Source organism: Rhizobium sp. AN6A (assembly GCF_900215635.1).
In the GTDB taxonomy this organism is placed as follows: domain Bacteria; phylum Pseudomonadota; class Alphaproteobacteria; order Rhizobiales; family Rhizobiaceae; genus Agrobacterium; species Agrobacterium tumefaciens.
The window spans coordinates 1,344,349-1,400,559 of sequence record NZ_OCNC01000004.1; the positions used below are offsets into that span (position 1 = coordinate 1,344,349).

The 56,211-nt window shown below is 57.2% G+C and carries 57 protein-coding genes and 2 pseudogenes (1 of these 59 only partly in view); 36 read left to right on the forward strand and 23 right to left on the reverse strand.

The window, feature by feature from the left end:
- Window positions 1–452 precede the first annotated feature (452 nt).
- From CRO62_RS19090 to dnaN, 6 genes are all read right to left on the reverse strand, one after another.
- Complete coding sequence (locus CRO62_RS19090) at window positions 453–1,433, reverse strand: complex I NDUFA9 subunit family protein (protein ID WP_097101229.1); 981 nt, start codon at window positions 1,431–1,433, stop codon at window positions 453–455.
- Window positions 1,434–1,554: 121 nt separating this feature from the next.
- Entirely contained in the window at window positions 1,555–1,842 is a 288-nt protein-coding gene (locus tag CRO62_RS19095) for a DUF1330 domain-containing protein (RefSeq protein ID WP_003514697.1), read from the reverse strand.
- A 20-nt stretch (window positions 1,843–1,862) separates the two neighbouring features.
- Window positions 1,863–2,570 (reverse strand): orotidine-5'-phosphate decarboxylase, encoded by a 708-nt coding sequence (gene pyrF, locus CRO62_RS19100; protein WP_097101232.1) that lies wholly within the window; start codon window positions 2,568–2,570, stop codon window positions 1,863–1,865.
- 4 nt (window positions 2,571–2,574) lie between these two features.
- Window positions 2,575–3,171, reverse strand: a complete 597-nt coding sequence (locus tag CRO62_RS19105; protein WP_097101234.1) for a histidine phosphatase family protein — start codon at window positions 3,169–3,171, stop codon at window positions 2,575–2,577.
- Window positions 3,172–3,264: 93 nt separating this feature from the next.
- The gene (pmtA, locus tag CRO62_RS19110; RefSeq protein WP_003514702.1) at window positions 3,265–3,858 is read right to left on the reverse strand and encodes a phospholipid N-methyltransferase PmtA; all 594 of its coding nucleotides are present in this window, start codon (window positions 3,856–3,858) and stop codon (window positions 3,265–3,267) included.
- A 197-nt stretch (window positions 3,859–4,055) separates the two neighbouring features.
- The gene (dnaN, locus tag CRO62_RS19115; protein WP_003514704.1) at window positions 4,056–5,174 is read right to left on the reverse strand and encodes a DNA polymerase III subunit beta; all 1,119 of its coding nucleotides are present in this window, start codon (window positions 5,172–5,174) and stop codon (window positions 4,056–4,058) included.
- 267 nt (window positions 5,175–5,441) lie between these two features.
- Between dnaN and rsmI the strand changes: the two genes are divergently transcribed.
- The 13 genes and pseudogenes from rsmI to CRO62_RS19180 all read left to right on the forward strand — a co-directional run bounded on the left by rsmI (window position 5,442) and on the right by CRO62_RS19180 (window position 17,383).
- Entirely contained in the window at window positions 5,442–6,383 is a 942-nt protein-coding gene (gene rsmI, locus CRO62_RS19120; RefSeq protein WP_097101236.1) for a 16S rRNA (cytidine(1402)-2'-O)-methyltransferase, read from the forward strand.
- On the forward strand, window positions 6,373–6,741 hold the full coding sequence (locus CRO62_RS19125) for a YraN family protein (protein WP_097101238.1): 369 nt from the start codon (window positions 6,373–6,375) through the stop codon (window positions 6,739–6,741). Before rsmI ends, CRO62_RS19125 begins: the two co-directional genes overlap by 11 nt.
- Window positions 6,742–6,755: 14 nt before the next feature.
- Window positions 6,756–7,316, forward strand: a complete 561-nt coding sequence (locus CRO62_RS19130) for a sugar O-acetyltransferase (RefSeq protein WP_097101240.1) — start codon at window positions 6,756–6,758, stop codon at window positions 7,314–7,316.
- Window positions 7,317–7,449: 133 nt separating this feature from the next.
- The gene (locus CRO62_RS19135) at window positions 7,450–8,748 is read left to right on the forward strand and encodes an extracellular solute-binding protein (protein WP_003514712.1); all 1,299 of its coding nucleotides are present in this window, start codon (window positions 7,450–7,452) and stop codon (window positions 8,746–8,748) included.
- Between the two features lie 84 nt (window positions 8,749–8,832).
- Complete coding sequence (locus CRO62_RS19140) at window positions 8,833–9,807, forward strand: carbohydrate ABC transporter permease (RefSeq protein ID WP_179784575.1); 975 nt, start codon at window positions 8,833–8,835, stop codon at window positions 9,805–9,807.
- Window positions 9,808–9,818: 11 nt separating this feature from the next.
- Window positions 9,819–10,661 (forward strand): sn-glycerol-3-phosphate ABC transporter permease UgpE, encoded by an 843-nt coding sequence (gene ugpE / locus CRO62_RS19145; protein ID WP_097101242.1) that lies wholly within the window; start codon window positions 9,819–9,821, stop codon window positions 10,659–10,661.
- Window positions 10,662–10,672: 11 nt separating this feature from the next.
- Entirely contained in the window at window positions 10,673–11,773 is a 1,101-nt protein-coding gene (locus CRO62_RS19150; RefSeq protein ID WP_097101244.1) for a sn-glycerol-3-phosphate import ATP-binding protein UgpC, read from the forward strand.
- A 110-nt stretch (window positions 11,774–11,883) separates the two neighbouring features.
- Window positions 11,884–12,396, forward strand: a complete 513-nt coding sequence (locus CRO62_RS19155; protein ID WP_065659811.1) for a cupin domain-containing protein — start codon at window positions 11,884–11,886, stop codon at window positions 12,394–12,396.
- Window positions 12,397–12,640: 244 nt separating this feature from the next.
- A complete protein-coding gene (gshB, locus tag CRO62_RS19160; protein WP_097101246.1) occupies window positions 12,641–13,600 on the forward strand; it encodes a glutathione synthase in 960 nt (319 codons plus the stop codon).
- Window positions 13,601–13,785: 185 nt separating this feature from the next.
- Window positions 13,786–14,427: pseudogene (locus CRO62_RS19165) on the forward strand (magnesium chelatase domain-containing protein); the annotation flags it as partial.
- Window positions 14,428–14,502: 75 nt separating this feature from the next.
- A complete protein-coding gene (locus CRO62_RS19170; protein WP_097101249.1) occupies window positions 14,503–15,135 on the forward strand; it encodes a hypothetical protein in 633 nt (210 codons plus the stop codon).
- 147 nt (window positions 15,136–15,282) lie between these two features.
- The gene (locus CRO62_RS19175; RefSeq protein ID WP_097101251.1) at window positions 15,283–16,644 is read left to right on the forward strand and encodes a hypothetical protein; all 1,362 of its coding nucleotides are present in this window, start codon (window positions 15,283–15,285) and stop codon (window positions 16,642–16,644) included.
- Between the two features lie 250 nt (window positions 16,645–16,894).
- Window positions 16,895–17,383: a hypothetical protein gene (locus tag CRO62_RS19180; protein ID WP_097101254.1), complete on the forward strand. Its 489-nt coding sequence runs from the start codon at window positions 16,895–16,897 to the stop codon at window positions 17,381–17,383.
- Window positions 17,384–17,388: 5 nt separating this feature from the next.
- On the opposite strand, the gene CRO62_RS19185 is transcribed toward CRO62_RS19180, so the two are convergent.
- Window positions 17,389–18,297: a hypothetical protein gene (locus CRO62_RS19185; protein WP_097101256.1), complete on the reverse strand. Its 909-nt coding sequence runs from the start codon at window positions 18,295–18,297 to the stop codon at window positions 17,389–17,391.
- A 309-nt stretch (window positions 18,298–18,606) separates the two neighbouring features.
- Here CRO62_RS19185 and CRO62_RS19190 point away from each other — a divergent pair, with 309 nt between their 5' ends.
- From CRO62_RS19190 to CRO62_RS19220, 8 genes are all read left to right on the forward strand, one after another.
- Window positions 18,607–19,170, forward strand: coding sequence for a hypothetical protein (locus tag CRO62_RS19190; RefSeq protein ID WP_097101258.1), 564 nt, complete (start codon window positions 18,607–18,609; stop codon window positions 19,168–19,170).
- A 486-nt stretch (window positions 19,171–19,656) separates the two neighbouring features.
- Window positions 19,657–20,187: a DinB family protein gene (locus tag CRO62_RS19195; RefSeq protein ID WP_143539395.1), complete on the forward strand. Its 531-nt coding sequence runs from the start codon at window positions 19,657–19,659 to the stop codon at window positions 20,185–20,187.
- 14 nt (window positions 20,188–20,201) lie between these two features.
- On the forward strand, window positions 20,202–20,666 hold the full coding sequence (locus CRO62_RS19200) for a hypothetical protein (RefSeq protein WP_097101263.1): 465 nt from the start codon (window positions 20,202–20,204) through the stop codon (window positions 20,664–20,666).
- A complete protein-coding gene (locus CRO62_RS27800) occupies window positions 20,656–21,222 on the forward strand; it encodes a DUF6875 domain-containing protein (protein WP_369605481.1) in 567 nt (188 codons plus the stop codon). Before CRO62_RS19200 ends, CRO62_RS27800 begins: the two co-directional genes overlap by 11 nt.
- A gap of 94 nt (window positions 21,223–21,316) precedes the next feature.
- On the forward strand, window positions 21,317–22,357 hold the full coding sequence (locus CRO62_RS19205; RefSeq protein WP_097101265.1) for a hypothetical protein: 1,041 nt from the start codon (window positions 21,317–21,319) through the stop codon (window positions 22,355–22,357).
- A gap of 62 nt (window positions 22,358–22,419) precedes the next feature.
- A complete protein-coding gene (locus tag CRO62_RS19210) occupies window positions 22,420–23,634 on the forward strand; it encodes a hypothetical protein (protein ID WP_097101267.1) in 1,215 nt (404 codons plus the stop codon).
- 14 nt (window positions 23,635–23,648) lie between these two features.
- Window positions 23,649–24,863 (forward strand): DNA cytosine methyltransferase, encoded by a 1,215-nt coding sequence (locus CRO62_RS19215; RefSeq protein ID WP_210201858.1) that lies wholly within the window; start codon window positions 23,649–23,651, stop codon window positions 24,861–24,863.
- Between the two features lie 187 nt (window positions 24,864–25,050).
- Window positions 25,051–25,752 carry a hypothetical protein gene (locus CRO62_RS19220; protein ID WP_097101272.1) on the forward strand — a complete coding sequence of 234 codons (702 nt, stop codon included), beginning with the start codon at window positions 25,051–25,053 and terminating at the stop codon, window positions 25,750–25,752.
- Window positions 25,753–25,855: 103 nt separating this feature from the next.
- On the opposite strand, the gene CRO62_RS19225 is transcribed toward CRO62_RS19220, so the two are convergent.
- Window positions 25,856–27,961, reverse strand: coding sequence for an AAA family ATPase (locus tag CRO62_RS19225; RefSeq protein WP_097101274.1), 2,106 nt, complete (start codon window positions 27,959–27,961; stop codon window positions 25,856–25,858).
- 457 nt (window positions 27,962–28,418) lie between these two features.
- Here CRO62_RS19225 and CRO62_RS19235 point away from each other — a divergent pair, with 457 nt between their 5' ends.
- The 7 genes from CRO62_RS19235 to CRO62_RS19270 all read left to right on the forward strand — a co-directional run bounded on the left by CRO62_RS19235 (window position 28,419) and on the right by CRO62_RS19270 (window position 35,453).
- Window positions 28,419–29,912 carry a gamma-glutamylcyclotransferase family protein gene (locus CRO62_RS19235; RefSeq protein WP_097101278.1) on the forward strand — a complete coding sequence of 498 codons (1,494 nt, stop codon included), beginning with the start codon at window positions 28,419–28,421 and terminating at the stop codon, window positions 29,910–29,912.
- A 234-nt stretch (window positions 29,913–30,146) separates the two neighbouring features.
- Complete coding sequence (locus CRO62_RS19240) at window positions 30,147–30,482, forward strand: hypothetical protein (protein WP_143539396.1); 336 nt, start codon at window positions 30,147–30,149, stop codon at window positions 30,480–30,482.
- Between the two features lie 9 nt (window positions 30,483–30,491).
- On the forward strand, window positions 30,492–31,649 hold the full coding sequence (locus CRO62_RS19245) for a hypothetical protein (protein ID WP_097101282.1): 1,158 nt from the start codon (window positions 30,492–30,494) through the stop codon (window positions 31,647–31,649).
- Window positions 31,646–32,320, forward strand: coding sequence for a hypothetical protein (locus tag CRO62_RS19250; protein WP_097101285.1), 675 nt, complete (start codon window positions 31,646–31,648; stop codon window positions 32,318–32,320). Before CRO62_RS19245 ends, CRO62_RS19250 begins: the two co-directional genes overlap by 4 nt.
- Window positions 32,317–34,287: a DotA/TraY family protein gene (locus CRO62_RS19255; protein ID WP_097101286.1), complete on the forward strand. Its 1,971-nt coding sequence runs from the start codon at window positions 32,317–32,319 to the stop codon at window positions 34,285–34,287. The genes CRO62_RS19250 and CRO62_RS19255 overlap by 4 nt, the downstream gene beginning before the upstream one ends.
- A gap of 166 nt (window positions 34,288–34,453) precedes the next feature.
- On the forward strand, window positions 34,454–34,732 hold the full coding sequence (locus CRO62_RS19260; protein WP_097101289.1) for a hypothetical protein: 279 nt from the start codon (window positions 34,454–34,456) through the stop codon (window positions 34,730–34,732).
- Window positions 34,733–35,081: 349 nt separating this feature from the next.
- Entirely contained in the window at window positions 35,082–35,453 is a 372-nt protein-coding gene (locus tag CRO62_RS19270; RefSeq protein WP_097101293.1) for a hypothetical protein, read from the forward strand.
- Between the two features lie 397 nt (window positions 35,454–35,850).
- On the opposite strand, the gene CRO62_RS19275 is transcribed toward CRO62_RS19270, so the two are convergent.
- Window positions 35,851–37,221 carry a DNA cytosine methyltransferase gene (locus CRO62_RS19275; protein ID WP_097101295.1) on the reverse strand — a complete coding sequence of 457 codons (1,371 nt, stop codon included), beginning with the start codon at window positions 37,219–37,221 and terminating at the stop codon, window positions 35,851–35,853.
- A gap of 139 nt (window positions 37,222–37,360) precedes the next feature.
- Between CRO62_RS19275 and CRO62_RS27060 the strand changes: the two genes are divergently transcribed.
- On the forward strand, window positions 37,361–37,705 hold the full coding sequence (locus tag CRO62_RS27060; protein WP_143539397.1) for a hypothetical protein: 345 nt from the start codon (window positions 37,361–37,363) through the stop codon (window positions 37,703–37,705).
- A gap of 237 nt (window positions 37,706–37,942) precedes the next feature.
- Here CRO62_RS27060 and CRO62_RS19285 read toward each other — a convergent pair whose 3' ends face one another.
- The 7 genes from CRO62_RS19285 to CRO62_RS19310 form a co-directional block, all read right to left on the reverse strand.
- Window positions 37,943–38,143, reverse strand: coding sequence for a hypothetical protein (locus tag CRO62_RS19285; protein WP_097101299.1), 201 nt, complete (start codon window positions 38,141–38,143; stop codon window positions 37,943–37,945).
- Complete coding sequence (locus CRO62_RS19290; RefSeq protein ID WP_097101301.1) at window positions 38,140–38,328, reverse strand: hypothetical protein; 189 nt, start codon at window positions 38,326–38,328, stop codon at window positions 38,140–38,142. Before CRO62_RS19290 ends, CRO62_RS19285 begins: the two co-directional genes overlap by 4 nt.
- 1 nt (window position 38,329) lies before the next feature.
- Window positions 38,330–38,689, reverse strand: coding sequence for a hypothetical protein (locus CRO62_RS19295; RefSeq protein WP_143539398.1), 360 nt, complete (start codon window positions 38,687–38,689; stop codon window positions 38,330–38,332).
- Window positions 38,690–38,830: 141 nt separating this feature from the next.
- On the reverse strand, window positions 38,831–39,136 hold the full coding sequence (locus CRO62_RS19300) for a hypothetical protein (protein WP_097101305.1): 306 nt from the start codon (window positions 39,134–39,136) through the stop codon (window positions 38,831–38,833).
- Window positions 39,133–39,297 (reverse strand): hypothetical protein, encoded by a 165-nt coding sequence (locus tag CRO62_RS27245; protein ID WP_179784576.1) that lies wholly within the window; start codon window positions 39,295–39,297, stop codon window positions 39,133–39,135. The genes CRO62_RS19300 and CRO62_RS27245 overlap by 4 nt, the downstream gene beginning before the upstream one ends.
- A 30-nt stretch (window positions 39,298–39,327) precedes the next feature.
- On the reverse strand, window positions 39,328–39,567 hold the full coding sequence (locus CRO62_RS19305; protein ID WP_097101307.1) for a hypothetical protein: 240 nt from the start codon (window positions 39,565–39,567) through the stop codon (window positions 39,328–39,330).
- A 433-nt stretch (window positions 39,568–40,000) separates the two neighbouring features.
- Window positions 40,001–41,719, reverse strand: coding sequence for a hypothetical protein (locus CRO62_RS19310; protein WP_097101309.1), 1,719 nt, complete (start codon window positions 41,717–41,719; stop codon window positions 40,001–40,003).
- 439 nt (window positions 41,720–42,158) lie between these two features.
- On the opposite strand from CRO62_RS19310, the gene CRO62_RS19315 reads away from it, so the two are divergent.
- Complete coding sequence (locus tag CRO62_RS19315; protein WP_236760174.1) at window positions 42,159–42,581, forward strand: hypothetical protein; 423 nt, start codon at window positions 42,159–42,161, stop codon at window positions 42,579–42,581.
- Window positions 42,582–42,775: 194 nt separating this feature from the next.
- On the opposite strand, the gene CRO62_RS19320 is transcribed toward CRO62_RS19315, so the two are convergent.
- A complete protein-coding gene (locus CRO62_RS19320; RefSeq protein ID WP_097101312.1) occupies window positions 42,776–44,530 on the reverse strand; it encodes a recombinase family protein in 1,755 nt (584 codons plus the stop codon).
- 39 nt (window positions 44,531–44,569) lie between these two features.
- Between CRO62_RS19320 and CRO62_RS19325 the strand changes: the two are divergent.
- Window positions 44,570–45,472, forward strand: a pseudogene (locus CRO62_RS19325) (YifB family Mg chelatase-like AAA ATPase); the annotation flags it as partial.
- A gap of 113 nt (window positions 45,473–45,585) precedes the next feature.
- Here the strand turns inward: CRO62_RS19325 and cysK are convergent.
- The 3 genes from cysK to dut form a co-directional block, all read right to left on the reverse strand.
- Window positions 45,586–46,554, reverse strand: coding sequence for a cysteine synthase A (gene cysK / locus CRO62_RS19330; RefSeq protein WP_097101314.1), 969 nt, complete (start codon window positions 46,552–46,554; stop codon window positions 45,586–45,588).
- Between the two features lie 156 nt (window positions 46,555–46,710).
- The gene (locus tag CRO62_RS19335; protein ID WP_019564444.1) at window positions 46,711–47,328 is read right to left on the reverse strand and encodes a LysE family translocator; all 618 of its coding nucleotides are present in this window, start codon (window positions 47,326–47,328) and stop codon (window positions 46,711–46,713) included.
- 76 nt (window positions 47,329–47,404) lie between these two features.
- Window positions 47,405–47,875: a dUTP diphosphatase gene (gene dut / locus CRO62_RS19340; protein WP_097101316.1), complete on the reverse strand. Its 471-nt coding sequence runs from the start codon at window positions 47,873–47,875 to the stop codon at window positions 47,405–47,407.
- Window positions 47,876–47,965: 90 nt separating this feature from the next.
- Here dut and CRO62_RS19345 point away from each other — a divergent pair, with 90 nt between their 5' ends.
- The 3 genes from CRO62_RS19345 to CRO62_RS19355 all read left to right on the forward strand — a co-directional run bounded on the left by CRO62_RS19345 (window position 47,966) and on the right by CRO62_RS19355 (window position 51,181).
- Complete coding sequence (locus tag CRO62_RS19345; protein ID WP_097101319.1) at window positions 47,966–49,549, forward strand: peptide chain release factor 3; 1,584 nt, start codon at window positions 47,966–47,968, stop codon at window positions 49,547–49,549.
- 70 nt (window positions 49,550–49,619) lie between these two features.
- A complete protein-coding gene (gene coaBC / locus CRO62_RS19350) occupies window positions 49,620–50,825 on the forward strand; it encodes a bifunctional phosphopantothenoylcysteine decarboxylase/phosphopantothenate--cysteine ligase CoaBC (protein WP_097101320.1) in 1,206 nt (401 codons plus the stop codon).
- Entirely contained in the window at window positions 50,822–51,181 is a 360-nt protein-coding gene (locus CRO62_RS19355; protein WP_097101322.1) for an MmcQ/YjbR family DNA-binding protein, read from the forward strand. The genes coaBC and CRO62_RS19355 overlap by 4 nt, the downstream gene beginning before the upstream one ends.
- A 23-nt stretch (window positions 51,182–51,204) precedes the next feature.
- Here the strand turns inward: CRO62_RS19355 and CRO62_RS19360 are convergent, their stop codons facing one another.
- The 3 genes from CRO62_RS19360 to ubiE all read right to left on the reverse strand — a co-directional run bounded on the left by CRO62_RS19360 (window position 51,205) and on the right by ubiE (window position 54,670).
- Window positions 51,205–52,119: a sterol desaturase family protein gene (locus CRO62_RS19360; protein WP_097103139.1), complete on the reverse strand. Its 915-nt coding sequence runs from the start codon at window positions 52,117–52,119 to the stop codon at window positions 51,205–51,207.
- Between the two features lie 163 nt (window positions 52,120–52,282).
- Window positions 52,283–53,857, reverse strand: coding sequence for a 2-polyprenylphenol 6-hydroxylase (ubiB, locus tag CRO62_RS19365; protein ID WP_019564439.1), 1,575 nt, complete (start codon window positions 53,855–53,857; stop codon window positions 52,283–52,285).
- Between the two features lie 36 nt (window positions 53,858–53,893).
- Window positions 53,894–54,670, reverse strand: a complete 777-nt coding sequence (ubiE, locus tag CRO62_RS19370) for a bifunctional demethylmenaquinone methyltransferase/2-methoxy-6-polyprenyl-1,4-benzoquinol methylase UbiE (RefSeq protein WP_097101325.1) — start codon at window positions 54,668–54,670, stop codon at window positions 53,894–53,896.
- A gap of 143 nt (window positions 54,671–54,813) precedes the next feature.
- Here ubiE and mutM point away from each other — a divergent pair, with 143 nt between their 5' ends.
- Both mutM and CRO62_RS19380 read left to right on the forward strand, forming a co-directional pair.
- Window positions 54,814–55,716: a bifunctional DNA-formamidopyrimidine glycosylase/DNA-(apurinic or apyrimidinic site) lyase gene (mutM, locus tag CRO62_RS19375; RefSeq protein ID WP_097101327.1), complete on the forward strand. Its 903-nt coding sequence runs from the start codon at window positions 54,814–54,816 to the stop codon at window positions 55,714–55,716.
- Window positions 55,717–55,747: 31 nt separating this feature from the next.
- Window positions 55,748–56,211, forward strand: the 5' portion of a protein-coding gene (locus CRO62_RS19380) for an enoyl-CoA hydratase (protein ID WP_003514743.1). 310 nt of this gene lie beyond the right edge of the window; the window shows 464 of its 774 coding nt (coding positions 1–464); its start codon is at window positions 55,748–55,750; the stop codon falls past the right edge of the window.

Here is a 56,211-nt window from a genome sequence, read left to right on the forward strand (position 1 = left end):
GCGCAACCGCTCTTGCCCGCTGCAACCGTGCCCGGCGCCATGAAAGAACCCGCCAGAACCACCAAAGCCGCACACGCAAAAAAGAGTGCGATAGATCTGCCCATTTTATTATTGCCTTTCAGACGTTCGTTCGCGCGGATTACGCCGCCGTGTGTGAAGTGAGGGTTCTGGATATGTTAGGAATGTGGCCATTATCAATAAAGCGGCTTGCTGAATACCGGGTTAATGCGAAGTCTTTTCCACAGTTGCGCTTGTGCCACGCTTGGCTGTGGAGGCCACTTGGCCGTTAACTTTTACCCGGCTGTTCAAAACAGCTTCAGTCGATGGTGCACCTCCCCTTCAGTTGAGGGGAAAATGCGCCAATAGCGGTTTGGTTGCGATTGAATTGCGCAAAAACAAAAAGCGGGAATGGTTCCCGCTTTCGTCCAGATCGTTAATGCACGACGGTAGGCTTATGCTGCTTTTCCGGCGTTCGAGAACTGTCCGTGCGGGCGATAGTGCACCATGTAGGACGGCAGGACGGAAGCAACGCGAACGGGCGTAATGCCGATGCCTTCCAGGGTCAGGCCGTTCTTTTCCGCGTCAGCGGAAACGACATTATCCTTTTTCAGCATGGTCACCTGATCGACAGTCAGCGGCGGCGTAATCAGCGGCACCAGCGACGCGATCTTGCCGATCATTGAGGCGACGCCGAAAGGCAGGTTGACGAAAGGACGCTGACGGTAGGTTGCGGCAAGAACCGCCTCGAGACAGTCGCGGAACGTCATGACGTCCTGACCACCCAGTTCATAGATGGCGCCGGGCTTCAGCTTGCCATCCACGCTGCGGGCAACGGCTTCCGCTACATCTTCGACATAGACCGGCTGGAAGTTGGTTTTTCCGCCGCCGATCAGCGGGAGGAACGGCAGGCTGCGAGCCATCTTGGCGAATTTATTGAAGAAGTCGTCTTCCGGTCCAAAGATGATCGAAGGACGCAGGATCACGGCGCCGGGCAGAACGGAATGGATTGCTGCCTCGGCGCGGCCCTTTGTGCGGCCGTAGCCGGTCGGCGAATTGGCATCGGCACCGATGGCTGAGATATGCGTCAGCGTTGCACCGGCGTTGCGGGCTGCCTCGGCAATGGCTTTCGCGCCGAATTCCTGCACGGCGTCAAAGGTGTTGCGGCCGCTTTCGGCCAGAATGCCAACGCAATTGACCACGTGGTCGGCGTCTTCGACGGCTTTGGCGATGGAGTCGCGATACCGCAGGTTCGCCTGGGCAAACGAGATCTGGCCGACATTGCCGAGTGGCTGCAGGAAACCAGCAAGATCGGGACGGCGCACGGCCACGCGGATGCGATAACCGCGCTTGGCGAGCATCCGCACGACATGCCGCCCGACGAAACCCGAACCGCCGAAAACGGTGACGAGGGGTGGAAGGTTGGCCAAGGTCATGGGAGGCTCCTCAGAAGCTGTCGATAAAGCGTTTTTCAGTCTCTTAGCCCAAAGCCGTGCGCGCGTGAAGAGACGTTGTCACAAGGCCCGGGACTAGTTTCGGAAATGCGGTTGACGACCGTCAAATTCCTTCGACGATCATCATCTCCGCGTCAGCGACTTCCTGACGGATTTTGGCCGCCGCCTGGTATTCGGGCGAGTTGTAGCAATCGATCGCGTGCTGCACCGAGGGGAATTCGATGATGACGTTGCGTGCGCGTGCCTTGCCCTCAAGTTCGGTCAACGCACCGCCGCGGGCCAGAAAGTTGGCGCCGAACCGCTCGAAAGCGGGCTTCGCTGTCGAGACGTAGTCCTTGTAGCGCTCGTTGTCGCGTACATCGACGCGCGCGATCCAGTAACCCTTTGCCATTTCGTCTCCTCCGATGGTCCTTATTGATTTGCCGGAAAGCTGGCGCGCAGCATGTCGTCAAGAATGGCGCGGGCTGCTGCTTTCGGATCTTCTGCTCTGACGATGGGGCGGCCGACAACCAGATGGCTCGAACCGGCCCTGATGGCGTCGAAAGGTGTCATCACGCGCTTCTGGTCTCCCGCCTCGGCACCGGCCGGGCGAATACCAGGGGTGACGACGGCAAGGTCGGGGCCAAGGATTTCACGCACCGCCGTCGATTCCTCTGCCGAACAGACGATGCCGCCCATGCCCGCCTCGCGCGCCTGTTCCGCACGGCGCAGCACCAGCGAACGGGCATCCGATGCATAGCCGGCCTCGGCAAGATCGGCGTCGTCCATCGAGGTTAGCACGGTGACACCAAGCAGGCAGAGGCCGGAGCCTTCGGCTGCCTTGACTGCGGCGCGCATGGCTTTCGGGTAGGCATGCAGGGTCAGCATCGACATGCCCATGCGGGCGATGTTTTCGACGCCGGAGGCGACAGTATTGTCGATGTCGAGCAGTTTCATGTCGAGAAAGACTTTCTTGCCGCTCTGGGCAAGGTCGCGGGCGAATTCGAGACCGCCGGCAAATACCAGCTGATAGCCGATCTTGTAGAACAGAACCTCATCGCCGATCTTCGACACGATGTCTTCAGCTTGTTGCACAGTCGGAACATCGAGCCCGACGATCAGTTTTTCGCGCGCGGTCATTGTCTTATCCCTGCCATGTTTCCATTGCCGTCCAGTCGCATGTGGGGCGCTGAGCTGCAAGTGAAAATTCGGCGATTGGGAACCGGAAAAGGTTGCCGCCGCCGGGTGGCTGGTCCTTGCTGCGGCTGATGCCGACGCCTTCGATATGGCATTTCAAAAGCGTGCCGACGCCGCCATGGCCGACAAAGGCAATCGGCTGTTGCGGGTCGTGCCGGTCGAGAACAGCCCTCACGGCGTTAACAATTCGCGCCTGCGCATCGATTGCCCGTTCCCAGCCGTGAAAGCTTTCTTGCGGATGGGTAAAAAACCAGTCGGCAGCCTTTTCGAATTCCGGCGGCGTCAGGAAGCCTGTGGCCGACCGGTCGTTCTCATGCATCGCCTCGATGATCTCTATCTCCGCACCGGATGTTTCGGCAAGGATTCGGGCGGTTTCGATGGCTTTGGTTTCCGCGCTCGACACGATCCGGCGCAATGCGCGTGCCCATGGCATGCGGCTTGCCTCAAGCGCCCGCTGTACACCCAAGTCCGAAAGTCCCCATTCCGGAACCGGAACCTCCGGATCGATCCGGACCTGGGGATGGGTAATGTAAAGGGCATGCATGGGACGGTCCTCAATGGCGATGGAAGGGCAAATCAGGACCCTAACCATCTGTCACGACCGGGAAATGACGGCCTTACCCACTCTGCCGTGTGATCAGGCCCGCGTATAGGTCCACAATTGCGCCGGAGGAATGTTGCGCACGATGAAATCGAAATGGCGGATATGGTAGAGATGCGGCTGCGCAACGATCGGGGAAATCGGACCGTAGGATATCTGTATGACGGGGCGGCCATGCGGCACGCGTTTCAGCAATTCGTCGAGAAGTTTGATGCGGGCGGCCATCGGGAAATTCAGCATCGGTACGGCGGAAATGACGCTGTCGAACATCTGGCCCTGGTGCTCGCCAAGTGTCGCATTCAGATCGAAGGCATCGCCATTGATGAAGTTGACGCCCGGATAGCTTCTGAGAAGCTGATTGTAGAAATCGGTCGAATATTCGATGGCCGTCAGGCGCTCAGGCTTGATGCCGCGTGCCAGAATGGCCTTGGTGATGACACCGGTGCCGGGGCCGAGTTCGAGAACTGGCAGGTCGGAATGGGGGTCGATGACACTCGCCATTTTTCTTGCCGTGATGGAGGATGTCGGGACGATGGCTCCGACCTTTTTCGGCTGGCTGACCATGCCTTTGAAAAAGCGGATTTCTTCCTCAAATTTTCTTTCAAAGCGTTGCTTCAGGTTGAGTGCCATAATTCCCCTCGGATGTATTTTGGTCATTGTCAAAAAAATGTTACGCACTGTTGATCTCATTTGGCGCTAAAACAAGGCAAAATGTCGTAATTGGAAAAATTCGTTTAGCGTTAGAAATCTGTCTGCGCCGAATCAAAAAACGCCGGTGGAGCGATCCACCGGCGTTTTTTGATTGATTTGAAGAAAAAAAGTCCACTTTAAACACGCATCGGCATCAGAACATAAAGCGCATCGTCGCCGGCGGTGTCGCGAACGAGCGTCGGCGAGCCCGCATCCGCCAGAAGGAAAATCGCGTCTTCACCGGAAAGCTGCGAGGTGATGTCGAGGAGATATTTGGCATTGAAGCCGATTTCCATCGAATCATTGTCGTAGCCGACAGCCACTTCTTCCGTCGCACTGCCCGAATCCGGATTGTTGACGGTCAGCGTCAGCTGTCCGTTGGTCAAAGCCAGCTTCACGGCGCGGCCGCGCTCGGAAGAGATGGTCGACACGCGATCGACCGCGCGGGCGAAGGTCTGGCAATCGACGCGCATTTCCTTGTCGTTGCCGGTGGGGATGACGCGCTGGTAGTCCGGGAAAGTGCCGTCGATCAGCTTCGAGGTCAAAACGACCGAGCCGATGGTCAGGCGGATTTTCGCGTCCGATACCTCGACGGTGACATCAAGTTCGGGATTGTCCATCAGCTTTTGCAATTCGCCGACGGTCTTGCGCGGAATGATGATGCCCGGCATGCCTTCGGAGCCGGAAGGCGCATCCACATCGGCGCGCGCAAGGCGGTGACCGTCCGTCGCGACTGCGCGCAGCTTGAGGTCGCCGTTGCTTTCGATGGTGTGGAAGAAGATGCCGTTCAGATAATAGCGTGTCTCTTCGGTCGAAATCGCAAATTGCGTCCGGTCGATCAGCATCTTCAGGTCGGTCGCCTTCAGTTTGAAGGTGTGGCTGAAGGTACCGGCGGTCAGATCCGGGAAATCGGTTTCCGGAAGGCATTGCAGCGAGAATTTCGAACGGCCGGAAGCAACCGTCATCGTGGAGCCATCCGGATTGGTGGCCAGAAGCACTTCGGAACCATCCGGCAGCTTGCGCACGATTTCATAAAGCAGATGCGCCGGCACGGTGGTCGCGCCCGCCTGCTCCACCATGGCCGGCGTCGCTTCGGTGATTTCGAGGTCGAGGTCGGTCGCCTTCATATCCAGATTGGCGCCGGATGCGCGCAGCAGAACGTTGGACAGGATCGGGATCGTGTTACGACGCTCGACGACCCTGTGGACGTGGTTCAGCGATTTAAGAAGGTTCGACCGCTCAAGAGTAATACGCATGGACGCTACCGCTTTCAACCGTTGCGACCCGGCCACCGCCGGATCGGTAAGAAGAGTCTTGACCGGCCGGAACGCCGGATAATGTGGACGGGCAAAATGGCAGAGTTATTGCAGAAAATGCAAGAGCCGAGTGCATCTGACGCCGGTCATTTTGCTGCTATACAGCATGATCCACAGCCTGTGACCGCCCGTGGACCTTGTTCGCCTGTTTTCTATTGCCCATAAAGGGGTAAAACTGGAACGACCGGCCGTAAATGATCGGCCAGAATGATTGGAAGCCGTGTGACGGAAGAAATATCGAACAGCGACGCCGGACAGGCGACCAAGAGCTTCAGGATCGGCACGGCCACTATTCCGGCGCGGCCGCTGGAGCCGGCGCTCTATCTCGTGGCCACCCCCATCGGCAATCTCGGCGACATCACCATCCGGGCGCTGGAAACGCTGGCGTCGGCCGACGTCCTTGCCTGCGAGGATACCCGCGTCACCCGCATTTTGCTCGAGCGTTACGGTATCCGCACACGTCCGCTCTCCTATCACGAGCATAATGCGCAGGAAGCGGGGCCAAAACTCATCGCGGCTTTGGAGGCCGGAAAATCCGTGGCGCTGGTGTCGGATGCCGGAACGCCACTCGTCTCCGATCCCGGTTATCGCCTCGGTCAGCTCGCGCTGGAGGCCGGTCATCGCGTCGTGCCGGTGCCGGGAGCGTCGGCGCCGCTTGCTGCCCTTGTCGGTTCTGGCATGCCGAGCGACGCCTTTCTGTTCGCGGGCTTTCTGCCGGTAAAGGATCGCGGCAAGCGCGACCGTTTTGCCGAACTTGCGAAAATTCCGGCCACCCTCATGTTTTTTGAATCGCCACGCCGCATTGGCACCTCCGTAAAGGTGGCATCGGAAGTCCTTGGCCGCGATCGCCGTGCTGTGGTGTGCCGCGAGCTGACCAAGACTTTCGAGGAGTTCCGGCGTGGCACGCTGGGCGAGCTTGCGGAATATTACGACGAGGACCGTGTGGTGAAGGGCGAGATCGTGCTCCTGATAGAACCGCCCTCTTATGACGAAATTCCTGATATCGAGGATGTCGAGAGACTTCTGAAGGATCTCGTCACAACCATGCCTGCCGCAAAGGCCGCAGCCGAGGCGGCAAAGCTGACCGGCCTGCCGCGCAAGGAGCTTTATCAACGGCTGCTGGATATGAAGGATGCGGATGGCCGCTGACGGGCGAACGAACAAAAGACGAAAGGCCGAGCAACGCGGCCACACTGCGGAATACTGGGCAGCACTCTTTCTGCTGTTTCGGGGATACCGCATCCTCGCCATTCGTTATCGAACCCGGCTGGGGGAAATCGATCTCATTGCCCGCAAAAAGGATGTCGTCGCCATCGTCGAGGTCAAGGCGCGGCCCTCCGGTGCCGGCGCTGTCGATGCGGTCGGCTTCCGTTCGCAACAGCGCATTCGGGCGGCTGCCGATATATGGCTCTCCCGCCGCAAGGATGCCGCGCGGTTTTCGTTGCGTTTCGATATCGTTGCAGTCCTGCCACGACGCCTGCCGCAGCATTTCATCGACGCTTTTTGAGGGGAGGGAAGGCAATGTCCACTGAGCGGGAAAAAATGGCCGCCGGCGAATGGTATTGCTGCATGGATGCCGAACTGGACGTGCTGCGCGCCCGCGCCCGCCGTGCCGTTCACCAGCACAACACCGCGCCGCCGGATGAGCGCGGGGCCATGTCGCCTTTGCTGCGGGCGCTCTTTGCCTCCGTTGCGGAAGGGGGCTTTATCGAAGCGCCGTTTCATTGCGCTTACGGCTTCAACATTACGCTGGGTGCGAACGTCTATCTCAATACCGGCTGCGTCATTCTTGATTCCGCGCCCGTGCGGATTGGCGATGGCGCGATGTTGGGGCCGGCCGTGCAGATCTATTGCGCTGAACATCATCTGGACCCGGTTCCGCGTTCGCAAGGCATTGAAATCGCAAAGCCGGTAACGATCGGTCGCGATGTCTGGATCGGCGGCGGCGCGATCCTTCTGGCCGGCATCACGATTGGCGATGGCGCGATCGTTGGGGCCGGTTCGGTGGTGACGCGGGATGTCTTAGCCGGGACGACGGTGGTCGGAAATCCGGCTCGCCCGATAAAGCGCAAGGACGCTTGAGACATCCGTTTCTGGAAGAATGGAGTCCCTATCGCAGGGACTGTAATAAATCTGACATAAAACCGTTAAAGAGGCGTCATGGAACGTCTCTATTCGCATCCTCATCCCAATAAATGGTGGAGAGGATTTAGTAATGTTGAAGAAGATTTCCATGGCCGCAGTGGCGGTCAGCATTTCGGCAACGTCTTCCATGGCAGCGACCAACATCACTTGGTGGCATGGCATGGGCGGCCGTAACGGCGAAGTCATCAACGAAGTTTCGCAGAAGTTCAACGAAGCCCAGAAGGAATGCGCTCTGACGCCGGTTTCCAAGGGCTCATACGAAGAAGCGCTTGCAAGCGGCATCGCTGCTTTCCGTTCGGGCGAACAGCCGAACATTCTCCAGGTTTTCGATGCTGGCGCTGCCACCATCATCAACGCCAAGGGCGCTGTCATTCCTGCGGAAGACCTCATCAACAAGGCCGGTTACAAGTTCGACCGCGAAGCCTTCATCAACGGCGTCCGCTATTTCTACGCTGCCGCTGACGGCAAGTTCGTTGGCATGCCTTTCAACACTTCCGCGCCGATCATGTATGTCAACGACGAAGCCCTGAAGAAGGCCGGCGTCGAAGCTCCGAAGACCTGGGAAGACTTTGAAAAGGTCGCACCGAAGCTGAAGGAAGCCGGCTACATCCCGCTCGTCCAGTCGCAGCTCACCTGGCAGTTCACGGAGAACTTCTTCTCCCGCAACAACATCCAGTTCGCAACCAACAACAATGGTTACGACAGCGTCACCGACACCAAGCTCAAGGTCACCGACCCGAACCTCGTCATGATGTTCGACAAGCTGAAGGACTGGAAAGACAAGGGTCTGTTTGCCTACTACGGCGCCGGCTGGAACGACAACCAGAAGCCCTTCGAAGAAGGCAAGGTTGCCCTCTGGATCGGTTCCTCGGGTTCGTTCGGTGGCCTGCAGAAGACGGCGTCCATGCCGTTCTCGGCAACCTTCCTTCCCTACTGGGGCTCCATCAAGGGCGCTGGCACCAACTCCTTCATCGGCGGCGCTGCCCTCTTTGCAATGTCGGGCAAGTCCGAGGCCGAAAACAAGTGCGTGGCTGACTTCTTCCAGTTCCTGACCTCGCCGGAAATCCAGGTCTTCTACCACAAGGCAACCGGTTACGTCGCTATTACCACGGCTGCTTACGAAAAGGCCAAGGCTGAAGGCTTCTACAAGGAAAAGCCTGCCGCCGAAGTCGGTATCCAGCAGCTGTCGCTGCCTTCAGGCGAATGGTCCAAGGGCTACCGCCTCGGTTTCTACCCGCAGATCCGCTCCATCATGGAACGCGAATACAACCGCATCTTCTCCGGCGAAGTAACGCCGAAGGACGCCTTCGACATCATCGAAAAGGAAGGCAACGATCTTCTCGCCCGTTTCGCTAAAACGGCTGGCTGATCTCCCTTTTCGAAACCAACGATAGTTGTCGAGCCTCCTTTCCGCCGGAAAGGAGGCTCGCTCTTGGATTAAGGAGGCGCAAGCGTGGCCTATACATCGTCTCAACCGCGTCTGGCCCGGTTTCTATCCGGCCGGTCTGCAAAAACCGGAAAAATGGCGAAGGCCGCAGAAGCCAGCATGAAGCGCGTGCAGTTCTCCTCGTCCTACGTGCCCTATCTGTTTCTGGCGCCGCAGCTGGCGGTGATTTTCATCTTCTTCTACTGGCCTTCCGTTCAGGCCGTGCAATCGTCGTTCTTTATCGAAGACCCTTTCGGGTTCGGTGCAACGTTCGTGGGCTTCGCCAATTATTCCGATGCCATCTTCAATCCGGAATATCTCAACATCGCCAAATTCACGGTTGTCTTCACCGTGCTGGTCACTTTCTTTTCGCTGGCGCTCGGTCTTTTGCTTGCGGTCAAAGCCGATGCGGTTATTCGCGGCAGTTCCGCCTACAAGACGTTGCTGATCTCCGTTTACGCCATCGCGCCGCCGGTTGCGGGTCTCATCGGCATGATGTTTTTCGACCAGCATATCGGGCCTTTCGTCAAGATGGCTGCGTTTTTGGGCTGGGATATGAAGGTTGGCCTCAACTACTTCGATACGGCCTTCGCCATGATTGCCGTCGCGGTCTGGAAGCAGATCCCTTATAATTTCATCTTCTTCCTGTCCGGATTGCAGGGCGTATCCGTCGCCGTGCGCGAGGCCGCCGCCATCGATTGCCGATCGGGCGTGCGCCGGTTCTGGACAGTCATCATGCCGCTTCTGGCACCGACTGCCTTCTTCCTGCTGATCATCAACATCACCTATTCGCTGTTCGATACGTTCGGCATTATCGACGTGATGGTGAAGGACAAGGCCGCCAACAATCCGATTACGCTGGTATACAAGGTCTTTCTCGATGGTTTCCGTGGCAATGACATCGGCGGTTCTTCTGCCCAGTCCGTCATCCTAATGCTGGTCGTCTTCGTTCTGACCATCATCCAGTTCCGCTTCATCGAAAAACGCATCCATTACAATTGAGGGAAAAGACAATGTACAAGACAAAACCCCTCGACCATCTGGTGCTGATCATCGGCGCACTGTTACTGATATTGCCTGTCGTCGTGGCATTCATGACGTCCACCCATACGGCGGCGGAAATCCACCGCAGTGGCCTGACACTCGTTCCGGGTGACAATTTCGTCGGAACCTATGAAAAGGTCCTGACGCAGAAGGGCGGCTTCACCGGGCAGATCACCGGTCTCAACATGGTGCTCAACTCGCTGATCCTCGGCATCGGTTTTGCCGTCGGTAAGATCGTCCTGTCGATGATGGCAGCCTATGCGATCGTCTATTTCCGGTTCCGGTTTGCAACGCTTGCCTTCTGGATCATCTTCACCACCCTGCTTCTGCCGCTCGAAGTGCGCATCATGCCGTCCTATGAGGTGATGAGCAAACTCGGCCTCTTGAACTCCTATACCGGTCTGATCGTGCCGCTTCTGGCGTCTGCTACGGGCACCTTCTATTTCCGGCAGTTCTTCAAATCCATTCCTGAGGAATTACTGGAAGCCGCTCGCATAGACGGTGCCGGCCCGGTCAAGTTCTTCATTGATGTGATCATCCCGCTTTCCCGTACCATGATGGCGGCGATCTTCATCATCATGTTCGTTTACGGCTGGAACCAGTACCTCTGGCCCATGCTGATGACCACGGACGAGAGTTTCTTCACCCTGATGCGCGGCATCAAGTCGATCCTGCAAGTCTGGGTCGGTTCGCAAATCCCCGATTACAACGAAGCTTTCGCGCTTGCCGTTCTGGCCATGCTGCCGCCTGTGATGATCGTCGTGATCTTCCAGCGCTGGTTCATCAAGGGCCTGACCGAAAGCGACAAATAAGGAAACTGAAAATGGCCGCGATAGAAATCAGTCAGGTCTGCAAGGATTATCATGGCGGCGTGCGTGCCGTGCATCACGTCGATATCGACATCAGGGACGGCGAGTTCATTGTTCTCGTCGGTCCCTCCGGCTGCGGCAAGTCCACGCTCCTGCGTATGGTCGCCGGACTTGAGGATATTTCCGAAGGCACGGTGAAGATCGGTGACCGGGTGGTCAACCAGGTAGATCCGGCTGACCGGGATATTGCCATGGTCTTCCAGAACTATGCGCTCTATCCGCATATGTCGGTGCGTCAGAACCTGGAATACGGGTTGAAGAACCGCAAGACGCCGAAGGCGGAGATCGACGCGCGCGTAGCCGAGGCCGCCCGCATGCTCCAGCTCGAACCCTATCTGGAGCGCAAGCCGCGCGCCCTTTCCGGCGGCCAGCGTCAGCGAGTCGCCATGGGCCGCGCCATCGTGCGCAAACCGGCGGCCTTCCTGTTCGATGAGCCCCTGTCCAACCTTGATGCCAAACTGCGCGTTTCCATGCGCGGCGAGATCAAGCGCCTGCAAAAACGCCTCGGCACCACTTCGATCTACGTCACGCACGACCAGCTGGAAGCCATGACGCTGGCAGATCGTCTGGTGGTGCTGAACAGCGGCCGCATCGAACAGATCGGCGCACCGCTTGAGGTCTATCACACCCCCGCTTCCACCTTTGTCGCAAGCTTCATCGGCTCTCCCGCCATGAACCTGCTGAACGGCGAGTTGCACGGGGATAGCCTTGCCGTCGGGCCGTCGCTGCTCGCGCTCAACGGTTTCGCCCCCACCTCCGGCCCGGTTACTGTGGGCATGCGGGCGGAAGATTTCCGCCTGGCGGCCGCAGGTGAGCCCGGTTTTTCGCTACGCGTCGAATATATCGAGGAACTCGGCTCGCAGCGTCTTATCCACGGTATGATCGGCGACCAGAACCTGACCGTGGCGTTTTCGCCGGAGGTCGAGATTCCGGCTACCTTGTCGGTCGCCATATCTCCGGACAAGCTGCACTTCTTCTCCAGCGAGACCGGCAAGCGCATTGCCGGCAAGGCGGAACAGGCCATGGCGCAGCCCGTGCAGCTGGCAACGGCCTGAGTGGACGATGAGAAATCGGCGCGATCACTAAAATTGCGCCGATTGTCAAAACCGCTTCGTTACGATCCCGATGATAGAAGATCTCCAATAATTCACGGGGGTTTTCTAATATGCCTTTAAAGATGATGTTCGCGGCGGCTGCGACCATGGCGATCCGCACGGTGCCGATATTGCCGGCCTCTTTGCGCCGGGCAAAAGACGAGGGCGTGGTTAGCGCGTCCTGCACCGATTTGCGCCTGCAGCCGGCCCCCATCAACCCCGACTGGATCATTTCCGGCGATCCTCAGGCGCGCGCGGCGGATCATTCCAGAAGCGGCGACCGCGCTTCCAGTACTGCCATGTGGGATTGTACGGCGGGCGAGTTCCGCTGGTTCTTCGGTTGGGACGAGACCGTCTATATCCTTGAGGGTGAGGTGCATGTAACGGCGGAAGACGGCACAGTCAGTATCCTGCGGGTGGGTGACGTCGCTTATTTCCGCGCGGGAACATGGGCCACCTGGCGGGTGGATGAGTATGTCCGCAAGGTTGCCTTCATGCGCCGTCCTTTCCCCACGGCGCTGGCTCTGGCCTACCGGGTCAAGAACAAGCTGTTTGCCGGTCGTTCCTACAAGCTGGCGGCCTGAACTGGTAAAACACTCTGGCAGGTGGGGCGCTGCGCAGCGCCACCTGCGGAATTGTGAAGGTTCAATAAAACTCACAAAAAGCACCCCTCGCAGCAGTTGCGTTTGAATGGTCGCTGCCCTACATCTTCAGGGTTTTCTGAAGCATTTCCGGGTCTCTTCCGGTCCTGCGGGGAATCGTGAAAAGACGAGGCAATGGGCACGGCGGAACCGCGAAGCGTCCGCATGCTGCAAGAGGAAGATGCGCATGGCGAAGATCAAGAACGTCGCGATCCAGATGGATCATGTCTCCGGCATCAATATCGCCGGCGACTCCACTTTCGCCATGAGCCTTGAGGCGCAGGCACGTGGATACCGGCTGTTTCACTACACCCCCGAACGCCTCTCCATGCGCGATGGCAAGATCTACGCGACCGTCGAACAGATGGAACTGCGCGATATCAAGGGCGACCATTTTTCGCTCTCGGAGCCCGAGCGGGTCGATCTCTCGACCATGGATGTCATTCATCTGCGCCAGGATCCGCCATTCGACATGGCCTACATCACCTCGACCCACTTGCTCGAGCGCATTCATCCCAAAACGCTTGTTGTCAACGATCCCGCCTGGGTCCGCAACTCGCCGGAAAAGATTTTCGTCACCGAATTCGCCGATCTGATGCCGAAGACGCTGATCACCAAGGATGTCGCTGAAATCGCCCGCTTCCGCAATGAAATGGGCGATATCATCCTCAAGCCGCTTTATGGCAATGGTGGTGCAGGTGTCTTCCATTCCGCGCGGGACGACCGCAATTTCTCATCGCTGCTGGAAATGTTCGGCCAGATGTTCCGCGAACCCTATATCGCCCAGGAATACTTGCCGGATGTTCGAAAGGGCGACAAGCGTATCCTCCTGGTAGATGGCGAACCCGTTGGCGCGATCAACCGCGTGCCGGCGGAAAATGATGCCCGCTCCAACATGCATGCCGGCGGCCGCCCGGAGCCAACGGAACTCACCGCGCGCGAGAAGGAAATCTGCCGCCGCATCGGCCCCGCCCTGCGCGAGCGCGGTTTCCTGTTCGTTGGCATCGACGTGATCGGCGATTACCTCACGGAAATCAACGTCACCTCACCGACAGGCATTCGTGAAGTGCAGAAATTCGGCGGCGCCGATGTGGCAAGCCTGTTGTGGGATGCGATCGAGAAAAAGCGCGAAGCACAGGATTTCTGAGGCAATTTCCTCGCCACCTGCGTTTGTTCCGCGTGCACAACTCTATACAACTGAAATACACCGTGTGCGCGAAATTGTTCGCTTAATGTTCTTGTTTTATTCTTTGCTCTGTGGCAGTTTACTTGAGGGTGGCCGCCATCGGGGCATAATGCTTTGATGTTGCGGCCGGTTTGCGGGGGCAGGCCATGGTGGCACGGGTCAATACGGTTGCATTTCAGGGAATAGAGGGTGTGCCGGTCGAGGTGCAGGTGATGGTCGCACCCGGAAAGGTCGGCATCCAGATCGTCGGCCTACCGGACAAGGCGGTGGCGGAAAGCCGGGAGCGGGTGCAGGCCGCGCTCCACGCCTCGGGTCTGGCGCTGCCGGCAAAAAAAGTCACGGTCAATCTGGCGCCTGCGGATTTGCCCAAGGAAGGATCGCATTTCGATCTTCCGATCGCTTTGGGTCTCATGGCCGCTTTGGGAGCGATACCGGCGGAAGCGCTCGGGCAATATGTGGTTCTCGGCGAGCTCAATCTCGATGGCACCATCGGCACGGTTTCGGGCGCTCTGCCCGCGGCCATCGGTGCCAATTCGCTCGGTAAGGGTTTGATTTGCCCGGCCGATAGCGGGCCGGAAGCAGCCTGGGCCGGCGCTGGCATCGATATTCTCGCCCCACGCAGCCTTATTGCGCTTGCCAACCATTTTCGCGGCACCCAGCTTCTCTCCCGCCCGATGCCCGCCATCCGCGCCAATCCGGTCAATTTGCCGGATCTGGCCGATATCAAGGGGCAGGAGACGGCCCGGCGCGCGCTGGAAGTGGCAGCTGCCGGTGGCCATAATCTGCTGACGTTGTGCTACATTAATTCGCTGTTGTCTGATATCTCGCCGTGTGAAATCTTCGGGAGATTACAGGAGGCATAAATGGCGACGTGGCTTGAGGATATTAAACAAGTGTTCGAGGCGGTCGGCGGGGAGGTTCACTACAGCGACCTTTACGAAGAACTGGGACGCATCCGTGGGCGGAAACTGTCTCGGAACGACGAAGCGACAGTGCGCAAAGAGGTTGAGCGCTTCTCGTCGGACTCAGACAATTGGAAAGAAGGGCGGGCCGACCTCTTTCGCTCAGCTCGTGGAAAGGGGAAAGGCTTTTGGTCGTTGGCAGATACTAGCGCAGAGCTCGACGCGATGCCTTCGGACGAATCCAGTATCCTGGAAGACACCGCTCCTCCTGCAAGGCGAGAGTATGTGAGAGAAATCATTTTAAGGAACTCTCGTCCAGTTCGTGCTCTCAAGGCGCTTTACAAAGGCCGTTGCCAGGTCTCGGGTGAGGCCTTGATGGATGGTATAGCTGGCGACCTCACAGAAGCGCACCACATACACTGGTTGACACGAGGCGGACTAGATGTCGAAGCAAATATGATCATTGTGTCACCAACGTTCCATGCGGCCATCCACGCGGTTGATGCTGATTTCGATTGGACAACTCTTACCTTTATTGTTTCCGGAAAACGCTTTCCTCTGATGCTCAACAAGCATCTGAAACGGCAAACATGAAATACACTGGGTCGCCATTTTAGGCGATGTTGTGATACATAAATTCAATGTTTTTGACTAAAAAATCCGGCCAAAAAATTGAGCTTCGGTGACAGGGTTAGGGGATATATACGGTCACGCAACCGCCACCAATCATTGAGTAACGACATGACCGACAATCCCTACACCCGCTGGATCAGCTCTGATCTGAATCTAAGCAAGCCGGTCATCGCTGGCGACGTACTTAATAGGATTCCGCTGATTGTAGGCACTCGGGTTTTTGAGATGATGGGTGAAGGTCCACTGCCCAAAATCATGCTCGATTTCGAACATCTCCAGGTGGTTGACTATACTACATTCGAGGGTCTAACGCCGGGTCAACAGAGAAAAATCGCCGCACTTCATTCGAGCGATTTGATCAGACCCGAGGAAATGGTTTTTCTCGCGCTAACGTCACTGTTTCATTTTGTTTGGCCGAAGCCTGAGAGTGAGGACGACCTTCGCTACGCCGCGAGTTACCACTGGGTGCTCAACGATGTTCTCGTTAGCCAAGCGCTAGAACTTACAGGCAGCTTCTCAAAGCCCGACGGGTTACTTCCCTACTGGGGGCGGCTTGCCTTCCTCCGGGTCATGTCTGAACTTCCACCCGAACATATTATCCGCTTCGGGCTCGACAAAGTAGCGTGCGTTCTCGTTAAGAAGCCAAAGTTCAACGCAATGACTATTGCGCTGGATGAAGGGCCGCTGATTTGCATGAACTACGCGCTTGAGCCGATCTTGAAGCACCTAAATATGTTTCTCTTGCACTTTTACGACAGCGCTGACCTAGCAGGACCTAAGAGGCTTCCAAGGGCATGGAATGGCATCTTGCCGACCGTGCTGCATTTCTGGTCCGAAGTAACGGCAACGAAGATTGTCAAGGTACCTACGATGATCTTCGATGAGGGTATTGCGGCGACTGTGCACCAGATGACCGCTGATCAAATCGACTTCATCCTTATGCACGAGATAGGCCATGTTGCTCTCAATCATCCACGACGCCTTAAAGCTGAGCTAGATAGCCATCGAGACGCGACCGTACTGAGGCATGAGTTCGAGTTTGGAGCAGATGCTTTTGCTCTTGGCTTAATGCGGTCGCGTTTCATGGAGGGTGCTCGTGCCCGGGCAAAACAACCCCACGGTGAGCGAGAGCCTCGTGATACAGATGACGATATCACTGCGTTGCTCCACGACTATCAGCGCAGACTCGGTTCCGTCTATCTTTTGTTCACCTACATGGATTTCATTCAGCGAGCAGGTGAACTGTTGCGTGATCGTCTGGGCACCAGTGTCCGTCTCAACAGCCGCATGGACACACATCCCCGAGCCGCCGACCGCCTAGAGCGACTAGAATTGATCAACCTCGGCGAATATCTCTACAGTAGTCCAATAAAGCGATACGCACATGACTTTCTGCAGTCTGTACTAGATTATGCAGAAAATATGGATGAAAGCGAGTTGTTGGACGGCGTAACTGCGGCTATCGGCTAATGAGGATGGCTCGCCGAGGGCGGCGGGACCGTCGGCGCTCCTCCTTCGTCCCCCAGTTTACAAGGTTAAATTGAAGTTTTGAAGTGAGGTGGGGGAGGCAGCCGGACCACGCTAACATTATGCTACATTAATTGGGAATTTTGTTGTCAGCAATTTGCCGAGGCGAGCTGAATTAGCGTTTGGCTAGGAAGGTGGGCGAATCGATCCTGACCACGTACAATTCGCGCCATCTCGATTTATTGGAGGGAAAATGACTATCAAACTTGAAGCTGCCTATCACGAGGCAGGCCATATTGTGGCCGCCTACCACTCAAAGTTTTACGATGTCGTCAGCGGCATTCATCTGTTGAACGACGGTGCGGGCGGTTTCGATCTGAGCCTGAACGGGAGGAAATGCAGAGAGGCTGGAAAAGCCGACGATGCGACCGCTCAGAAAGACAAAGAGGTGACGCGGGACGCTGTTGTGATCCTCATGGCAGGATATGCCGCTGAGCTGATCGCGAAGGAAAAGAGTTCTGCGATAACGCCTCATCGGCCATCGGCCGATCCTGATTATAGCATGGCTGGCACCTTTCTAAAAGGCGCCGGTCTTTCGCAAAAGATAGACCGTGCCGAACAGGAAGCTAGAGCTATCCTGATCGAAAATTGGGCGACGGTTGAAAGGCTTGCGACCTTGGCTTTTGAAAAGAAAGGTTTGTCATGGTTGGAGGTTTCGGAGGTACTCGATCCCGAGGTCTGACCAATTCACGCTACGGGAAAGAGTGATTGTGTGGTTGTTTCCACAAATCCCAGACCATGTGGTTCGAGCGCAAAAAACTCGAACTTAGGGTCTGTAGGCCAAATGTACCCCTTCGCCTGGGCCATGGCAGCGATCTTTTCGGGTGTGTTATTTAAGGCGTATTCGAATTTTCTAACATTCTGCAATACGTGATCGGCAGCCAACGAAGCTTTCACGGCAGTTCCCGCCGTCGTCACTCCTCCTGCCGGTTTAAAAACGCGACCGTTGACTTCAACGAGGCAGTTTACACCGACCTTCCGAAGTTGGTTACGCTCTTCTTCGGTGTAGTGGACCGAAAGCCCAATGGCTCCTTTTATTAAGTGGATTAGGTTCGCATCCGGCCATTCGTCCGCCAGTATCTCAAGAATGTGATCACGATTGAAATCATGGTGGGTCATGAGATCAAGGACGTAGGCATCCTGTTCGTGGAACACGACAAATAGGAGCGGGTCGTCCCGCGTCACAAAGCCGTCAGCCTCAATTGCTTGCGAAATGTGAAGGTGATGAACCTCCCATTCGAGCAACATCAAATCTAAGTCCTGACGACGGGCGATCTTCTTCGTGGAGGATTCAACAACCTGCTTAATCCGCTTGCTAAGATGTGGGGTGAGGTCAATGCCGGACTCGATCTTCGTGACAAGGGCATCAAGGTCGGCCTGCCGCGCTGCTGCAATAGGGTTCGTCATATATGCTGCAGAAAGATGAACACGGCGCGGCTTGGCCGGAATATGTCTGGCGATCCAGTTGTGGTAAACGATTAGCAGCTCCCGTGCATCTTTAGCCTGCATCTCAGCAACTAGGGCTGAATCCGTCGTGTCATATGGCAGGCTCGAAAGCGCCCAAGTCCTGATAGCCTTAGATAAATCGACTGCCATTTTTCAACCTTTCATCTACAAGCTCCAACCTGCATTGGGTCAAGGCATTAAGCAAGGCGGGAAGTCGGTTTATCGAACTTTCGAGTTTGACCGCTTCCAGCGCGAAGGAGACGGGTCGGTAGCCGTTGCTGACGTTGTGCTACATTAAATTAGGCAGCGTGGCGGCGCTTGCGGGTTGTAAGGCCCAAGCTTCTGTCGATGCCAGACACTCACTTCGATCCGCTAGGGCGCTTTTAGAATTGCGGACTCAAGACTCAATTGCGAACTGCTGTTTTCAAGTGTATTCTCTGCGTATTCTTGGGGGAGCAAATGGACACCGAAAGTCATACGGTCAATCAGCTTGAACTAACCAAGCAAATATACAGGTCTTTCCTTGATAGCCTTTATGAGGTTGATTACTATCGCGAAGTGAGGCTCGGGGTCGCATCGTACTCTCAGTATTATGATTTTGTTATTGCTTTGGGTACGGCACTTAGCGGTGGCACGGGAGTAATCGGGATTCTCAATGAGAGCAAGCCAATGGCTTACGTCTGCGGGGCTGTTACCTTGGCTTCGATAGTGCTGACTGCGGCAAAGCAGGCGTTCGACTGGCCCAGTAAGATCAATTTCGCGTCTGAAATGATGCAGCAGCATGCGGCTCATGCGGCGCGCTATAAGATTATCGTGGATCGGATACAGGCTGCTCACGCACTCACGAAAGATGCCATTCACGGGCACCTAGAGTTGCTTAATGAACAAGCTTCGATGCCCGTAGATCACTATAAGGCACTACCAATCGTAAAACGTAGGGAGCTTCAAGCTGCCATACAACAACGTGAGGCACCGAAGACTTGGTGGAAGCCCGATCCAACCGCAACAATGCCAGGATTTTGACAATGACGTACCGAGGACCACTTAAACCGCAGGACGAAGCACCGAACAAGCCGCCAGACCCTTGGGACCTGGTGGCTGATGGGGAGTGGATTCCGACGACACATCAAGCATGCAAGTAGTGTAAATATCAGAAGGCTCGCGCCGTTTCGGAAGCAGGAATACGTTCCTTCAGATTCAGGCGCTCTGTGACTAGCGTTTGTACCGGGCCAGTCAAAAGGAGAAAAGTCTGGTTCGAGTGCGAGAAGTCTGATGCTTACATCCGGGTCGAAGTTGTTGGTCGGGACAAGCACCTGGCATCAAGATGGGCCATAACCCATCTGTCGCCGACATCACCTCCTCGATCCTGGCTGCGGGATTTCGGACAAGCAAATTGCTTCAAAATTCTTAATATTAACATTGACTGACTAAGCTTTATTATCGATTGTAAGTGCTCTCTGTTTAACTGTGCATCCCAGACCAAGCAGCCGATAGAACCAGGGGGCAGCAATGACAGGTCTTAAAGACACGATCCGCAGGCAACTTGACACAAGCGGTACGCTCCTTCTTCGAGCGTCGAAATCATTGACGAATGAAGAATTCTTCTCCGAGCCGTCACATGGGGGCTCGATGGCGTGGACCCTAAGGCATTTATCTGGGCTTCAAGATTGGGCGGTCAATAGGGTCTTCGCGGGAGCGACCCCAAAGTTTGACCGTGAATTGCGGGAGGCCTTCAAGGGCGGGCGTGAAATCACCGATGAAGATCGCCAAAGGCTCGGCGGCCGAACCGAGATCGAGGGAGTCTTCGCACAGGAACAGTTCGAAACAATTGAGGCGCTAAACCGATTCGACGTAGATCGCTGGGACAATTCCACGCCTTCCGGCTGCCGCTTCCCCACCTATGGTACGTTATGGGAGCATTTAGCTACGCATAATTATTGGCATCTCGGCGCACTCTCAGTAAGTCACCCCCGGTTAGCCCAACTCGTACTTATAGCTCCGCGCTTTTACAGCGTGGACCCCGATGAATCAGCAGCGTGAGGGGAGAGTAAGAAATGACCAATATATCTGATCAGACATTGGACGAAGAGCTGGGAAAATTCTTTAAGCTGCATTGTTCACTAAACAGATCAATTGAAATGTGGTCTGGTAAAATAGACAAATACTGGCACGAAATACTTGGAAGCTCGTCATACGAAGAGTTCTGCATCAAGAACTGCGGGCGAATGGTCGAACATGATCGCTCGGAGGGTTATGGAGAGGTCTCTTGGATCGCCGACTACGAAGAGCGCTTCGGGACTCTTCCAAAGGTGTGGTTCTTGGCTAGCGATGGGACTTTCGATCAACACGTCTATGATGAATATGCTAGGACCGGCCGTATTGTTGCCTCTTGGGACTGCGGTCCTGTCATGCCCGACTCTAAGAAAAAAGGACCTGCTCAGCCCGCGTCGACGAAAGAGTCCGAAAAGCCTGCTCGCGCCCCGCAAGACGAGCACAAAGACCCAAAAGATGAGAAGTAGAGCTTCTCGTACAACAACAATTTCTGAGGGCGGCGAGGACCAAGCAAGACAGTTTCTGTCTGAGTCGTCCCGGTATTGCCCATTCATACTTCGAGCGCAGCAAGCTGGCACAGTTCGCTCATTCACCACAAATATCGACCTCGACAGGTCGGACGTTCATGATGTTTCTCTTGCATTCGTTCAGCTAACTGAACGCTATCTTGAAGAAAGAGCCGCCACGCACAGCGGCTGGCGAATGTTGCTTTGCTATAACGTTCTGTTCACGCAAAGGCGGTTTAGCGAGCTAGGAATTTCTGCACTCGCAGAGTTGCACTGGGCACTCAAGCACAAGTACACCTGCCAGGGAGTTATGTTTGGAAAATTCTGGCCAGACGAAGACTCCTATTCCTCAAAGCATCATCGGACGATGCCGAATGCCCCACTTCCTATGATCTCAATCCGATCCGCACAATCGGGTAATGACAGCCGCTTCTTCACCAAATCGGAACAACTGCTTCGCGAGTATCGAGATTGGTGTAGTTCAAAAAGCGAATCTTTTATTCGCCGTCGGCCGTAACCTCCGATGCTGTGCTAGATTAATCCGAGAAGTGACCGCTTCAATTTCTTCCTCAAATATCGGTCTTCGGCCTTGGCAGGAGGCGCTCCCACGCATGATTGGCGATGAACAGATGGCCGAGACCGGCAACGAAGAGCCTACAACGCTTCCGGCGTTGACCAATGTCCGCTTGGAGGGGTTTGGCTCCGAAGATGAAGCGCGCCGCCTCGGAACCGCCGTCTTAACTGTCATGCAGATGGCAGGCCGTTCCATGGACTTGTCGGGGATTGATGGCGTAACGGTCTCGACGGCCTATCATGAGGCATTGCTCGAACTGGATCGAGGGCTCGAAGGCCTTCGACCTCTGACCGCCTCTACTGAGGAAGAGGAGGGGGCGATAGGCGTGGCTATGTCGCCCGCTGTTCTGCGTGAAGGCCAAGTCAAGACGCACTTGCTGTTTAATGCAAACATCATCTTCCCGTTAATTGACGTAGAAAGCGAATTATTTCAACAAGCCGTGCATACCGTTGTCCATGAATGTGCACACGCTGCTCTTCACACCGCTTTCGACGGCGTCTTCCCCGGTGTCATCCTGCGCGAGCGGTTCGACGACCACTACGACACGTTCCGTGGGGAAGTCATTGACGCCTGCTGGCAGGAGTATGGCGCGACTCGACTAAGCGCAGTTTGGGGCGCTGATCCGACTGAGGGGTATGCGACAACCTTCACGACCGCGCTTCTGGAAACCGATGATGCGGCTAACGCATCGATCCGACTTTATCGGACCCATAGCGATCTGAATCGCGTTCTCTCCGAAGTGCTCCCCCTATACGCCCGACTTATCAAATGGGCATCCTACCTCATCGGCACCATGCATGGTCTTGAACGCAAGTTTGGGGACATCCCAGAGCTAGATGAGGCGTTGAAGGGACATTGGTTTGCCGAGTATTTCGGCAGGCTGGAAGTCGCCTATCAGGCAATCTGGGCGCAATTCGGCGTATGGCCTGACAAATCACCGTTCGACGCTATAGGCGACATCGCCTTGGAAATCCTAGACCAAGGCGGCATCATTCTAGCCAAGACGCGCGCAGATATCCCTTTTCGCCCGCACAACACGCCTCACTATGAAATCCTAAAACTCTTGGGCGGTCTTTAGCCAGCAAGCCGAAACGCGAAATTAGGATTCTCGAATCGGAAGGAGATCGGTAACGTCTGAATATGGATATCGTGAATTCATCTGTTGGCACGACCCAGGCGGTGGAGTGGAAGATTTACTCCGTGAGCAGGTCGGACAAAGCACCATTGCTCGCCTTCGTAAGGGGGGCACTGGAAGCCCACGATTGCAGGATAGTATACGCAAGCGAGCCTGACCGCGCGCCGTTTTACGTCGTCTATGACGGTCCAACTGGAGATCGTCAGGGTCTGCTCGTCTATGCATTCTTTGCGAATTCGAAGCTCACTAAGAATCGTCCTGAAGACGAACATCGCTTTCAAATCAAATATGGCAGCAATCTAAAGGGCATTCTTGAGGTAGCGGTAGACCCGTCGCAATTGATAACCACATTGTTTCTCGGCATCGACCCGGTCGAGAAAATCTTCGTGGCAGCCGATCCTCTTATGAACGCGCCTTCTCCGATGTCTCGCTCGATCGAATTTAAAGCCGAGCACGTCGCAATGATCCGTACCCGTGGTTGGGCGGTATGGGAGCGCGATCGCCGGCCGGGAAAATCGAAGACCCGGCCCACGGCGGAAATCGAAGACTATCGAACTGAAGTGCTGGTCGGAGGCAAGCAGGAGCGCCTTCTGGACCTGATCGCCCTGGAACGCATCGCCCGCGGCCTCGATCCCGGGGAACGCCACCTTGTGGCGGACAAAATGGGAATCCTCAAGACCGCGGCCAACGTCGCAGAACATCCGATTGTCAAAGAATTCGGTATTGCTCCCGAAGCGTTATTCGACCTGATCGAAGGAGCTGGGAGATTGAAAATGGCGGTGCGCGGTTGGGTCGCCGAGCAGCACCTTTTTGAAAAACTCAAAGTCATTCCCGGTGTTACGGATTGCATGCGGCTTGAAGAAGACGGGAAACCCGACGTTTCCCTCAGGTGGAACTGTGGAGCGCCAATCCTGATCGAATGCAAGAACACCCTACGGACCACATACGCAGACGGGCGGCCGAAAGTTGATTTCCAAAAAACGCGAGCGGCCAAGGGTAATCCATGCTCCCGCTATTACCGACCCGAAGATTTTCCGGTACTAGCTGCGTGTCTGCATGCGGTGACCGAGAACTGGGACTTCAAATTTGCGCTAACCGCCGAATTGGAGCCTCACAAATCTTGCACCGGGCGTATCAACAGCAGCATCGGCATTTCCGAGCCGATCTTCACCGATAAACCTGAACTGGTGTTCGCGCGGCACTACGGTTTGACTGCATAAGGGAGATTCTGGGAGTGAGCCTTAAAGCAATATCCCTTTTCAGCGGAGTCGGCGGGCTAGACTTCGGATTCGAGGCTGCGGGTTTCGAGACACGCGTGGCGCTCGATCTCGACCCGGTCGCTTGCGCGACGATGCGTCTCAATCGAAACTGGGCGGTCCTCGAAGGACCGATATCTGCGATACCGACTAAGACAATTCTGGATACAGCCGGCCTTCAGGCTGGTGAGGTCGACGTGCTGATCGGAGGGCCACCATGTCAGCCGTTCTCCAAGTCCGGCTACTGGGCTCGTGGGGATGCCTCCAGATTAAATGATCCACGGGCGGATACTTTGGGCCAGTACCTACGCGTCCTAGAAGACACCCTTCCCAAGGCTTTCCTTATCGAGAACGTGCCAGGCCTTGCCTATCGCGGTAAGGCCGAAGGGATAGAGGCGATCCGAGCCGGTGTCTCTGCGATCAATAAAAAAGCTGGAACGAATTACTCATTCGAATTCAAGGTGCTGAACGCCGCGAGTTACGGCGTTCCGCAAATGAGAGAGAGGGTGTTCATTGTAGGCGCGCGCGACGGGACGCGGTTCGAGTTTCCGAACCCAACCCATGGTGAACCTAGTTCCGGACTTGAGCCTTTCCGCACCGCTTGGGACGCATTCGCCGACTTGCCCCGGCCGGCGGACCTGGAATCCCTGAAAGTGCAAGGGAAGTGGGCCGACCTCCTGCCTTCCATTCCAGAAGGCAATAATTATCTTTGGCATACAGAGCGTGGTGGCGGGCAGCCTCTATTCGGCTGGCGGAGGCGGTACTGGAATTTTCTGCTCAAGCTGGCAAAGAACAAGCCAGCATGGACGATACAGGCTCAACCGGGGCCGGCGACTGGCCCTTTCCATTGGGAAAATCGGCGACTCTCGACCCGCGAGCTTTGTAGGTTACAGACATTCCCGGATTTCCTTCGGTTTGATTGTACCCGAGCCGATGTCCAGCGGTTGGTCGGGAATGCAGTGCCCTCAGCTTTGGCTGAGATGTTGGCACTGGAGATCACGCGACAATTCTTTGTAAGAAATATCCCCCGAAGCAGCGCGTCGTTACTTCCGTGCGGACAGGTCCACGTGCCCGCCGCTGCCACGCCTGCGCCAGTTGAGGCTAAATTCCTACACCTGCTTGGCAGCGATTCAGAACATCCTGGTACGGGGCTTGGCCGAAGTGCTTCAAATCGCGCTGCGGCGGCTGTTTGAGACCCAAGGGAAACACGTCACGTACCTTTACATAACGGTATCCCATTGCCAAAACTGTGCCACGGTCTGACGTTGTGAAACATTGATCAGACGGCTGTGCACTGATTTTTGTGTCGCTAAGCGTCTGTTAACAAGAGGTGGCTCAAAGGATTCCCACGTTTTAGTTGCAAGAAGGTGGGGACGCCAAATGATAACGTGGGATGATGCCACCATTATGAAGCTGCGATTTACGGCAAGCGAGATCGCGGCGATACTCTGCGGTGAGTTTTCTCGGGGGGAAATTAAAGGAGAAGAGGATTTCTCGAGCGCGCTGACAAGAGAGATGCGGCGTGCACTCAACAATATGAGGCTAGAACCAGAATATTCTCACGGATACTCGCCTTTTGACAGTGCGGGACCCACGTTCAAGGTCCATGCTACGCGAACCACAAACGGGTTCGTTCAGTCCGAGGAGAACCTCTCTGGTGCTGACATTCTTATTGGTTTCTCGGTTCCAATTGCCGGTGAAGAGGTTGATAAAACCGCGTTGATACAGGCGAAACTCTTTCGCGAAGAAGGTGCGTTCAGCAACTTCCCGAGGAAGACGAGCGAGAAAAGACGCCTAGTCAGGCAGTGCATCCGAATGAGGAGGATCAGTCCTGAACACTCGTACGTGTTTGTCTACTCGTCAATTGGCATTCAATTCTATCCGGCGGCAGATGTTATCCAAGCATACCCGACGGGTATAGATTTCCTTGATGGATTGACGTTTGATGAGTTCATTACCCGCCTGTTCACATGCACGGTAGGTGACCACCAATATCAGACTGTACATAGAGAAGACTTCCGTGACGAACTTCTCCGACTAGGAATAAAGCACGCCTTTACGGTCGAGGTGCTGCCAACTTAAATGCGTTCGGCAATGGTCACAGCGGTGTCGCAAGGGTAAGCTCTTGCGACAGACTTTTGCGAATTCGTCCCTCTGAACCTTCAATGCTGGCGATCGTCACGGTTTATGCAGCGGCGAGAGCAGGGGAAAGCAGTGCGGCACACTCCTCGACGACGTACTCAGGTATGCTCTCGAATTTATGCGGGTTGAGCTGCATCACGTATTCGTTTTCGATGTGGTAGGACTCATTGATGAACTTGCGGATGACGCTATCGTCATGTTCATCGTTAATGATCCTAAACAGCTGAATTTTTTCATAGCCCACGTTCGTGGCGTAAAATTTGGCCTTGATGCCCTCCACGTTCTTCACCTCTGATACAAGGGAAGCGTAGTCAAAGTCGACGATATGGTTTTCGCGGATTGATGTCTCGGCAGCCGCTTGTTCGTCAGCCGTCATGTTCCGGGTAGAGGAACCCGATTTAATTGTTGGCGTGTCACGTCCCTTGAACAGACTGGCAAGCAGATTGTATTCCAAGCCGGTGTCGTCTTGCAGCTCGAAGTGCCGTCGTAGGTAAATTGCCTTGATGATACTATCGTCGAGCGCCCCGATATTGTCTTTGCAGATTTTGGCGAAGGTCTGAATGTCGTTCCGCTCGATCGGAACCTCCGTCACAACCCCTGCACGCGAAGATAAGAAGCAAGCGGATGGTGCTGCGCCTTGAAATACGGCGTTGGTGCTTTTTATGACGTCGATCGCAGGCTCGATGTCGTGAGTGAGCATCAGCGTTGTCTTGCCGCGTAGGCTGGCCTTGCCCCGGAACAGCTCATGGAGAATCGCGAATTTCTTGTTCTTGTCGAAAGATGATATCGGGTCATCCAAGACCACCAAGTCCGGTTTTTCACTGAGAACCTGATACATGAATAACACCAGCGCAAACGCGTTTTTCTCGCCGTAGCTGAGATGCCGGGAGGCGGTCTCGATGTGATTCATCTGGTCTTTATGGACCAGCTTCATTTTGTAAGATTCAGGTTCAGCCACGATCTCGACGGCGTATTTGTAGCCTGCGGACCTCAGGAAGCCGTTGATGCTGGACTGATTTTCCTCAATGGTTTTTTTGATCTTAGTCTTGTGTCGATTGATCTTCCCTTTGAGGCTGCCAACCTTCCCGATCAGGTCATCGAGTTGTTGGTTAATAGGGTCGACCGTTTTGCGTGTCTCCGCGGAATCCAGGGTGTCAATCAAATTGAGATCGATCTTCAATGGCGTCAGCTGGTCGCCGACTTCTTCAAAATCGCGCAACGAGAAGAAAGACAGCGTTCTTAGCCCCTCCAGCTTGTTGATCAAGGCATCGATGTGGGCTTTGAGACCCGTCAGGAATCCTTGCTCCTCCGCCTGTAAACTCACCTTTGCCTTCGTCACCTTTTCCAGGTTCTGTTGGCATTTCTCGCTGAAATACTTCCCCAGCCTGTCGATGATTCCCCGCAGCGTGTTGATGTGACCGGCGGTATTGGCGTCATATTCCTTCTCGACGGCGAGGGCTGTGTCCTTCTGTCCTGCGCCAGTTAGTGCAGACGAACAATAGGGGCAGCTGTCTCCCAATTGTAAAAACTCATTGCCCTTTACCTGCCACGCAATCCATTTGGCGGGTTCCTGACTTTTGATGAACGTCGAAAAGGGCTGCAGGGTCTCGGGGATATTTTCGAGCTTGTTGCCCGATCCAAATGCCTTGTGCATCTTACTCGTCTTGGGAATTGCACCTGTGTTAGATTTTCCGAACGCCTCTTGTAGCTCTTTCAGGTCGGAAATGACCTGCATGATTTCAGCATTATCGGAAAACGCTTTCCGGATACCCGAAAGCAGCACATCGATTTCTGCCATCTCCGCTAGATATTCTGGCGTCCTGATGAAAATCTCGAAACTGTTTTTAACAACCTCGTCTTTCTGAAAGACGAACTGCTGCACATAGTTATCGTCGAAAACTACGACTTTCTGGAGATGGTCTACGCCCCGAACCTCTGGGGCAGGTGCATCAGGCTTGCCGCGGTTCTTGAAAGGAATTAACTCCTGGAGGGAGCCGTCAGCACGAATATGGCTGATGATCGCCTTCGCGATAGTGCTTTTCCCAAGTCCGTTTGGCCCATATTTGATGTTCAGCGCCCCCTCGGCAATGACCACGTCGGCGCGGTCTATGCTGTTACAATTGAGAACGGAAACCGTGTAGTTCGCCATGTCTTCCCCCCAATAATATTTGGGACAAATAGGCAGCAAAATTCTGGGTTGTAAAGTCTTGCAGTCGCTTTCTTACTGGGTCGAACACACACCTGGGCCGATGTGGCAATCGCTCCTGTGTAAACTTGCCTGCCTATGGTCTACAAGCCGAATCAGCTTCAGAATGGGTTGCTCTTAGATTAGCGCGCCCGCCGCTCAGGGTGGTTCGAACAACGAAGGCATGCACGAGGATGATTGGAGGGACAGCGGCCAAAATGTCTTTGAAATGCATGTCGCCAACGGTGGGCCCGGGTTCTGGAAACGTCGGACCACTTGGGGCGGGACCGTGGCACGCATCATCCGCGCGGCCCGGTGGTCTCCGACGGACAAGAGCTGGTGGCTGCCGGCCGACGACAGATCGACACTCTCGAAGGCGCGGGCTCTCAGTTTTCTTGATGTTTAAGTACGGGACCCGACCATGTTAAAAGCTACTGAAGCAGAAATTGAGGAAGTCCGGGAATACTTCGAATGGCAAGCCCCCGACCTCGAAGTGACCTTCATGCAGAAGGTCTACTCGGAGACCGTTCTGAACACCCGTCACGACGTGTGGGACATCCACACCAACAAGGATCGTTGGTGGGTCATCACGGGCGGTACAAACCTCTACTCCCAGGAGCAGTTCCCAAATATGGACCTTGCTCTGACATTCCATATCGGTCTGATGCTACGCATCCCGCGAACGGAGAAACAACAAGAGGGTGATCTTCGCCTCCTCCCGTTCGGTCCCGTCTTCGAAAGGATGGATGAAGCCGGCACCGCCGTAACGCAGGCCCACAATCTTTCAGATTATCAGACCGTCGGCGTCCGCTGTCGTGAGGTGCTGATTGAACTGATCGCCGTAGCGCAGGACGCAGCAGTGTGGAAGACTGATGCTTCGCCACAGCGCGCCAACTTCCGCGCATGGATAGAAATCATCTGCAACGACCTTCTGCCGAGTGACACCAACAAGGAGCGTCGTGGAGCCCTCAAGGGCGTGCTCGAGTCCGCATGGACATTCTCCAACTGGCTCACGCATTCAAAGTCGGCGACCTGGATTGATGCCGACATGGCGCACTCGCTGACCCAGCACGCCATCGGGATGGCGACCTCATTGATCCTTCGCGAGTTGCGGGGGGTGCCTGAGGAATGCCCGGACTGCGGGTCGCCGCATCTCGAACCCGAACATGGCGAAAATACCGCAGCACCCGGCGTGCTTTGGGAACGACCACGCTGCGCCGACTGCGGATGGTCCGGCAGGCCCATTCCCATCCTCGATCTTGAGGAAGGACAACCCATCATCACTCGCGAGGGCGAAGAGACTGATGAGTGTAGCATAATGACCGTGCCGCTGCGTGCGATCCTGAAGCCGGGAGACCCGACAATCGAGCCGCTGAAGAATGCAGAGACCGGCCCCCCGGAGCATGTTGTATATTTTGCTTATGGGTCGAACATGTCGACCCCTCGGCTGCGCGAACGAATGCCGAGCTGCAAGCCACTAGGCATCGCGACCTTACCGGGTCATGCGCTTCGTTTTCATAAGCGCAGTACGGACGGGTCCGGGAAATGCAATGCAGTTGCCACTGGCGACGAGAATAGCGTGATCGGAGTTCTGTTCAGCTTCGATCCCGCCGAGCGCGCAAAGCTAGATAAGGCTGAAGGTGTCGGCAGCGGCTACGAGCACGCGACGGTAACGGTCATCAACGACAAGGGTCACAGGCGGAAGGTCCTCACCTATCTTGCTACTCCCGACTATATCGACGATAACCTCAAACCTTATGCTTGGTACAAGGACTTTGTCCTAGCAGGTGGTAGGGAGCACGACCTGCCGCCAGGTTATATAGCCGAATACATCGAGTCGGTTGAGGCAATCGACGATCCCAATGAGGCACGTGACAAGAAGCAGCGGGCCACGCTCGGAAGTCTTAGGCGGTAAGACGACGTCACCGAGGTCAACCAAGCGGTTGCCTCATCGCTCTGGTGACGACATGGCCCCGCCAGGTCATGAAATGGCTCCGCAGTGCGGCCCTCGGAGAGCCGCCATCATGACGCAGGAATGATGATAGTCGGTCACTATCATGGTACTTTTGCCTTCCTTTTCCTTCCGCCGGCAGGCACGCTTGGTTCATTCCTCCGAGTGCTTTCCATGCCACGCCCCTCGATTTACTTCATGCTCGTTCGTCTCGATCATGGCCGATTTGCTTCACTTATAATCATCCGCCAAGCCGACGAATTTTTCGTGCAGTTGAAGTCCTGGGACTTCACAGATACCGTGGACGTGTCATCGCCAGCGATCGCGACGATGCAGACGGGCGCATTTCTGGATACGTTCGCCGGGGTTTTCAGCGTTTCCCGCGATCGGCCCTTCACGTACATCATTCCCGATGGAGTTAGTCGCGCGGACTGGCTGGCTGACAAGGAAGCGAAGGCGCGCGATCCGCGTTTCACGGTCGAGGAGCGCGACGGGGAACTCGTCTGCTGCATGACTGTCCCTCTGCGAGGATGAGGTGCAGTCATGGCCTTCCAGTTCGTCCACCTCGAACCCTGGTGCCGACGTCCCGATGCCAAGGGGCGCAACACCACCTTCGTTTTCGATGAAGCCTCCCGAAAGCCGATGGCGTCGGTCCACGTTCGCGATCCCAAGCCGCCGACGACAATTTGGGGCGTCGGCGTGGAGGAGGTTCGCGCGATGCACGACGCCGCGGCTGAAGTGGCGATGACGCCCGGTGCGCGGGGCAAGCTGCGGAAGATCGCGGTGAGTCAAAAGACTCTGCATACCGTTGTCGCCTCGCACCCTTACACTGTCGAGGAAGTCCGCGCCGACAAGGCCAGGCTGGCCGAGGTCCGGCAATGGGAGCGTTTGACGATCGATTGGCTCAAACGCCAGTACGGGCCGGCGCTAAAATCCGTCATTCGTCACACGGACGAGCAACAATGGCACATCCACGCCTACGTGCTGCCGAGTGAGGACCGGGAACTGAAGGCTGCGGTCTTTCATCCCGGTATCGTTGCGAAACGAGCGGTGATGGCCGAAGGGCGACGGCCGGGTGAAGATGGAAAGGCTCTGAACAAGCGGTCCAACGCAGCCTACAAAGGCGCGATGCGCGAATGGCAGGACTCGTATCACGAGGCAGTGGCCGCGCCATGCGGATTGACGCGTCTCGGTCCTGCGCGCCGACGCCTGACGCGTGAGGAATGGATGGCGGAACGGACGCAGGCACAGGCACTCAAGCAGGCCGTGGAGCGCGCGGCGGCGGTGGACGCCAAGGGGCGCGAGTACATCGATCGCACCAAAGCCGAGGCCCAGGCAGTCAGGGTAGACGCCGCGAAGGTAAGGGCGGCTGCCGATCGCCTGAGAGGCGTCGGGGGAGCATTCCGGGCGGCTATCGACGGAATTCAGGAATCCCGCATCCGCGACCAGATTCGAAAAGAGTTCGCCCGCGATCTCGCCGCCGCGAAGGCTGCCGTGGAAAAGGCCAGAGCCGCCGCCGGTAGAGAGCGAAACTCACGTCGTGAGTTTGAGCGAAAGGCTTCCGATGCAAGTTACGCATTCCGCCAACAGCGTCAACGTCTCCTCGCTGCGCAGCAGGAAATCCGGACTTTATCCAAGGCACTCGCCGCCGCGCTGGATGAGCCGGCATCGACACCAGCACCGGGAGGGATGACGCCATGAAGGACGTCGGCGAAGAGATTTTTTGGCAGAACGCCCGTGCGGTCACACGCGATATCGGAATGTCCCACCTTGATCCCGCACACGGGGCGGCGGTGGACGTCGTTCGGTGGTGCCTGCTGGTCCGCGGGCGGCCGACACGCCATCGGCAGACCTTTTTAGAGGTGGAGTCTCCACCACTTCTCGCCTACCTCGAAACGCTGGCGACGTCAGGGGACGCGGCAGGCTGGCGGACGCTGGAGCAACGTATCCGGCATCATGCCGAACTGCTCCACGAGACGGACATGCAGCCTTGCGCCCGTCCCTGGCTGGCCGCGATCTGGCATTGCTTGCCCGAACTCGCGGTGATCGGCCAGACGATCCTTGACGGCGCGGACGAACCCAAGAGCGCGGCGGATTTCGAAGTCGCGCCAGCGCCGACCGATACCGACACGAAGGCCGGCGACGACGGCGACGACAAGGGCAGCGCGGGCAAGGCCGGATCGGCGGGGACGGCGGCGAAGCCGAAACCCTCGTCGCGGCTGGCATTACCTGTCGTCGCTGTGGTGCTGACACAGGCCGAGATGAAGGCGCTGGCTCCCGACGACGACGCCAGCGATGCCAACGCGAAGAACGATGCCACGCCTGACGGCCCAGACGGGTCAACGGGTCCCAAACCAGGAGGCCCGAAATGATCGACTACGTAGCAAGTTTGTTTCAGGGGCCTCCTGACTCGAATCTGGCATGGCAATTGGTCAAGGCGGTCCTGCCGACGGACTCGACGTCGGCTTGGGGACAGACATTGCAGGTATTCACGTTGTCGCTCTTCGGGTTCTGTACCGTGATTCTCGGCTACGGTGTCATCTCCGGGATCGTGCAGTCGGCCTATACGGGAAAAACGCTTGGGGATCGCTGGCATCAGATATGGACGCCGCTGCGGGTCATCGTTGGTTTGGGACTTCTTATCCCGACGTCGACGGGGTTTTCTCCGGTACACTACCTCCTGCGTGACGTCGTTGCCCGTGGCGGTATAAATCTGGCGGATGACTCTTGGGGGGTGTTCGTGAAGGTGGTGGCATCGGGGGAGACGACAATCCTTCCGGTGTCGTCGTCGGGATCGACAGTCGCCATGGCGATCCTGCAACACGAAATATGCGCTGCCGTCTATAACAGGGCGGGCGGGATGTGGGGTTGGCAAGCACCATTGCCCGAACCGGCCGGCGATGTCGTGGGACTCGGTATTCCTGGTTACGGTAATAAGGTCGTATGGAGTTACGGGCCGACCTGCGGGCATTTCTCGTACACAGTTCCGGATAACCGGGAGGATTTCTCGAACACACGGCGTGAGGCGGTCAAGGAAATTGTGTCCGCATACAGGACAGAGGCGCAGCGTTATACCCAGTTGGCCGCCGAAACGTCAGGCCTCTCGTCCGCCGACGCAATGACGAAGGCGCTCGGCAGCAAGGGACTGTCCGCGACGATCGTGCAGGATATCCGTTCCCGTGGGGCAGCCTTCGATGCCAAGATTTCCGAAGCGGCGAGAACGGAAGCCGCGACGGTCGAAAAAGAGTCGAGGTCAAAACTTGTCGAGAACGCGAAGCTGGAAGGATTCTTGAGTGCGGGGACGTACTTCAGGGCACTGGGTCAGATCAGCGAACTGACGACGGCGCTTTCGAACGAGACCTTGGAAGACGTTGCGCCCCGGACAGATGGGGATTTCGGGTTGGCGCTGGATCGGGCCTTCGCCGTCCTGCGCCTCCAGGTATCCGGTGAGACCGACAGGGCGAACCTGACGGCCAATGACTTCGCGGCGGCGGGAGATGAGGGTTCGAATTTCCTCGTCAAGCTCCTTGCGCCAATTTCCCGGGGTCTTGCCGAATGGGGTGCGTCATCCTCTGCCAGATCGGGTGACGCGATGTCGAACCTGATTTCCTCGGGTCATGCGATGTTGTCAATTGCCTGGACGGCTATCGGCGCGGGAGCCACGTTGATGGTCGCGTCCTCGAACTGGTTTTCGTCGGCGGTCGGTGCGGGCGGAGCAGCCGACTTCCTGCTCGGCTGGGGCAATTGGGCTATCGGTGGCCTCATGTTCATCGGCGGCTTACGCGCTTACGTGATCCCGATCCTTCCGTTCTTGTTCGTCCTTGCCGCCGGGATCGCCCTTGTCGCAGCCTTGCTTGAGGCGATGATCGCGCTGCCGTTGTGGTGTCTCAAGTGGATGAAAATGGAAGGCGGTGAAGACTTCGCGAGCGAAGGTGTCCGAATGGGGTTGATGCTGACGGTCAACGTATTCCTGCGTCCGTCTCTCGCGATCCTCGCCTATTGCGGCTCCTACCCGGTTTTCAACATCGTTCTCAAGACGATGGATTCGATGTGGGCTACCGCCTTCCTGGCGCAGACTGGCGGCGCGGTCGTTGGCCTCATCGGCTTCCTCGTTATGTCCATCATCCAACTTTACCTGACCTGGTACGTAAGCCTGAAGTTGTTCGGACAATCGTGGGCGTTGCCGGACCGCGTTCTCGGCTGGCTCGGCCTTCCGGGAACGGCGGGGGAATCAAGCATCGCCTCCGGTGCTATCGGCGGAATGCTCGGTCTTGCCGGACGCGGGTTATTGCCGAAAACTGGTGTGGCGATGCTCGGCAAGGGAGGGAAATCGAAATGAAGAAACTCATGATCTGGACAGCGACCGGGTTTGGTCTGGCGACAGCCTGTGGGCTGGCGGGGCTGGCGCACCTGTCGGCGTCCCTCGTCACGTTGACGGCGTTCTGCGCTGTGCCGGCGCTTCTTGTCATAGCGCTCGAAGCTCTATCTCGCAGGAGGGCAACTACATGAAGATAGTGTCTTCATCCAGAGGCTTCATGCTCGCGGTTCTAGTGGTGAGTTTGGCGGCCCATGGTCTCCTGACCGCCGCGTTCATCATAAGTGCGGTGACCCTGATCGCTGTCTCTTTTGGCGCATTTGCATCAGGATCGCCCGGTTACGGAATGCTCCAAATGGCGGCTATGCCAATGCTGCTCGCGGGATATTTCCATGCGGGCAACGTTGCGAGCGCCGAAGTCGCTCGGGTAATGACCTGGCTCTTCTATGGCGAGTGGGTGCCGAGATGAGGTGCTCGGCGATCACAGCCCTTGTGCTGGCTGCTTTCACGATAGGGAGCGCAAGCGCCGAGACCTTCCGGTTTCCCGCCGCAGCGCGGGCGGGTTATGGTGTCCCGCAGGTCGACATTGCCATGTCCGTGTACATGCACCCTGATTGCGCCGGCCGCTGGTCTGTCGAATATCCGGCAGGCTTTGCGTTTCGACGTGGGGGACCAAACGGGGGGAACCTCTACGGTAACCCTGGCAGGGGTTCGTATGACGTCGCCATAAAAACAGACACCTGCCCGTCGCGGGAGTCCGATTACGTCGAACCTGCCCGCACGACCTGGCACAAAGTTGTCGTTTACTGAGAGGCCCCATGAAAACGATCCTGACCGCTCTTTTCCTCTCCCTGGTGACCCTACCGGCTAGCGCGGGGTCGCTCCTGCAGCCGCCCGCCGACGCGCTGCGTGTGGAGTTCACCAGTCCCGACACGTCGCCCGCCGACCGTCTCAAGGCAGGTCAGACGTTGACCGTGGGCGTCGTGGTCTCACGGTCGACGGGGGTCGTGGAGGTCGTGCCGACGGCAAAACCGGATTGGATGACCTACGACGCTGCCGCTCGCCAGTTTTCAGGGGTTCCTGTAGTCGGTGATCACGAGCTTTCGGTGCACGTGACGGACGCCGAAACGGGGCAAACGGCAACGGGTGTCCTGTCCTTCAACATCGATGCGATGCAGAGCAAGTTTTAAAATACAATTTGCAACTTACTGTTTTTATTGATGTAAGGTCGTTTGCTTGTTGACGGATGTCGCGGGATCGGCCATCCTTAAAACATCGAAGGAACGCAAGGAACTTCTGTGGTTATCTTCCCCCTTAAGGGCTCAGAAGAACCGTAACGGCGAGAAATTGCCTTTGCACTGTTATGTTTCCCCATGAGGGATTAGGAGAGATCAGGTCTTTGACTTGAAATGTCCGTCATCGTTCCCCGCGAGGGATCATTTCGACCACCCAAAGGCGGCTCTGAAATATATGGGTTTGTCGGAATTCAAACTGACGAGACCACCGTTGACCGCCTCACAGGCGGATTTGGAAAAGGGCGGCAGAAATGCCGCCCTTTTGGCTTAGGGTGGTCAGTCAGATTCCCCCTTAATGCGTCATGTGAAAGTCCGTGACATCATCGGGTGCATCGCCTTGCTCGGAATGGTACATGCTTGGAGCTACGCCCCGCATCAACTCCTGAAGATCGATCGGGCGCGGACGACGGCGCTCTTCTCCGCCTTGCACGGGTTCCGGAGTATTGCCGTTGCGGGCGTTTTCAAAGGCGCGGTAATGGCGCAATGCCTGACGAAGATCAGATTTGGTGCTATTGCGGAGGCCTTCGAAACCGGGCACGCGTTCCAAAGCCGCGATCTCCAAGGCCTCATTCTCGAAAGTGCGACCCAAGAGCATATACCGGGCACGTCCAAGGCTTGATTTGATGTTGCGGGCGGTTGCGCGTGAGCGCTGGTTGCCGCGGACAAGCCACTGCATGAAGCGCTCCTCCGTCTCCGGGGAAATCTTCCCTGTCTGGCGGTCGAGAATGACCTTTCCGATGATTTCGGCTGCGGTCGGTGGAACGGCGTTGGCGATCATCACCATGATGCGGCGCTTGTTCTTCGAACACCATTTCCAGCCCTCAGGAAAGCCTTGGATACGGGACAAGAATTTCTGGTGGCCAACAGCGGCGTCCTCCAGCGGAGCGCTGTCGTTCGGGTGTGCCTCGTACTTTGCCTTCAGCGCTGCCGACGGAGGCTCGCCCGAGGTTCTGGTAATCGTCGCATAGGGCTCATCAACGCTGCGGACGGCACGGCCGGCGCGAAGCGGCCGCGTGTAGACATGTTCTTTCACGACGATATCGAGATTGTATTCCGGTCGCCACTGGTTCTCCGCAGTCGGCATTTCTCCCATCTCTTTGGCGAATGCCCGCCGCACGGATTTCGGAACGTCCGTCGCCGCGTCCGCAATGGCACCTTCGATAAAGCCGTCACGTTCACCGAGGCGTCCCACGACGATCAGGCGACGTCGCGCCTCTGGCGTGTTGTAGTGGGAGAAATCGACCCGGCACTCTGAGATACCGTAGCCAGCTTTTTTCAGCATGGCGCGGGCTTCTGCCCATGAACGGGACCGCGCAGCCTGGATGACATTCTCCATGATGAACCATTCCGGGCGGACCGATGCGATCGTGATCGCGTATGCCAGGGTCAGTCGGGCGTTCTTGCCCTCCGCACGCTTGCCGGCCACGGAGAAGTCCTGGCATGGAGGGCCACCCGCGATGAGGTCGGGTTTCAGGTCCACGATATCCGGGATGATTCCGAGAAGATCGGACAGATCGCGTTGATGAACGTGGTCGCCAATGTTGGTGCGGTAGGTCTCGACGGCGTCTGGCATGCTGTCATAAGCAGCGACAACGTCAAAGCCGGCGCGCTGGAGCCCCAGCGACATACCACCTGCACCACAGAAAAGTTCCACAACCTTCATTCGCTCTTCCTTTCGCACGGTCCGTTTCACCAGCTGTGTAGCGGTGGCGTGTTAATGGAAGTCCGAAAAAGTCGTTAAAGGTTTATCGAAGGTGTAAATTCCTTGATATCGAAATTAAACACCCATCACGTAGTTCTACATGACGCTGATGCGGGCAGATGCCCGCCATTTAATGCTTCGCTTCCCGGTGGCCGATTTCGCTGATCAGTTCCCATGCATCGCCAAGAGCGGCGTGGACTTTCTCCATCTTTTTCGCGACCGCTGTCCCGTTTGGTGTTCCGAGGTCGGAAAAACGGGCTGCTATAGAGCCGACCTCATTGCGGAGACGACAATATGTGTCGCGGTTCATGGGGAATTTTTCGACTGGTATATCGGAGAATTTGGTCATGATTTTTCACGGGTTCTCATGTTGAAAGGCGAACGTAAGCAGTCGCAAGCGAATTTGCCGCGCCGTAAACAATCATGGCGGCACCCAGGAAGTTGAAGACTTTGTTTTGCCAACGCGAACAGAGACTGTTGTCGCCAATGATAGCGAAACCGAGGAAAAGGAAGAGTACCTTGATATCGTCCACCTTCCTCAGGCCTCGGTCTCGATCTCGAAGGATTGTACTCCCACCGGCCTGAACGCCGCTGCCAAAAAACGGTCCCGTGCCGCCTCGGCCTTCTCCCCAGCCCGGATGACGTCCTCCATGTCGCTGAAGTCACATTCATATTCGGTCGTTTAACTTCCGAGATGCTGACGCAGCACACGACGGGCATCTTCATCGCCCTCGCCATCGCTCCCGATGAGATCGAACCGGACGCAGCTCTTGCCTGGGATGCCCTCAATGATGGGCTCGACCCATTCAAAGTTTCCCGCCGGATCGACAATCGCCAGTTTGCCGTCAAAGCCGAAGTCGTCGAATTTGAATTTCGTGTTCATGCATCTTTTCCTTGTTTGATGGCTTTTTGAACGAGGGTGGTAACAACCTCCCGGATCGTCATTTCGTGTTGCGCGGCGTGAACCTTGAGCGCCGTCAGCGTTCCGGAAGGAAGGTCCACCGTCAGCCTGTCCGCACGGCCTCGTCGCGATGGGCGGGCTTGGTGGGCGAAGGATGCCTGAACCATGTCACGCATCCTCGATCACGAAGAAGCGGGCAATCGTGTCCTCGTTGGCGTGCTGTTCGGCGAATTCGCGGGCTTCCGCAGTGCTGACGGGATGCAGCCCCTGGCTACCTGACCGTCCGCCTTGGACAGGCTGAGCCCAGCGCGTCATTGCGCCGCCATGTCCGGCGAGAAAAAAACGACCGCGCGGCGTCCGATACAGTGACGTGACCTCGTGGCGGAAATCACCCTTGCTTGCATCACTTTCGAAGATGCAGATTTTCTCCGCCGTCGCCGTGTTGTAGCGGAGACCGTTGATGATTTTGGCGATGTACATTCCAATCCCTTTCTGTTGACCTGCGGGCAAAGCTTCGCCACCGCGCAAGGGCACGTCATCCGTTGATTTGTTTCCATTTTTCAGGAGTTCATGTGATGTGGAGAAGTACGTTTGTGACTGTCCACATACAAAGTGTTGGAGCATTCCGAAGGCGGCGCAAGAGGGAAAATACGCCGGCGGTGAAGTTTTTTACGACACCGCGGTCGGGCCGCTGACGATACGAATGATCGCTTCCTCGACGGCTGCCACGGCCTCCTCGCGGGTGTAAACGATGCCGTTGGAGAGGGAACGCAGGCGCTTTGGGAATCCATCCTTGTCACGAAACTGCATGTCCGGAATGTCGACCGAGAAAATCCACCGTGCATCGGGGCACTTCTTGAGCTCTTCGATCCACACGCACAACACATGCGGATAGGAGGGATGATCGACCTCCGCAGCGTCGTGGAGGGCGAATTCGTATTCGGCATTGTACCAGCCTATAGCGATCGCGGTCATGCGCGCCTCCAGATGAACTTGCCGGCGACCAGTAGGGGCACGACGATCCACAGAACGAGATTGCCGGCCTCGACCGCTTCCGGGGCTTTGATGGCAATCGTATAAAGGATCGCAAATGACAGCATGGCAATCGGCAGGGCGAGGATTCGTAAAACAAGCATTTCGTGTTCCTTTCATGTGGGAATGTGGGTTTAGGCACGGGAAAAGCGTCTAAACGCTTGAATACCGTCGCGCTGGATTTCCCGTTTCATTTCGTCGGCGGCACCTGGCAGACGGGACTTCCCGATCAAGCGACGGGCGGACGTCGTTTTCTCGATCCTGTAGATGGATGCCACGTAGCACAGGAGACTTCCGCACGGTGCCCGCTCGTTAACTTCCTCGATCATCAGATTGAAGGTAAGACCCGGAATGAGTGTGGTCTTTACGGCCATTTCGAACCTCTAAAGCGGCTGTTTTCATTGATATATTTATATCACGGCGTGAGAATCGTGCCCAGGGAATAACGCGGAATGGTTGAGTTGTGCCGGAGGGAGAGTTAACGGGATCGGTAGAATTTTAAGGGTTCTGAGATGAATGCCGTGCTCCCTGTTCGATGCGGGCCGCAGGCCGAGCTTCGAACCCGCGCGTAGCGCGGTCTACTGATGCTCCCCGTCCCGATGCCATCATCGCCGCCGGCGCTCGGAGCGGCAGTCACCCCGCAGGGGCCGTAACGAAGTGGAGGACGCCCCGGCGTTGACAGAGTGAGATCGCTGGCAAACTAAGGTGGTGAGGGTGGGGAAATGGATTCAAAGGTAGGTTTGACCCGTCTGGACAGCCAAACGTACTGTACGGGCTCGCATCGAGCCTCGTACAGCACGTTTGACTTCAAAATGGACCTGTGGGCCATTCGAATGCGGGAACCGCATCTGTGGTAAAGATGAGCGCATCGGAGCGACAAGCATAGCGGTTCCCGCTGTCGGGGATGACGCGGTAATTCGCGCATTCGGAATCGACGTCTGCCGCAGGAGCGCCAGCATAGCGACCCGGTACGGGTGGTGCGGGACCGACTGACGCCGTAACGGCATTCAGTATCTCTGGACGTGGAACACGGCCTTCCTGCAAAGCGATCCAGACTTCATGACTGGCTAGAGCCTCGGTGTCCTCGTCGCTGTTGCCGAATAGGGCGCTATAGCTTGCGACCGTGTCAGACGTCAGGTTGTTTGAAGGGGCGCACGGACCTGCGGGAGCCTTTTTATCTATACACTGTTTTTCACACCCTTGCTCGATCGCCGAGACCAGGTCATTCCAACGATTGATGACGGTGCGCCGGGAAACCTTGGCGGCCTCGGCCAGTGCTGATTTGGTGACGTCGCCGCCCGTCGCGGAAAGCGACCGGTAGGCTTCGGCGAGCTTGGAAAGGGTGCGATCCGCATTCGATTTCGCGGCGTGTCGGCCTCCTGCTGCCTGACGGGCTGCCACGGATGTCATCCCGTCCACGACGTCCAGCAGGCGACCGCGATTTACGCGTGGGTTGTCCAGCTTTGTCGGATCGAAATGGGCCGCGAGGTAGTCGGCGACCTTGCCAGTTACGTAGCCGACCTGCGTTTCGGAAAGTCCGGTTTTCTCTGCGAACAGGGCGAGCGCCTGATGGAGATGATCGGCAAGGGCCTCACGCGTGCCGCGCATGCGGCTGTCGGCGGCGAAGTGCCATTCGGCAAGGAGGCGCTGCCCTTCAGTCCGGAGGATGTCAAAAATGGCATTCGATACCGTCAGCCCGAGGCCGGATTGAATGGCTGCGGCACGACGGGCGAGGACTGGCCGGCTTACGCCTGTATCGACGTAGTCGGCGTATTCCGAGAGCGTCGGCCAGACGTCCGCGTTCGGAGTGATCGTGTGCCAGATCGGCGACGTCGGGCATTTCATCCTCATCGTCATCGTGGGTGCGGCGGGGTCCGCACCGATGTCGAGCAGCGCCGCCGTCAGACCACGGCACACGGCGTCAAAGAGGCGGACCGGCTCCTTGCGGCATCGTTCGTCCTTCGAATTCCAGACGGCGGCTCCGTAAGGGAGCAGCCAGATGAAGTGCGGTCTGATGAACCGGCCATCGTCCAGTCGGTCCCCGACGACGATGTGCGGCAGGCATGGAATGCTGCCATCGCGCACATGTTCGAGCAGGTCGAAAATACACGCCTCCGGGCTTGGGAAAACGCCGTCACAATCCACCCGGAGCGCCGCCACGAACTCCTTGTTGAGCTCGATATAGGGATAGTCGAGCGTCAGGACCTTCTCGCGGCACTGGACGTCAAGAGTGGCCTTGTCCCAGGACGCACGCGCACGACCACGGCGGGGTACGAGCGATACGAAGTACTTGAGAACGATATTCTCCTCGGAGCGCAGACCGTCCTCGCGGAATGGCTCCCGATAACGTCCGCCCACGTTTTTGCCGAAAGGCAGTTCGTAGCCCTCGTTGATGCGCTTCCGGACAAGGTCTTTTTGACCGGCGTTCCGAATGGCGAACTCGTTGATGGTGTTCGTAGTCCGACGGCTAGTGCCTCGGCTAGCCTGGCGCTGGGCTTCGGCATAACGGGTCTCGAACCCTGCCATGCCGTTCGAGCGGTCGGGACAAATTTGTTGACACGGTAGGTTGTGAAAGTCCTCGGTGCCGGCTGGGATATGTCCCAGCCTCGGGCTCACCGTTCAGAAATGGGGGTCTTTACAACAATCGCGCCGTTGGCAATCATGGACTTGTCCTTGAAAAAACACCGCGGAGGGTTCCAGCCCGTTGATGCGGTGTTTTTTTATGGTCATCTGCGGCGGCGTACAGGTCAAGCGCCGAAAATACGTTCCGTATCCGTAACGATTTGACGCTGCCGTCACGTACAAGTGCGTGATGCTTCCAATCCCGGTTCCCGCCCAAGGGCGGCGTCAGGGTCTTCCCATGCGGGTGACGTGGTCCAGTCGCCGTCACTCTGGCGATCATCAGACTTTACTTTTTGTTGCGGGGCGTCAACGATCTCACGAATTTGTTTGAAGGGAATACTGGATGGGTTACGAAGACACACAATCACGATCGCTTGTTATCTCCGAAACCCCAGGTGCGTTACAGCGGAACTGGAAGGTTCCTGCACTTTTCCCACTCTGCCCTTCAACTTCTTCAGATGCACCACTGGCCACCTATTTCGAAGGCTTGTACGTCGGCGACGTGGCGGTGATTACCCGCTTTGGGCAAACCACCATTGGCGATACTGCAATGACGCCTGACGGTCGCAGTATCCTTCTTCTCGGTGAGCATGGTGAAGAAGCAATCAAGCCATGGTCATTGATGCAAATAACATTCGAAAATGGATATTTCGTTCACGAAAGCCATGGGATGTTCTTTTCCCGCGAAGGCGCAGAGAAGGAGTTCACTCTGGCGCAAGGGTTGCCATGGGAGGGCGAAGAGACAATTGATGACTTTTGTCGGTAGCTGGCGTTTTCTTGTAAATCTCGGGCGTGACAGAGTTTATTCTTGGTGAGGTCCGCTCCGTCGTTTCTGTCATGAAATCCCCCACCCCGCCCAAGGGCGGTGCTGCGGCCCTCCCCCAGGGAAGGGCCTCACGCCCCTCGCGGGGCGACTTGATCTCATCGCCATCGCGCAGGCGCTCGGGCGATGCCGTCTTTTCATTTTTCCCGTGATTTAAAGGCGTGTGGCGACGGGAAACCCTTGATCCCGTCTGCAGCCATCACCTGACCACCCTTACCTTGATAGAAGGCATCACGCGCTTCATCGTTAGGGTTCTTCACTAACAGGAAAAGAAAACGAGGAGGAGGCGCGTCAATCGCTCGCGGCTGGAGATCAAGTTGATAGGCAAATGCGCCCTCGGTGGGAGCATTTACGCGCCAGATTTTCGTGTCGATGGGCAATACCATGTAGGCTCCCCGGACTGGATCGCATTCAATGAGGTCCACGATCCGGCGGATAAGGGATGAAAGACGGATTCGACTTTCCAGTTTCTCCTCACCTTCTGTTCGGAAAAAGTCTGTCGACAACTGGAGAATTTCTGCTAGGCGGACGGCGTCGCCAGGGTCGCTTTGGTGTGTCGCCAGCTCCGCCTCGGCCGCCGCCAGTTCCGTTTTCTTGGCCTTAATTTCCTTGGCGTTCTCAAGGAAGCGTGCTTCTGCCTGTTCGTCTTCGGACTCCGCCAGCCTCATGAGAACTTTGTTCCTGCGATTGAGGTCATCCAGCTCCGCCCGGAGCGCGTCGACTCTCTGACCCTGATTAACGACAGTACCGTTCAAACTCTCGAAGGATTGCGTTTTGAAAGAGGTCAGACACAGAAGAACGGCTTCCTCAAGTCTGTCCACGCGCCAAGCTCGGCTATTGTCGCATCCAGTGTTTCGTCGGTTGGCAGAACAGACGAGATAAATTCCGCCTTTGGGCGGCTTGCCTTTGTTCATGACGTGCATTGGACCGCCACAAGCCGCGCACTTTGCCAGCCCTTGGAGGATGTGAGCCCCGTGGTTTCCGCGCCGGCCACCAGTCTGCTGTCGCCGGTTTTCAACGGAGGACTGGGCACGCCAAAATACGTCGTCCTCCACAATGCGGGGATAGTAGTCTTTAATGGGGTCTCCCTCTGGCTTTCTGTTGCGCGCTTTATGTGTGCCGGTGTGAGGTTGGTACTCGCCCATCACTGCGCGGTTCTGCACGATCTTCGCGACACTCGAAGTCTGCCACCCAGTGGAAGGCTTTTTCCGCTTCTCGCCGGCTTTGAAAGGCAGCTTTCCTTCGCCGTTTAACCGGCATACGATCTCTCGTCGTCCAAATCCTTTGATCGTCTCCCGAAAAATACGGTGCACGATTTCGACTCTATCCGGGCGCTCAATGAACTTCCCGTCGCGGACTTCGAGCCATTCTGGGCATCGTGGCGTAATCGGCTTTCCTCCTGCACGTGCAGCCGCCTTCTTTTGCCGCCATGCCTCCCCGACGCGCTCGCTCTTCACACGACTTTCATCATGCGCGCGTGCCATGACCGCAAGTGATATGACCAGAGGCGTCCAGTCTTGCCTGAGGCGAGTGGCCGAATACTCCTGACCATCGCTGAGGGTGACGACGACGACACCGGCTTGAATGAGGGCGAAAAGCTGAGTCGCAGCATCAATCACGGTTTCGCGCGATAGGCGGTCCAGGCTCTCCACGATAAGATATGAATCTCGTTCGATCCTGCCCTCCTCGACCATCTGAAGAAACGATCGAAGGGCACCATTCGTCCGGTTCGCTCCGTGATAGGCGCTCATTCCAAGGTCGCGATGGGAGTCGTCCAAGATTAGGCCGCGCCCTTGCGCCCAAGCTTCCGCTTTCGCGACTTGGCGGCGTAGGGAGTCCCCTTGCGCTTGTTCCGGCGTAGAGAATCGAATGTATGAATATGCTTTCGTCATGGTCTGCGTTCCATATCTGATGTGATGGAATTAATGTAGCACAATTTCCTGATGGTTGGCCCGCCCGGCTCCGGCAAATCCATGCTCGCCGCGCGCTTGCCGTCAATCCTGCCACCGCTCGAGGCTGCGGAATTGCTGGAAGTGTCCATGGTCCATTCCATCGCCGGCCAATTGTCCGGCGGCAAGCTGTCGGACCGCAGACCGTTTCGCACGCCACACCATTCCGCCACCATGGCCGCGCTGATCGGCGGAGGGCTGCGCGCCAAGCCGGGCGAGGCTTCACTTGCCCATCACGGCGTTCTTTTCCTCGATGAGTTCCCGGAATTTGCGCCGCAGGTGCTGGATGCGCTGCGCCAGCCGCTGGAAACGGGCGAATGCATCATTGCCCGTGCCAATCACCGCGTCACCTATCCGGCGGAAATCCAGCTTGTTGCTGCGATGAACCCCTGCCGGTGCGGCAGAGCGGGGGAGCCGGGTTTCACCTGCGCCAGAGGCCCACGTTGCATGACAGATTATCAGGCCCGCATTTCCGGCCCGCTGATGGATCGCATCGATATCCGCATCGACGTTCCCGCCGTCTCCGCCACCGACCTCATCCGTCCCATGACTGCCGAACCGAGTACGGTGGTGGCCGCCCGTGTCGCCCGCGCCCGCCTTGCCCAGCAGGAGCGTTATGCGGCGGCGGGCTTTTCAGGCATTCGCACCAACGCTCGCTGCACGACAACGCTGATCGAAAAATACGCGGCGCCCGATGCGTCCGGGCTGCAATTGCTGCGCGATGCTGCCGAACGGTTGAAGTTCTCCGCACGCGGTTATCATCGCATTCTCAAGGTCGCCCGCACATTGGCTGATTTGGACGGCAAACAAACTGTCGGGCGTATCCATGTGGCGGAAGCCATTTCATACCGCATTGCCGGTGAAAGACTGACTGCGGCGGCATAAGAGGCCTTCCTTCGCCCTTTACCGGGTAAACAATTGTGCCGCCAGCGGATGGCCAGCGGCACAATCGGTTATTGCGGTCAGGCGCGCGTTTGCGGCCTGCCCAAAGAGGTGGATTAAAGCCCAAGCCCTTCGAAAAGGGCGGTCGAAAGGTAACGTTCCGCGAAGGAGGGAATGATGACGACGATATTCTTGCCGGCATTTTCCTCACGTGCGCCGACCTTGATTGCCGCTGCGAGTGCCGCGCCCGAGGAGATGCCGACGGGTACGCCTTCCAGCTTCGCCACCAGACGGGCGATTTCAAAAGCGTCGTCATTGGTCACGGTGACGATTTCGTCATAGATTCCAGTGTCGAGGATCGCGGGTGCAAAACCGGCGCCGATGCCCTGGATCTTGTGCGGACCGGGGTTGCCACCGGAAAGAACCGGGCTGTCGGCTGGCTCGACGGCAATGACCTTCACCTCCGGCTTGCGGGATTTCAGCACCTGGCCCGTACCGGTAATCGTGCCACCGGTGCCGATGCCCGAAACAAAAATATCAACAGTACCCTCGGTGTCGTTCCAGATTTCTTCCGCCGTCGTCTTGCGGTGAATATCCGGGTTTGCGGGGTTTTCGAACTGCTGGGGAATAATCGCGTCTGGCAGGGTTTCGGCCAGTTCCTGTGCCTTGGCGATGGCGCCCTTCATGCCCTTCGGGCCTTCGGTCAACACCAGTTCCGCGCCCAGCAAGGCCAGCATTTTCCGGCGTTCGACCGACATCGTTTCCGGCATGGTCAGGATCAGCTTGTAACCCTTGGCGGCGGCGGCAAAGGCGAGCGCAATGCCCGTGTTGCCGGAGGTCGGTTCAACCAGCGTCGTTTTACCGGGGGTGATCTTGCCCTGCGCTTCCAGCGCTTCGATCATGGCAACGCCAATGCGGTCCTTCACGGAGGCGATGGGGTTGAAGAACTCCAGCTTGGCGAGAAGATTGGCCTTCACGCCCTTTTCCCTCGCCAGCTTGTCCAGCCGCACGATCGGCGTATCGCCGATTGTTTCGGTGATGGAGGAATAGACGCGTCCGCGTCCGGGCTTTCTGGCTTCGGGCATGATGCTCTCCTGTATGAAGGCCACACGATGTGCGACCGCAAGATTTCAGCGGCAGAATAGGAGCAATAGTCTTGTCAGGCCAGCGAACGTTCGTCCTAATATCGTCTGATTACCGGAAAAAATTCACGATAAATCAGGCAAATGCACGAAATCGTTTCAGGTGCTGCGGATCGCGATCATGGTCGCCGTTCCCGCCAGAATTCCCGCCGCCGTGCGGTTGAGGATCGTCAACGCACTTGGCCGTTTCAGGAGGTTGCGCGCCTTGGCGGCAAGCAGGATGTAAGGCAGGAGAACGGCCATCAATACGACGAAGGTCAGCGCCAGAAGTGTCGCATATTCCGATGGGCCGATCATGCGGATGTCGATCAGCGTCGGCACCAGCGCCACATAAAACAGCATGGTTTTTGGATTGCCCAGCGTGATCAGCAGGCCGGACAGAAACGACATGGGAATGCTGGTGCTTTTTTTCGCCTTCAGGTCCTGCGGCAAGAGGCCGGCGGTCCAGAGCTTCCATGCGATATAGAGAAGATAGGCTGCGCCGGCAAACTTCAGGACCATGAAGGCCTCCTGAAAGGTCTGCGCCACGAAGGCGAGGCCGAGGATCACGCCGGTCAGGTAGATCATGTCGCCCAGCACCAGCCCGAGGCCCATGAAGAAGGTTTCCCGAAACCCCGATCCCAGCGCCCGCGCCACGATCGCCGTCATGCCGGGGCCGGGAATGGCAGCGGCGATGAAGAGTGCGGTGGCATAGGCAAGAAGGGTTGTCAGCGTCATGATCATTTTCCCCGAAATCCGCCAGATCCATAGCGAAAATCAGGGGTAAAAACAATCGCCCATAAAGGGGGGCTGGTCAAAGCCCCGTGGAACCGAAACCACCGGCACCGCGTGCCGTCTCGGATGTTTCGGTCACTTCGCTGACTGTCACCTGCGTTACCGGTGCAATCACCATCTGTGCGATGCGCATGCCGCGCTCGATGACGAAATCGGCCTGCCCCAGATTGGCGAGAATGACCTTCACTTCGCCGCGATAGTCGCTGTCCACCGTGCCGGGGGAATTGAGGCAGGTGATGCCGTTCTTGATGGCGAGGCCGGAGCGCGGACGGATTTGCGCCTCATAGCCTTGCGGAACCTCGAAGATGAAACCGGTTGGCACCAGTGCCCGTTCGCCCGGCTGCAAAGTCAGCGGTTCATCGGCCGGCACTGCGGCGCGCAGGTCCATTCCGGCGGCGCCACGGGTTTCATAGGAAGGCAATTCGAGGTCTGCGCCATTGGCGAGACGCACAAGCCGGAGGAGGGGTCGATTATCATTTTGAACGGTCATGCGGCATTAGTTTGCCGAGATCGCGGCAAGGTCAATTGCAAATGCGGGCCTGAAACGCTAGATACCCCGCAATTCCACAGGATTTGTCAGATGGCCGAAACACTTGCCGAGGCGGTCTCCCGCCGCCGCACCTTTGCTATTATTGCGCACCCGGACGCGGGTAAGACCACGCTTACGGAAAAACTGTTGCTGTTCGGCGGAGCGATCCAGCTTGCCGGCGAGGTGAAGGCGAAGAAGGATCGCATCCAGACCCGTTCGGACTGGATGAAGATCGAGCGCGAGCGCGGCATTTCGGTCGTCACTTCGGTCATGACCTTCGAATATAACGACCGCGTCTTCAACATCCTCGATACGCCCGGCCATGAAGACTTCGCTGACGACACCTACCGCACGCTGACGGCGGTGGATGCGGCGATCATGGTCATCGATGCCGCCAAGGGTATCGAGCCGCGCACGCTGAAGCTTTTCGAAGTTTGCCGCATGCGCGATATTCCGATCATCACCTTCATCAACAAGATGGACCGCGAAAGCCGCGATCCCTTCGAGATTCTGGACGAGGTCGAGGAAAAGCTGGCGCTCGATACCGCGCCGATCACCTGGCCGGTCGGCCGGGCAAAGAGCTTCTGTGGCGCTTACAATCTTGCTGAAAACACCTTTCGTGGCAACGACACGCAGGTGGATGGCCTTTCGGTCAACGGCCCTCAGGCTGTCGCCGATCGTCTGCCGGAAAATGAGCGCAAGGTCTTTGTCGAGGAAACGGAACTGGCTCTGGAAGCCTGCCGCCCCTTTGACCGTCAGGCGTTCCTTGAAGGTCACATGACCCCGGTATTCTTCGGTTCGGCGCTGCGCAATTTCGGTGTGCGCGACCTCATCAATGCGCTGGGTGATTTCGCCCCGCCGCCGCGCGATCAGGTGGCGGATACCCGCACCGTGCATGCGGCGGAAGACAAGATGACGGCCTTCGTGTTCAAGATTCAGGCCAATATGGATCCCAACCACCGCGACCGCATCGCCTTTGCCCGCATCTGCTCCGGCAAGCTGGAGCGCGGCATGAAGGCGCGGCTGTCGCGCACCGGCAAGCTCATGGGGCTGACCGCACCGCAATTCTTCTTCGCGTCACAGCGCCAGTTGGCGGATACCGCCTTTGCGGGCGATGTGGTCGGCATTCCCAACCACGGCACGCTGCGCATCGGTGATACGCTGACCGAAGGTGAAAACCTCGTATTCCAGGGCGTGCCGAACTTCTCGCCGGAAATCCTGCGCCGCGTGCGCTTGGAAGACGCGATGAAGGCCAAAAAGCTGAAGGAAGCTTTGCAGCAGATGGCGGAAGAAGGTGTCGTGCAGCTCTTTTCGCCAGAAGACGGCTCGCCCGCCATCGTCGGCGTTGTCGGCGCGCTGCAGCTCGATGTGTTGAAGGAACGGCTGATGGGCGAATATGGCCTGCCGGTCTCGTTTGAAATGTCTCGCTTTTCCGTCTGCCGCTGGATCTCGTCCGATCAGCCGGCGGAAATGGACAAGTTCCTCAACGTCAAGCGCGGCGATATCGCCCGCGATCTGGATGGCGATCCGGTGTTTCTGGCGCAGGATGCCTTCTCGCTGCGGTATGAATCCGAGCGGTTTCCGGCGATCAAGATGGTCGCGATCAAGGAATATCACGTCGCCAAGGCGGCGTGATATCAGCCGGATTGCACTTTGAATGCCAAGGGCTTAGTTTCCCGGTTAAACGGGAAACTGGTCCGGCATCATGACGCTTTCAGGCAAACATATTCTCCTCATCATCTCCGGCGGCATCGCGGCCTATAAGAGCCTCGACCTCATCCGCCGCCTGAAAGAGCGTGGCGCGAAGGTGACGCCAGTCATGACGAAGGGCGCACAGGAATTCGTCACTCCGCTTGCTGTTGGCGCACTGTCCGCCACCCACGTCTTCACCGAGCTTTTTTCGAGGCAGGACGAGCAGGATGTCGGGCATATCCGGCTCGCGCGCGAATGCGACCTTGTGCTGGTCGCGCCCGCCACCGCCGATCTGATGGCGAAGATGGCGAATGGTCTGGCTGATGATCTTGCCTCCACGATCCTTCTGGCGACCGATCGCAAGGTGCTGGTCGCACCTGCCATGAACCCGAAAATGTGGTCGGCAAAGCCAACGGTGCGCAATGTCGAAACGCTGAAAAAAGACGGCGTGTTTTTCATCGGCCCTATGGCAGGCGAAATGGCGGAAAAGGGCGAGGCCGGTCTTGGTCGTATGGCGGAGCCTTTGCAGATCGTCCAGGCAGTAGAGGCGTTGCTGGATGGCGGGCCGAAGCCTTTAAAAGGCAGAACGGCGATCGTTACTTCCGGCCCGACCCATGAGCCGATCGATCCGGTGCGTTACATCGCTAACCGCTCCTCCGGCAAGCAGGGCCATGCCATCGCAGCTGCGCTTGCGGAATTGGGTGCGGAGGTAACGCTGGTCTCGGGTCCTGTCACTATTGCCGATCCGGCGGGCGTTGCAACGGTCCATGTCGAGCGTGCCGAGGAGATGCGCGATGCGGTGATTTCAAAGCTGCCGGTGGATATCGCCGTCATGGTCGCCGCTGTCGCCGACTGGCGAGTGGCTGGTTCTTCGGAGCAGAAGATCAAGAAGCAGCCGGGCGATGCCCCGCCTGCGCTGCAACTTATGGAAAATCCCGATATTCTCAAAACCGTCGGCCACCACGAAAAGCGCCCGAAGCTTGTGGTGGGTTTCGCCGCCGAGACGCAGGATATCGAGAAAAACGGCCGTTCCAAGCTGGAGCGCAAGGGCGCGGATTATATCGTTGCCAATGATGTGTCGGCGGAAACCGGCATCATGGGCGGAGACCGCAACAGCGTGAAGATCATTTCGAATGAGGGTATCGAGGCCTGGCCTGATATGGACAAGGCCGAAGTCGCCAAACGTCTGGCGGCCCTTATCGCGGAGAAACTCGCATGAGCCTTTTCGATCGCAAGACATTCGACAGGGTGCTCGGCGAATGGCCGGGCGTCCGTTTCGTCGATCAGTGGGATTCCCACGTTGCCAAGGTCGGAGACAAGGTCTTTTCCGTTTTGGGTGAGCGTGACGACTGGCGGCTTGTGGTGAAATGTTCGGAGGAAAGCTTCGAAATCCTCACCTCGCTGGAAGGGATCCGTCAGGCACCTTATTTCGCCAAGCGCAAATGGATATCGATCTCCGATCATTCACCGCTGGAGCAAGAGGAGCTGGAACACTATGTCCGCCGCTCCTATGAACTCGTTGCCGCAGGGCTGACGAAGAAGCTGCGGGTCGAACTGGGAATTCTCTCAGCCTGACGGCGGCATTGCCGCCAATCCCTTCAATTTTCTTTCGTGTTTCGCCCGATGATCTGGCGAACCCCTTCCTTGGTGAAGGGCTGAAAAAGTTGTGGCAGAAAGCCCTTTGCGATTTCTCCCTTGATGCCGATGTTGGTCGAGGAAGGGCGATCGGGATTGAAATAGCTGCCGAACAACTGGTCGAAGACGACAAGGTTCTCACCATAATTGGTATTTCCCTCAGGCAGCTCTTTGGAGTGGTGCCATCGGTGCAGCCTGGGGGTGCTGAACACGTAGTCCAGCGGCCCGGTTTTCATATCCACATTGCAATGGGTCAGAATGCCGATGAAGGCCGTCACAGCCGCGAGCCACCAGAACACCTGCAACGGTGCGCCCATGAGATAAAGCGGAATCTGGCTGAGCGCGATCTTGAACAGCGAGTCGGCCACATGAAAACGGCCCGTATTGACGACCCAAAGACGGACAACGCTGTGATGAAGCGCGTGGAAACGCCAGAAGAACACCGTTTCATGGGCGATACGGTGCGCCCAGTAGAGACCGAATTCAGCGATCATCAGGGCGAGCGTGACCTGAACAACCATCGGCAACTGAGAAGGCCACAGGTCGAATTTCATGGCCGCCAAAGGTTGCAGAAAAATGGCGGTCAGCATCGGAAAGAGCACCGCTGCCATGGCAGCAAGCTGAACAAGCCCCTTGGTCAACAGCGTGTGGGCGATATTGTTGACGGTTTCACCATCAGACTGAAGCCATTCCGTCTCGTAGGGAATGTAACGTTCAAGAAGAAACAGGCTGGCCACCGCGCCCGCGTAGACGGCGAGGAATGTGGTGATCGGATGCTCACTCGAAAAAGCGAAATAAGCCCCGGTAAGACCGAGAAAAAACACCATGGGCCACGAGCAATAGGTAAGGACCCGTTTTACGGCTTCATTTTTTGCCATCAATCTCAATTCCCGTCCGGCAATCATTTAACTTTCAACCAAGATCAGGTCATTATCCTCGATATGTTGCAGCAGCATGGTATGCATCTATCGAACTGGAAGACCGGCGATTTTCGGTTCGAAAGTGCGCCGCACCGGCGTGAGCGCCGAGTTTGAATATCGTTTAGCTGATCCTGATCGCGATATAGAGAAGCGTGAGCGCAATCACCCAGAGCGCCGCCCGACCCCATTTGGTATGGCGCGCTTCCGCCTTGCCGATGGCTTCCGCCGTCTGGGCGTCGAAACGCAGGCCGTTCTCGCTCATATACACCAGGTCGGAATGCAGCTTCTCCGTCTTTGCAGCGATCTCGGGTGCCGCCTCCGCAAGCTTGAGAGCCGCCTTCACGCCGTCCTTCAGATCGGTGACGATGCGTTTCGGGCCAAGATTGTCCCTTATCCAGCCGCTGACGACCGGATCGGCCGCTTTCCACATGTTGAAACGCGGATTGAGCATGCGGGATACGCCTTCCACCACCACCATGGTCTTTTGCAGCATCACCAGTTCCGGGCGCGTTTCCATGTCGAAGAGTTCGGTAACTTCGAACAGCAGCGTCAGCAACTTGCCCATGGAGATCGTCTCGGCCGGCTGGCCGTGGATCGGTTCGCCGATGGCGCGGATCGCCTGCGCAAAGCTGGCTTTATCGTGATGGCCCGGCACATAACCGGCCTCGAAATGCACTTCCGCGACGCGCATGTAATCGCGGGTGATGAAGCCGTAGAGGATTTCGGCAAGGAACCTGCGTTCTTTTTTGCCCAGCCGCCCGGCAATGCCCATATCCACGGCTACGATCATGCCCTGCGGATCGACAAAGAGATTGCCGGGGTGCATGTCGGCATGGAAAAAGCCGTCGCGCAACGTGTGCCGCAGGAAGGACTGGATGAGGGTATCAGCCAGCTTGTTCAGATCGTGGCCGGCAGCCTTCAGCCCCTCAATATCCGACATCTTGACGCCGTCGATCCATTCCATGGTGACGACATCGCGGCCGGTGCGTTCCCAATCTACCTCCGGAACGCGGAATCCGGGGTCTTCTTTGGTATTTTCGGCAAGTTCGGAAAGGGCGGCGGCCTCAAGCCGCAGATCCATCTCGATCTTGGTTGTCTGTTCCAGCGTGCGAGTGACTTCCACCGGCCGCAGGCGGCGGGCAGAGCGGACGAAACGCTGTTGCAGGTCGGCGATCAGATACATCGCCTCCAGATCGTTCTGGAAGCGCTGGCGAACGCCGGGGCGAATGACCTTGACGGCGACCTTGCGCGGCCCTTTCGGCGTATCCACTATCGCCGGGTGAACCTGGGCGATGGAAGCGGCGGCGATCGGATCGCCAAATTCCCTGTAGAGTTCCGAAACAGACCGCCCGAGCGAACCTTCGATGTTAGCCTTGGCCGCGGCTGCGGGGAAAAATGCCATGCGGTCCTGCAGGCTCGCAAGATCGTCGGCGAAGTCGGCGCCGACCACATCCGGCCTTGTGGCCAGAAACTGTCCCATCTTCACATAGGACGGGCCAAGCCGCTCGACAGCTACCGCCAGCCGGTCGCTACGCTGCGCCCGCTTGGCCTTGCTGCGGGCGAATGGCTTCAGCAGTGCCTTCATCACTTGCGCGGAGGCAGGAAGGTCATCGGATGGCAAGGCCAACACGACGCCTTCGCGCACGAGAACCCAGCCAACCCTTGCGAGGCGGAAATATGCGCCCAAAGTGCTCATGCTTATGCTTGTCTCCTGCTTTTGCCGGACATGGTCTTAAAGCTTCCAGCCGGAATGCAGGGCGGCGATACCGCCGGTGTAATTGGTATAGGTCACGCGCGAAAAGCCGGCGGTGCGGATCATCGTCGCGAAATCCTCCTGATTGGGGAATTTGCGGATCGACTCGACCAGATATTGATAGGGCTCGGCATCGCCGGTGATCATCTTGCCGAATTGCGGAATGGCGTTGAACGACCATGCATCATAGACGCGGTCGAGCAGCGGCATTTCCACTTCGGAAAATTCCAGCACCAGCAGCCGCCCGCCACGTTTCAGCACGCGGTAGGCTTCTTTCAGCGCGACGTCTATGCGCGGTACGTTGCGAATGCCGAAGGCGACCGTATAGGCGTCGAAGCTGTTCGCCTCGAAGGGCAGCTCCTCGGCATTGGCTTCAACGAAGGTCAGATTGTCGGAGAGCTTTCTTTTTGCCGCGCGCTCCTCGCCAACGGCAAGCATCGAGCCGTTGATATCGAGAACGGTGGCATGCGCCAGACGGTTGGAGGCTTCCACGATGCGGAAGGCGATATCGCCGGTGCCACCAGCTACGTCAAGCACCGTATAGGAGGCATCCTTGCGCGGTGAAAGCGAGGACACCATGGCGTCCTTCCACAGCCGGTGCAGGCCGGCCGACATCACGTCGTTCATAATGTCGTAGCGCTTGGCCACCTTGTGGAAGACATCGTTGACCAGCCCCTGCTTTTTGCCTTCGTCCACTTTGTGGAAGCCATAGGACGTTTCCATGCCGCCTTGGGCAGTGGTACGGGCGTCGGTCATCGTCTGTCTCCATATTAATTGCGTGGCGGACCATAGCGGAAACGCCGTGGCGACGCTATCTGTTGCCGCATCGCCTGGGCGCGACATTTCGCGTGCATTGTATAGACCACATGGTCCTAACGATAAACTGCCGGATAAGCCAGATGCCAGAATTGCCAGAAGTCGAAACCGTCAGACGCGGCCTCGCGCCCACCATGGAAGGGGCAAGCATCCGCAAGCTCCACCTTGGCCGTCCCGAGCTGCGCTTTCCGTTCCCGGAGGACTTCGCGGGCCTGATCGAGGGAAAGACGATCATATCGCTCGGGCGCAGGGCGAAGTATCTCTTGATAGAGCTGGAAGACGGGCTGACGATCGTTGCCCATCTTGGAATGTCCGGCTCGTTCCGTATCGAGGCGGCGGCAGATGAGGCAGGGAATAAGAACGCGCCCGGCACGTTTCATTATGCCCGCTCGAAGGACGGCAAGCACGATCATGTCGTCTTTCATTTGGATAAAGGCGAAGAGCGCATCTGCGTCATCTATAATGATCCGCGCCGCTTCGGCTTCATGCATCTGGTGGAGCGCAACAAGCTCGATCTTTACCCCGCTTTTGCGGAGTTGGGACCGGAACCGACCGGCAACGCGCTGAGTGCTGATTATCTCGCGAGCCGGTTCCAGGGTAAAAGCCAGCCTTTGAAAAGCACGCTGCTGGACCAGAAGGTCATTGCGGGCCTCGGCAATATCTATGTCTGTGAGGCGCTGTGGCGCGCCCATCTCTCGCCTTTGCGGGCGGCGGGAACGCTGGTGACCAAAACCGGAGAGCCAAAGCCGGAGCTCATCAATCTCACGGAGAAGATCCGGGACGTGATCGCGGACGCAATCGCCGCCGGCGGCTCTTCCCTGCGCGACCATATACAGACGGACGGAACGCTCGGTTATTTCCAGCATTCCTTTTCAGTCTACGATCAGGAAGGCCAGCCTTGCCGTACACCCGGCTGCGGGGGTACGGTTGAAAGGATAGTGCAGGCCGGTCGTTCGACCTTTTATTGCGCGGCCTGCCAGAAGTAGCTGAGGCGGAATAATGGCGAGGGAGACTGCCGTGGATTATGAAACGATACTGGTCGAGAAACGCGACGAGGTGGGCGTCATCACGCTCAACCGTCCCAAGGCGCTCAACGCCCTCAATTCGGTGCTTCTGAAGGAGCTGCGGCACATTCTCTCCTCGTTCTCTGCCGACGATTCCATCGGTGCGATCATTATAACGGGGTCGGAAAAGGCATTTGCCGCTGGCGCGGACATCAAGGAAATGCAGGGGCTGGATTTTGTCGATGCCTATGTCGGCGACTTTCTCGGCGGCTGGGACGAGGTCGCATCGACCCGCAAGCCGGTCATTGCCGCAGTCTCCGGCTTTGCGCTGGGCGGCGGGTGTGAGCTGGCAATGATGTGCGATTTCATCATCGCTTCGGACACGGCGAAATTCGGCCAGCCGGAAATCACGCTTGGCGTCATTCCCGGCATGGGCGGCTCGCAGCGGCTGACGCGGGCGGTGGGCAAGGCGAAGGC

Coding starts and splice junctions, on each gene's coding strand:
- CRO62_RS19210 (WP_097101267.1), top strand. CDS start 22,420: ATGGATATCGTGAATTCATCTGTTGGCACGACCCAGGCGGTGGAGTGG.
- CRO62_RS19305 (WP_097101307.1), bottom strand. CDS start 39,567: ATGGCCGTAAAGACCACACTCATTCCGGGTCTTACCTTCAATCTGATG.
- ubiB (WP_019564439.1), bottom strand. CDS start 53,857: ATGAGCACTTTGGGCGCATATTTCCGCCTCGCAAGGGTTGGCTGGGTT.
- CRO62_RS19170 (WP_097101249.1), top strand. CDS start 14,503: ATGGCGACGTGGCTTGAGGATATTAAACAAGTGTTCGAGGCGGTCGGC.
- CRO62_RS19245 (WP_097101282.1), top strand. CDS start 30,492: ATGGCCTTCCAGTTCGTCCACCTCGAACCCTGGTGCCGACGTCCCGAT.
- CRO62_RS19095 (WP_003514697.1), bottom strand. CDS start 1,842: ATGGCAAAGGGTTACTGGATCGCGCGCGTCGATGTACGCGACAACGAG.
- CRO62_RS19155 (WP_065659811.1), top strand. CDS start 11,884: ATGCCTTTAAAGATGATGTTCGCGGCGGCTGCGACCATGGCGATCCGC.
- CRO62_RS19275 (WP_097101295.1), bottom strand. CDS start 37,221: ATGAAGGTTGTGGAACTTTTCTGTGGTGCAGGTGGTATGTCGCTGGGG.
- CRO62_RS19200 (WP_097101263.1), top strand. CDS start 20,202: ATGACCAATATATCTGATCAGACATTGGACGAAGAGCTGGGAAAATTC.
- CRO62_RS19300 (WP_097101305.1), bottom strand. CDS start 39,136: ATGACCGCGATCGCTATAGGCTGGTACAATGCCGAATACGAATTCGCC.
- CRO62_RS19335 (WP_019564444.1), bottom strand. CDS start 47,328: ATGACGCTGACAACCCTTCTTGCCTATGCCACCGCACTCTTCATCGCC.
- CRO62_RS19240 (WP_143539396.1), top strand. CDS start 30,147: ATGCTCGTTCGTCTCGATCATGGCCGATTTGCTTCACTTATAATCATC.
- CRO62_RS19320 (WP_097101312.1), bottom strand. CDS start 44,530: ATGACGAAAGCATATTCATACATTCGATTCTCTACGCCGGAACAAGCG.
- coaBC (WP_097101320.1), top strand. CDS start 49,620: ATGACGCTTTCAGGCAAACATATTCTCCTCATCATCTCCGGCGGCATC.
- CRO62_RS27800 (WP_369605481.1), top strand. CDS start 20,656: ATGAGAAGTAGAGCTTCTCGTACAACAACAATTTCTGAGGGCGGCGAG.
- gshB (WP_097101246.1), top strand. CDS start 12,641: ATGGCGAAGATCAAGAACGTCGCGATCCAGATGGATCATGTCTCCGGC.
- CRO62_RS19130 (WP_097101240.1), top strand. CDS start 6,756: ATGTCCACTGAGCGGGAAAAAATGGCCGCCGGCGAATGGTATTGCTGC.
- CRO62_RS19310 (WP_097101309.1), bottom strand. CDS start 41,719: ATGGCAGGGTTCGAGACCCGTTATGCCGAAGCCCAGCGCCAGGCTAGC.
- CRO62_RS19220 (WP_097101272.1), top strand. CDS start 25,051: ATGATAACGTGGGATGATGCCACCATTATGAAGCTGCGATTTACGGCA.
- CRO62_RS19270 (WP_097101293.1), top strand. CDS start 35,082: ATGAAAACGATCCTGACCGCTCTTTTCCTCTCCCTGGTGACCCTACCG.
- CRO62_RS19185 (WP_097101256.1), bottom strand. CDS start 18,297: ATGGCAGTCGATTTATCTAAGGCTATCAGGACTTGGGCGCTTTCGAGC.
- CRO62_RS19205 (WP_097101265.1), top strand. CDS start 21,317: ATGATTGGCGATGAACAGATGGCCGAGACCGGCAACGAAGAGCCTACA.
- CRO62_RS19250 (WP_097101285.1), top strand. CDS start 31,646: ATGAAGGACGTCGGCGAAGAGATTTTTTGGCAGAACGCCCGTGCGGTC.
- CRO62_RS19225 (WP_097101274.1), bottom strand. CDS start 27,961: ATGGCGAACTACACGGTTTCCGTTCTCAATTGTAACAGCATAGACCGC.
- CRO62_RS19355 (WP_097101322.1), top strand. CDS start 50,822: ATGAGCCTTTTCGATCGCAAGACATTCGACAGGGTGCTCGGCGAATGG.
- cysK (WP_097101314.1), bottom strand. CDS start 46,554: ATGCCCGAAGCCAGAAAGCCCGGACGCGGACGCGTCTATTCCTCCATC.
- CRO62_RS19135 (WP_003514712.1), top strand. CDS start 7,450: ATGTTGAAGAAGATTTCCATGGCCGCAGTGGCGGTCAGCATTTCGGCA.
- CRO62_RS19195 (WP_143539395.1), top strand. CDS start 19,657: ATGACAGGTCTTAAAGACACGATCCGCAGGCAACTTGACACAAGCGGT.
- ugpE (WP_097101242.1), top strand. CDS start 9,819: ATGTACAAGACAAAACCCCTCGACCATCTGGTGCTGATCATCGGCGCA.
- CRO62_RS19180 (WP_097101254.1), top strand. CDS start 16,895: ATGACTATCAAACTTGAAGCTGCCTATCACGAGGCAGGCCATATTGTG.
- CRO62_RS19260 (WP_097101289.1), top strand. CDS start 34,454: ATGAAGATAGTGTCTTCATCCAGAGGCTTCATGCTCGCGGTTCTAGTG.
- pmtA (WP_003514702.1), bottom strand. CDS start 3,858: ATGGCACTCAACCTGAAGCAACGCTTTGAAAGAAAATTTGAGGAAGAA.
- ubiE (WP_097101325.1), bottom strand. CDS start 54,670: ATGACCGACGCCCGTACCACTGCCCAAGGCGGCATGGAAACGTCCTAT.
- CRO62_RS19360 (WP_097103139.1), bottom strand. CDS start 52,119: ATGGCAAAAAATGAAGCCGTAAAACGGGTCCTTACCTATTGCTCGTGG.
- CRO62_RS19190 (WP_097101258.1), top strand. CDS start 18,607: ATGGACACCGAAAGTCATACGGTCAATCAGCTTGAACTAACCAAGCAA.
- CRO62_RS19105 (WP_097101234.1), bottom strand. CDS start 3,171: ATGCATGCCCTTTACATTACCCATCCCCAGGTCCGGATCGATCCGGAG.
- rsmI (WP_097101236.1), top strand. CDS start 5,442: ATGATTGGAAGCCGTGTGACGGAAGAAATATCGAACAGCGACGCCGGA.
- CRO62_RS19175 (WP_097101251.1), top strand. CDS start 15,283: ATGACCGACAATCCCTACACCCGCTGGATCAGCTCTGATCTGAATCTA.
- CRO62_RS27060 (WP_143539397.1), top strand. CDS start 37,361: ATGACGCTGATGCGGGCAGATGCCCGCCATTTAATGCTTCGCTTCCCG.
- CRO62_RS19315 (WP_236760174.1), top strand. CDS start 42,159: ATGGGTTACGAAGACACACAATCACGATCGCTTGTTATCTCCGAAACC.
- CRO62_RS19290 (WP_097101301.1), bottom strand. CDS start 38,328: ATGGTTCAGGCATCCTTCGCCCACCAAGCCCGCCCATCGCGACGAGGC.
- pyrF (WP_097101232.1), bottom strand. CDS start 2,570: ATGACCGCGCGCGAAAAACTGATCGTCGGGCTCGATGTTCCGACTGTG.
- CRO62_RS19090 (WP_097101229.1), bottom strand. CDS start 1,433: ATGACCTTGGCCAACCTTCCACCCCTCGTCACCGTTTTCGGCGGTTCG.
- CRO62_RS19125 (WP_097101238.1), top strand. CDS start 6,373: ATGGCCGCTGACGGGCGAACGAACAAAAGACGAAAGGCCGAGCAACGC.
- dnaN (WP_003514704.1), bottom strand. CDS start 5,174: ATGCGTATTACTCTTGAGCGGTCGAACCTTCTTAAATCGCTGAACCAC.
- CRO62_RS19345 (WP_097101319.1), top strand. CDS start 47,966: ATGGCCGAAACACTTGCCGAGGCGGTCTCCCGCCGCCGCACCTTTGCT.
- CRO62_RS19235 (WP_097101278.1), top strand. CDS start 28,419: ATGTTAAAAGCTACTGAAGCAGAAATTGAGGAAGTCCGGGAATACTTC.
- mutM (WP_097101327.1), top strand. CDS start 54,814: ATGCCAGAATTGCCAGAAGTCGAAACCGTCAGACGCGGCCTCGCGCCC.
- CRO62_RS19255 (WP_097101286.1), top strand. CDS start 32,317: ATGATCGACTACGTAGCAAGTTTGTTTCAGGGGCCTCCTGACTCGAAT.
- CRO62_RS27245 (WP_179784576.1), bottom strand. CDS start 39,297: ATGCTTGTTTTACGAATCCTCGCCCTGCCGATTGCCATGCTGTCATTT.
- CRO62_RS19150 (WP_097101244.1), top strand. CDS start 10,673: ATGGCCGCGATAGAAATCAGTCAGGTCTGCAAGGATTATCATGGCGGC.
- dut (WP_097101316.1), bottom strand. CDS start 47,875: ATGACCGTTCAAAATGATAATCGACCCCTCCTCCGGCTTGTGCGTCTC.
- CRO62_RS19285 (WP_097101299.1), bottom strand. CDS start 38,143: ATGAACACGAAATTCAAATTCGACGACTTCGGCTTTGACGGCAAACTG.